This window comes from Thermosporothrix hazakensis (assembly GCF_003253565.1).
In the GTDB taxonomy this organism is placed as follows: Bacteria; Chloroflexota; Ktedonobacteria; order Ktedonobacterales; family Ktedonobacteraceae; genus Thermosporothrix; species Thermosporothrix hazakensis.
On sequence record NZ_QKUF01000001.1, the window covers coordinates 1,128,297 to 1,185,967 of the forward strand.

The following is a 57,671-nucleotide window of genomic DNA, read 5'->3' on the forward strand; positions in this document are numbered from 1 at the left end:
TTCCGGCATGCCGTGCAACTGCTCAGGTGGTGCATAGCCAACCGTCATAATAATGGTCGCCTGCCCCTGAGACTGGAAACTACGAGCAATACCGAAGTCAATCAATTTAATTTCATCCTGCCCGGTGACCATGATGTTGGAAGGTTTCAAGTCACGAAAGATAATCGGAGGGTTCTGGCGATGCAGATATCCCAGTACATCGCACAATTGGATGGCCCAACTTCGAGCACGTGCCTCGGGCACGCCTCGCGCTCCATTGACCCCTATCACAGTGCCTTCTTTTTCAAGAATCTCGGATAGAGTACGTCCCTCGATAAAGTCCATCACCAGATAGTAGCGACCATCTTGCGTAAAAAAGTCGCGCACACGAGGAATACATTGATGACTTAAATCCAGCAACAGAGTCGCTTCACGTCGGAACCACTCAACCGATTGAGCCCGCTCCGCCTCTGCGGTGAAGTCATCCAGCATCTCTTTGACGGCACAAGGACGGTTAAAGCGCTTGTCAATTGCACGATAAACAGCCCCCATGCCGCCAGCCGCAATCAACCGCTCAATCCTGTAGCGCCCGTCTGAGAGCTCCGTATCAGGGAGTAAACGGCGGCGTGCTTGCGCCCCACCATCGGTTGACGGCGTAGGGGATACTGGCCCACTCTGAGGCCCATTCTCACTGCTTACAGATGATATATTTTTGGGATCAGGTGCATTATTATTCATATCTTGCTGTTACCGATCTTCAACTTTTTAGACTCTATCTAGCAACAGGTCAACTGCTGATATACTATCTGATACGTGACCTTTATATATGCCAGCAACAATACTGCGTCAGATCCCCCGGCGTGTGCTACAACGTATTCCCTTTCCTTCTGACAACAAGAGACGCATAGCACCTTGACCTGGCAACTCTGTTTGAAGGGGAGGACACCTTCCCCTGCGCACGGGTCCTCTCACTAGTCTACATTACAAGATGGCCTCTATGTAGGGGGAATTATAACACATCTTGTCTCCACTGGGCAGTAGCCTACTTCACACAATCACACTTTTCCCCCCTCTTCCGCACTAACGCACGCCACTGCTCCATGTAGCATACCATTTTTCAGGATGTACACCGAATACTGGTATCTTTGGGTAGATGGTTCATTCCCCCAACAGTGCTATTTCCTTGCATCAGGGACCGGTCGTTCGGTTACCGCTTGAGCATGAGCCGGGAACCCCTCGAAGGTGGCCAGACGACGTGTGGTCTCACTCAAGGAGGCATAGCCCTCTGCCGTCAGATACGCCACTCCGGTTCGCTTGAGAAAATCGAATACTGAGGTACAGGAAAAGGTATGGGCAAAGCCACCGGTTGGCAGAATCGCATTGGTCCCAACACTATAGTTTCCGGTACAGGTCGGTGTATATGGCCCTAAGAGAATCTCACCTGCATTCTTGAGCTCGCTTAAAAGCGCAAATGGCTCTTGCACATGCACTTCCATATGTTCAGGCGCGTACTCGTTCACGAAGGCGATCGCGTCCTGCATAGTCTTCGTTAGCAGGATGCCACCCGTTCCCTTTTCCCCCGTCAATCCATTGAGACAGAATGACCGCCGCGGCTCAGGCAGCGCCTCAATCTTCGCCGGCAGCAGCGCCGCAACCGCCTGTGCAAGCTTCCGGCTATCAGTCACTACTATACTCGACGAATCGGGACCGTGTTCCGCTTCAATCAGTACATCACGAGCAACCAGCTCAGGATCTGCGCTCTCATCTGCCAGAATGATCGCTTCGCTTGGACCAGCCGGAAGGCCAACATCAACCGTCCCATACAATAAACGCTTGGCCGCGGAAACATACGGATTTCCAGGCCCGGTAATCTTATGGACCCGAGGAATACTCTGTGTGCCATAGGCCAGCGCTGCAATCGCGTGAGGACCGCCAATGCGATAAATCTCATGCACACCGCAGAGATCAGCCGCGACCAGCGAGGCTGGGTCAACCGCTCCATCCGGTCCGGGAGGCGTACAAACAACAATTCGAGGCACACCAGCGATACTGGCCGGAGCCGCAAGCATATACATCACAGAAGGGAAGGCCCCTTTTCCACGCGGCACATAGAGACCGACACTACTAATCGGGGTGATCTTCTCACCTGCCATCACGCCCGGCGCGACCTCGGTAAACCACTGTTCATGGGGCAACTGACGCTGATGAAACGTTCGCACATTGCGAACCGCATGCTCGATTGCGGCATAGACATCTTTCTCTAATGCAGCATGCGCTTGCTCGATCTCTTCTCGACTCACCCGCAGACGATCAGGTGTCAGGTGCACTTTATCAAAGCGGGCCATATACTCAATCACCGCTTCATCTCCACGGTCACGCACATCTCGCACAATCGGGCGCACATACTCGATCAGATCGTCAATCGCGACCTCTGAACGCCGCAACAGTCTTGCTCGCTGTTCCGCGCTCAGTTGTTCCAGTTCATAAAAATGAATCTTTGACAATTCCTCAGAACCTCCCGGCACACAATTCTACTGCTCAATACAATAAGACGAATCAGAAGATTCTACAACTTTTTCTCTCTTCATCATAAGTGACAGTTACCCTCCTTGTCCATACAGAAAGAAGAACCTCCCGCTCGCGGGCAGGAGATTCCTCTTTCGCTCGTATTTTCCGTTGACGCTATCACCCGGAAGGCCTATGACGCGGGCACGATTCTCGCTTCCCTGTCCGCCTGCTCAGCAGCCGCCACATCGTCCTTCATCCAGCGCGCCCCAAAAATTCCAACCAGTCCAGCCAGCACCAGCGCCGGAACGCAAGTATACAGAAATGCCAGAGCCAGTTCGTTGCCCGCCATATTCGCCTGAAAATGAGTCCCATGCGTCGGGTCAAAAGAGGTTGCCAGCATGCCCACCAGAGGCGGCGCAAAGGCATCCCCCAGCAGGTGCGCAACTAACATCGAGACCGCGACCGCGCTCGAACGTAAATAGGAAGGGACAACATCCTGAATCGCCGCGGTGCTCGGCCCGGTATAGAGGGTGAGCAGAATCGCTGTCAGGACAAAGAAAAGTGTGAAGAGTGTCATATCCCGGGTCAGAATGGCCGTTGCAAAGACCGGCGCACAGAGCAGAAAGCCAAGCCCACACACCAGCACACGCGCCCCCGGGTGCCGCCGATTCAGCAGATCCGAAAGATAGCCACCAGTCAGCGTCCCGATCAAGCTGGCAATGACAATCACGCCACCAGAGTACAGGCCAGCTCGATCTGAGGAAAGATCAAATGTGTCCTTCTGCTGGAGAAAGACCGGGAGATAGTAGGCCGCGATGCCAAGCACAAAATAGGCAAAGATCTGCATGACGGTTAATGTGATCATGGTCTTGATCTTTAACAGAGACAGGCATTGCTGTAGAATCGTACCACGTGGAGCATTTGTCAGCTCCACAGGCTCCGATACAGCTCCGCGCTGCTGTTGTTCTTCCTCATCGGCCTGATTGCGTCGGGGCTCTCGCGCCAGCCAGATAAGCAGCGCCAGCAGCAGGCCCGGAATACCGGTCAGCAAAAAGGCCAACCGCCAGCTTCCAAAATAGAGCGTTGCCAGATAACCGCCAAGCGCATAGCCACCGAGCACGCCCACATACTGTCCGATACTCCAGAAGCTCATAATGCGTGAGCGGCGCGAACGACTGAAATAGTCGCTGAGCAGCGCGGTCCCCGCCGGGAAATATCCCGCCTCCCCAACCCCAAGCAACATACGAAACAAAAAGAGAGACAGAAAATTGTTCGCCAGCGCGGTCAGCGCTGTGGCACAGCTCCAGATCGCCACACAGGTGGCAACAACGTTCTTGCGCTTCAGGCGATCACCTAGCATTCCCAGTGGCATCGAACAGAGCGTATAGACGATCAGGAAAGCTGAACCGATCAGGCCAAGCTGCCCGAGGTCAAATTTCAGCTCTTTTGCCATCACGTTTCCTGCACCACTGAGGACATACCGGTCAAGGTAGTTCAGAAAGCTGATACAGAACATGACCCAGAAGACATAAGATGCGGATGCAACAAGTGGGCGACGTCCTTCGCCCTTTCGAGGAACAGGTGCGGTATCTTCCATCATACCTCCAGAGGCGGCTACAATGCAGCACATTCAATTCCTCTTAACCATATCATAGAAAAAGGGTATTTCCTAGCATTGAGGGGGGCGGGAAAAAACTTCTTGCACACGGATGCTCGCTACTCAAAGATGGGGTATACTGGGAGCTATTATGATAGCGACAGGAGCCGATCGAATGGAAGCGAATTTACAGCACGCGATAGAACTCTATACAGCGGGCAAGCTTGAAGAAGCGCGAGAACAACTTTTACAGCTTGTCACTGCCAACCCCAAACACCCGCAGACGCTCTATTATACCGCCTCAGTACATGACTCGCTCGGACTGGAGCACGAGGCAGAGCCCTATTATCGGGCTGCACTGGACAACGGGCTCACGGGTTCAGAACGGGCAGAAGCATTTCTGGGTCTGGGAAGCACCTATCGAGCCCTGGGAGAGTATCAGCAAGCGGTCGAAACTTTACAGCAAGGCGTTCAGGAGTTTCCACAGCAGAGAGCGCTACAGGTCTTTCTGGCAATGGCGCTCTACAACGTGCAACGACACGCAGAGGCAATGGAGCTGGTACTTCGTATCATCGCGGAAACCAGCTCGAATGAGGACATTCAGACCTATAGGCGAGCCATTCTTTTCTACGCCCCTCAACTCAATCAGGTCTGGGAGGCATAAATAAAGAGGGGGAACAATCCTCCTCTTTCATCGCACCTCTACAGGTCCGTGATCGTCACAATGGTTGCCATGCACATGATGCAAGCGACCATTCACCAGATAATCCATATGATCGCCATGCGGGATCTGCTCATGTTGGCAGCTTGTATGACCGCTACACGCGCAGCTCACCTGCTTGCATTCCTCAGGATTCTGGGGGCTGACAGCAATCACGTGCTCATCATAGTGATCGCCATGCGGGTGATGCAGGTGCCCTTCATGCAGGTAATCGAGATGCCCTTCATGCAGAACGGCTGTATGTCCACATTGTGAGCCGTGAGTATGGGCATGTATTTCATGGAAACGATGATCGTTCGCCATACTGGCGCTCCTTCCATTGCTAACAAAAACAGACTCTACTGAGAGCACGCTTTTGTTCACATCACCGTTTCTCAGCCAGAACACCGCATCATGTATTGATTGTATCGGCGCTAGTGCCGGGTCGACATCGCCAGAAATTCCCAGGACTCCGGGTCACGCTCAAGATGCTGGCGTAACAGGCCACGCACTGCATGCTCGATCTCGCCATGCAGCTGCTCATTCAGATGCAGACGCGGCACCTGAGCCCAGGAACTGCGTTGGAGCAGACGCAAGACTTTGAGCGCATTGACCGAGATTTTATGAGACCACAAATGCGAGCACTCGGGACAGAGCGCACCGCCAAGCGTCGGGGTAAAGCCATTCTCCACCGGTTCCAGCTCCGCATCACAGTGAGCACAGGTCCGAAGCAGCGGCTCATAGCCAATCAATGAGAGAAGGTGAATCTCAAAGAAGCGCAATAACAGCAGGCTGCGATCGCGCTCATGGGCGGCATTGAGCGTTCCGGCAGTGCGTTGTTGCTGAAGCTCCTGCGCATCAGCATCCAGCACACGCAAGGCTAGCGTTAGCAGTTCATAGACTTCCGGGTAGGGGTTATCGTCCTCGATCAGCCGGTCAATCAATTCTGCCAGATAGGTACTACAGGTCATATGCCAGAACTCACCCCGCAGATGGAGAAAGCTTTCACTCACCTGAGCCTGCGTAATAATATCGAGATTACGCCCCTGTGCCACGTGCAAACGCGAAAGGCACAGCAGCTCAAGATGGCCCGATTTGCGACTGACCGGGCGACGCGTCCCCTTCGCGATAGCACTGATCTTTCCTTTATAGGGAGTAAAGAGCGTCAAAATGCGGTCGGCCTCGCCATACGGGAAGCGTTTGAGAATGATTGCATTGGTGGAGTATGTACGTGGTTGCGCCATAAAGAGCAATCCAGAAAAAGCATTGGTAGCGTGAACGCCAGAACAACACAAAAAGGCGTGAGGTCTCACACCATCACGCCTGGAGGCGACGAGCGGATTCGAACCGCTGAATGGGGCTTTTGCAGAGCCCTGCCTTACCACTTGGCTACGTCGCCATACAATAAAAAAGAGCGGGAGACGGGATTCGAACCCGCGACATCTTCCTTGGCAAGGAAGCGCTCTACCACTGAGCCACTCCCGCTAGTCTTAGTGCTAGCGCGTCGTCATCACTTTCTTTTTTCTGTGACTCCCGACTGCACGTATAAAATATCATAACTTGGAAGAGTTGTCAACTACTTTCCGAGGAATTTTTTTGAAACTGGGAAAATTCATCTAAAGCGAAGCCTCGTTCCCGTAACAGAGCTCGTAACCGCCCCAGATCGGAGGGGGAAATGCGCACAAAGCGATACTCTGGCTCAAGCGTTGGACCCAGTAAAGCACTCACCTGCTCGTCTCCATGTAGATCCTGTAATACCTGCTCAGGCAAACGCAGTAGCGGGCCCTGCTCAAGATAAATGGACGTGCTGGCACTATAGCCATCACCCCAGAGTTTCAGGCGGGGCAACAGAGAGCCCGGGATCCCATCAAGGCAATACCGTTGCAGAAAACGAATGATCCCTTCCAGCTCCATTCCCTGTTTCAAGGCCTGCCGCACGGAGTCAGGCGTGAGACAGAACCCCCCATGAGTCTTGTGCTGCTCACAGAAGCGCTCAGCCACCGCTGCCACAAAGAGATCAACTACCGGATACAGTGGCTGTAACACCCCATCCTCTAATAACCGCCATTGCGGCCCTCCCGCCTCACCGGCCAGCGGAGAGTGAGCAGGCGCTTCCGTTTGTGCAGGCAAAAGCGCACGTTGCCAGAGCCATTCCCGAATCTCCTGCATCCGTTCTGGAAGCACCTCGACCAGTGTTGAGCTCAAGCGCCGCACATACAGTTCCTCCTGTGCACAGAGCTCATCCAGCACCGCCGGGTCTTCAACTTCCAGCAATATCACCTTGCGCCAGAGCTCGACCCGCCGCGCCTGTCGCTCCCACTCTTTGAGCGAATAAGCGACATTCTGTGGTAATGTGCTATGAGACTCTGTTTCCAGAAAGCGGGTGATCTTCTCAGCATTCAGTCCCTGCTGAATGGCCCGCACCACACTGGCCTTCGAGAGACGATAGCGAGCGACATGCTCAAGGTCAATCCGTTCAGCAAAACGATCCAGAGAGATCAGCAACCCCTCCGAGACGGGAGCAAGAACGACCAGCTCAAAGTTCGGTTGCACAATCAAACGACCCTGGATCTCATCGCCTGTTACAGGTTCACGCTCTGCCATAATCAAAGCCGCCTCTGGCAGAAGACGAAAACGTGTCGGCTTCTCGGCATGATCCAGTTCAGTGATCCCGAGCCAGGTAAGCATCTGGCTAACTACTGTCTGAATAAAGCCGCCCTCGACGGCATACCAACCCTCACGCGGCGTCAGCCAGCCCTTCCGCAACCGGAAATCCCAATTATAGGGGTTACAACCAGTCGAATAGCGCTCCGCTCGCGGCCCATACTGCCGAGGGAAGAGCAGGTAGGGAGCAAAGAGCTTCATATGCGCAATAAAAGCAGGAAATGTAATCCACTCCCCCACTTCCTCGTATTTCAGCCGTTCAATCACAGTCTGCCGAGAGCGCAGTATCTCGCTATGCACCGCCTCAAGGGGCGCGGGACCTGGCCGCACATTCACCTCGGGAAGATAGGGAATCTCGTTCCAGAATGCATCTTCAAGCGCGAGCTGATAACAGCGGCGAGCACGCTCAAGCAGTGGTTGCCGAAAATAGGTTCGAGCCGGAGCAGCCAGCAGTGTCCCCCCCTGGACACGCAATAATCCCAGTTTGAGCAAGAGCAGACGCACAAACAGCAGGTATGGTATATCGGTCTCGCTTCGGATCTGTTCCAGTCGGGTACGGTCATCAACCCGTTCCACAATATAGCGCAAGGCTGAACGCGCCAGCAGGCCATTGTTCAGCAGCGTGAGCCCCTCTCGTGCCGCCATCACCGCTGACCAGTAGAGATACAGCATTCGTTGCAACGCCCGGGCCCCCGCCCCTACATCGTACAATTGCTCCTCAGCAAGGGCAGAGAGCGGTTTCGTGGGGGGCCAGAGCTTCAGCGCCGCCTCTTTCACAGATGCGGGAACGATCAGCATACCATCATGAATCCCGCTGGCATAGTCCAGACTGGCAAATTGTGTCTTCTGGCTCCAGAAGATCAGGCCACGAAGCAGCAACAGATGCAGGGCCATCTCAAACCGCCCGTGCGAATAGGCGGCAGGATATTGAACACTTCCATTCATGCCCGGGCGAGCATCTTCAAGCTCATTTCCCTCTCCGAGCAATCCTGCATATGTGGCATACAGGGCCAGATCACGGCTATTGGCCCGCCCGCCGCACCAGACAAGTTCACAGAGCAGCCGCTTTTCCAGCCCTCGCAGCTCGCTCAGCGCCTCTATCAATGCTCCTGGTTCAAACAGACGAGCCACAATTTGCTCAAGCTCATTCCCCTCATCTTCGTTGCCAGCCGGAACCTTCACACGTCGTGCCCGGAGCATTGCCTGCACGTGATAAGCTGGCACGGTACGCAACAGTTCCAGTTCACTCAACTCCATACTGTCCCTCTGTGTGCAAGAGGGGAGTCTGTCCCCGCCGCTTCAATTCTTCTATTAACTGGTCCACCATCTCATTGCGCACAATCGCCATTGTTGGTTGAATACGCAGCACCTGTTTTTCCTCAAGGTCGACCTGGGCAGTCAGTTCGGCCATAATCCCCGGATCAGCCGTTTCCAGTATCGTCACACCGGTATATAAACGAGCGCGACCATAGCAGTTGAGCCAGTGACGCACCTGTGCCAGCAGCGCACGCAAGCTCTCATCTGCCCGCGTCTCCTGCAAGGCTTCTAGTAGCTCAAGTAGTGGCTCAGGACGCATGCCTCGATCAAGCGCAGCCGCCATTTTGCCGGGAGAGAGCCGATACAGGAGTTTCCCCTGATCAACGCCCGCTGGTTGCAGAAACGACTCCAAACGATCCAGAATAGGCCAGGCCTGCGCACCAGGAGCAACCCTGAGTGTTGTGGTATTCTCTATTTCTACCAGTGGAAGTCCCTCCCGGAAATCTACAAAGGCGGGTTCCGGCAACGCATCAGCAAACAAGAGATGCTTTGCCTGTGGCAGCAAACAGAACGCCTGGACCTGCTGCTCGGCTGAAACGACGGTCGCACAGAGCCCCCACCAGCTCAACGGTCCCCGCAAAAGATACTCCAGATAAACCTTTTCAGCGCGTGACCAATCATTCCACAACTGAGGGCGTAAGGGATGACGATCATCGGTTTCAAGCCACCAGTGAGGCTGCGGATTGAGCCGTTGTCTATGCTGTAAAAACAGAGGATTTAGCCGGTAGACAAAGCGAGCAAAGGGAGCAAACGTGACCCATTGACCAAAAGGGACGCGCGTCAGAAGCGCTATCAACGTCTGGCGGGCCTCACAGTTCTCACTCTCTAACTCACCCGCACGCAACAGGGGCCGATTGAGCGAATCACGGTGAAAGGCAACCCTGATCCCACCTGCCTGCAAGGCCTGTAGCTCATCAAGAGCTGTCTGCTTGAGCCAGAGATCAAACAGAGTACGAGCTGTTTGCATCGAGGATGGACCGAGCAACAGGGCCGTACAGTCCGGGAGCACCCGCAGCCGTTCCTCTTCGCGCAAGACAAAACCGGCTAAACGCAGCAGCCGAACCAGAAAAGAGAGATATTCGGCAGGACGCGACACCACTTGCTGCGCAGTCTGCAACAGCGCTTCAGGCAGGTGATTTGAGAAGACCGGCTGCTCATCACGCGTTGTCTGATCTAACCACTCCCGTTCTTCTGTAGAGAGCAGGTAACCGTCCAGCGCCCGAGCCAGTAGCAGGAGTTCTGACAGCAATTTCTGCAGTTGTTGCTTGCTGACTTCGGGGATATCATGAACCGATAACGCATAATGGCTGATCGGGACGGTGACACGCAGAGCAGCACGAACTTCCTCAGGGACAAACCAGCCATGCTCACGAGATAGACCTTTGCGGAAAAGCAGCCCTTTCGCCTGCAACACCTGCAAAAGATCCTGAAGCTGTCCCGCACGGCTCAATGAGAAGCGTTCATAGAGTCCGCGCAGTTCACCTTCAGACACGGTCCCCCCTGAAAGCGTAATCACGGCCAAAAGCTGGCGGGGGGCTTTCTCCAGCGAGGCCGCCACTCGTCGGATTGCTTCAGGTTGCTGCAACGCCTCAAGCAGTGCCATGATTATCTGCTGTTTGTTCAGGCCGGTTACCGTAAGCTCATATTCCCGGGCAAGAGAGCGCAATTCTTCCTGCCCATACCGCTGTAAGAGCTCTACCACTTTTCCTGCAGGAAGTGTGATTCGCGTCTCATGCTCAGGCGCACGAGCGGGAGCCTGTCCCGTCTCGACGATTGATGGGGCAGCAGGTGCATAGGATTTCGCCTGAGGCCTCGCATATGACTTTAACGACTGCTTTGGCGGTGCAGGCAGTCGTTCCGGTTCCTGCTTTTTTGCGGGTTGGGCAATGGGAACAAAGGCAGTCGGCTCCGCCAGCCAGTAATAAAGCAGAGCCGCGGCATGAGCACAGATCCGCTCGGATCGCTCATTACAGGTACAGATATAATCCCAGGAAGTCGTGCTCTGAATCGTAATGCTGACATCATAGCGGCGCGACTCACCTGCGGAAGCATCTTCATCCAATTCACCGATCAGCGCCAGAGCTACCCGTGAGGACGCATGAGCTACACGCACAGTTCCACTCAGAGATGCGCCCTGTCGCTGTGGCTTCAGCACTGCCCCCATATGGCAATATTCCTGTCCTAGAGAAGCAGTGGTGAGACCAGCCATGTGAATAATATCGGTAGCCTTCAGGCGCAAAAGGACGCCCGGTACAACATTTTCCATAGCACCATTATTGTCCGCAAAAAGCTCGTTTTCCACAGGAACCTTTCTCCGCTGTGGAAACAGAAAAAGCTGTAAGATACTCAGAATACGCTTATATGTCCGGCTATCTTAGCACGAATCACAGGCATGGTCAATGAAGCCCTCGCTCTACGCCGATACACTCTAACTCATACATGATATTCGCTACAGCCGTGATTGCCGCTGTCTCTGCTCGCAGAATGCGCGGCCCGAGCGAGACAACCTGTGCTCCATGCTCCCGCGCAATGCGCGCCTCATCGACCGTTAGTCCGCCTTCAGGACCAATAAACACAACCACCGTGAGTGGCTCCACCGCCGGGGCCTCAGTATAGGCGGTTCGAGCCGCCTTTAGCGTTGTCCGCAGATGGTGTGCTTTTTCTTCTTCCCAGGGCATGAGAACTAATGCCCCCTCAGGCAACTCATCGAACACCCGGGCAAACGGTCGAACCGGTGCCAGTCCCGGGATCCGTGCACGACCACATTGCTCCGCTGCTTCCTGCACAATTCGTTGCCAGCGTTTCAACTTGGAGGAACCAACCTCGCCGAGTCCAGCCGTCGAACGCTGACAGATGGTTGGCACAAAGGTTGTCACTCCTAACTCCGTTCCCTTTTCAAGGATCAGCTCGAAACGGCCTGATGACTTCAACAATCCCTGGCACAAAATGACTTTCACCGTTGAGCCGGTCTTTCCCGGGGAACGCTGCTCAACCTGCACCTCAACACGAGAGCGCGAGAGGTTCATTACCGAGCAGAGCGCCTCATCTCCGCTGTTATCCAGCAGGACAAGGTGCTCCCCTTGCTGCAAACGTAAAACATCCCTCACCTGATGGGCAACGGTATCCGGTAAATCAAGCGTGGAGCCAGGTTGCAAAGGCAACTCTGGCGGGACAAAGAAACGATGCATAGACCCTCACAACCTTACTGATTATGCGGTGCGCTTTCGTAGCACAAGCGCGAGCCAATCTTCCATCATCACTTTTTCGACCAGTTCCAGCCCGGCAGCGTACAACGGCTCCTCGGCATCTTTCCGCCGTTCCTCAATAATGCCGCTGACGATGAGCAGGCCATCAGGAGCAAGCGTCTGTGCGAGTTGCGGGGCCATTCCTCCGATCACGTGGGCAATAATATTTGCCAGCACCAGATCATATTTACCTTCGTGCTGCTTTGCCGTCTGCTCGTCCAGCACCCCAAGCACCACATCGATGCGATCATCCAGATCGTTCATTTTCGCATTTTCGGCGGCGCTCTCGGCGGCAACGCTGCTGTTATCAATGGCATGCACATGAGCTGCTCCGAGCCTGGCGGCGGCAATCGCTAGAATGCCGGAACCAGTGCCCACATCCAGCACCTGCATTCCAGGCTTCACGCGCTTTTCCAGTTGTTCCAGACACATGCGCGTGGTTGGGTGCAGGCCAGTGCCAAACGCCATACCGGGATCAAGCGTCAGCACGACCTCCTCCGGCTTCGGGGTATAGTCACGCCATGAGGGACGAATTACCAGGCGCTTGCCAATCAACGTGACATGATAGTATTCTTTCCAGGCATTGGCCCAATCTTCCTCACTCACCGGGCGCGTTTCCAGATCACCGACCAGATGTGACCCGATCGCAGAGAAATGCCAGAGCGCTTCTCGCACGCGCAAACAGATATCCTCTTCCGTCCCATCAATAGGCACATATGCATGAAGTTTGACCGGCTGACCCTCCAGCACGCGATACGCCTGACCCTCTTCATACAGCTCTATTGGCTGTTCGATCACCACACCATCCGGGCTGTAGCGATTCAAGAGTTCACTGACCGACTCGACTGCATCAGGATGAGAGGTAACCGTAAGTTCTAACCAACGCATAGTATTTCCTGTTCTCCAAGTAGATAATGTTTCCCTTATACAAGGGGTTCCTACCGTGCGTCCGACAACGCCAGCGGTAAGAGATAATATCCATACGTCCGTGTGATACGAAAACCACAGGATTGATAGAGTTGAAGAGCGGGAATATTCGTTGTATTCACCTCAAGCTTGACCTTCCATTGCTCATCATGAGGCAGTGAACGTATCGCTTCTTCGAGCAAGACACGCCCATAGCCACGCCCCCGATACTCGGGTTTTATGATGAGACTGTAGAGCCAGCAGGTCCACTCATTACGATCCCAATCCAGACGAACAACGCCAACCGCTTCCCGACAACTGACAGCACCCTCACCAAAAGTCAGCAGATAATAGGAACAGTGGGGATTAGACCAGCAACTCTCAACTCGCTGGCGAATGTGCGCCGACGACTTTTGAGAAATGTCCGCCAGAACAGAGATCACCTTCTCCATCTCATCGTCTTGTGCAGGTTGAAACGAAAGGCGGTCATCAAAGGCAAAGCGTTCCTGAAACGTCGCGAGCTCCATTTCATGCTCGGCACGAGCAAGCGAAGCGCCAAGTGCGGTCAGAAAGGCCTTGCCACCCGCCGCCCCCTCCTCACAAATGAGCTGCAACTGCGTGGCGCCAGCCGCGCGTAAAACAGCCTGAGCCTGTGCCACCAGTGCCCGGGCGATCCCTCTCCGCCGATAGGCCGGGTGAACCATCACACTCAGCTCCCTCTCCTCAACTCCTTCAGCATACAGATAGCCAGCAAGCCTGCCATCCTCGTACAAGAGAAAATGAGTTTTGAGCTCGGGATCCCGCAGATCCTTTTCAAGCAGGCGCATATGCAAATTTTCATACCTGTTGCACGCATCAGCAAGCTTCAGGATTGCAACGACATCCTCTGCGGTGAGCGAGCGCTTCTCGATTGGGCCATCTATTCTTTCAATCATTGAATCCATCCAATCAAGCCCCCTTTCAAACTCAAACGGCGGGCAGACAAAGGGCGCAAGTCATTGTATCACTGAATGCGTTCAGGTACAAAACCTTGCGCCCGCTAGAAGGGTATGCTCGCATTGAGACGTTCTATTTAGAAAACGGCCGGTTCCATGTATTCTCCGAAGACGGTGCGGAATACATCCATAATCTCGCCTAGAGTTGCATAGGCTTTCACCGCATCCAGAATAAATGGCATGGTATTCTCTGTTCCTTCGGCCGCGCAACGCAACCGGTCCAGAGCCTCTCGAACCGCTCCCTGATCTCGCTCACGACGAATCCGATTCAGGCGCTCAAGGTGTACTTTCTGTCCTTCGTAATCAACATAGAGCGTCGGTACAGGAACCTCTTCATCCATGACATATTCATTGACGCCGACAATGACACGCTTTTTCGCATCAATTTCCTGCTGATACCGATAGGCAGACTCAGCTATTTCACGCTGGAAGAAGCCATTCTGGATACAGGCAAGCACACCACCCAGTGAGTCAATCTGCTCGATATAGGCCAATGCCGCACGCTCGGTTTGATCGGTCAGCTCCTCAAGAAAGTAGGAACCACCAAGCGGATCAACGACGTTCGCCACGCCGCTCTCATGCGCGATAATCTGTTGTGTGCGTAGCGCGATCAAGGCCGCTTTCTCGGTGGGAAGAGCCAGCGCCTCATCAAGTGAATTGGTATGCAGCGATTGTGTACCCCCCAGTACAGCCGCCAGCGCCTGAATAGCGGTCCGCACGATATTGTTTTCCGGTTGCTGTGCGGTCAATGAGACGCCTGCTGTCTGCGCGTGGCAACGCAACATCATTGAGCGCGGATCTTTGGCTCCATAGCGCTCCTTCATTAACCGTGCCCAGAGTCGACGAGCAGCTCGAAACTTGGCAATCTCCTCAAAGAAGTCGTTATGGACATCAAAGAAGAACGAGAGCCTCGGCGCGAACTCATCAATCTTCAGCCCACGCTCAAGGGCGGCATCCACATAGGCCAGCCCATCGGCAAGGGTAAAAGCAAGCTCCTGCACGGCGGTCGCTCCCGCCTCACGGATATGATACCCGCTGATACTGATCGTGTTCCACTTCGGCATAAAGCGCGTGCCGAACTCAATAGTATCAACAACCAGGCGCAGCGAAGGTTCCGGCGGAAACAGAAACTCTTTCTGGGCAATATATTCCTTCAGGATATCGTTCTGTAAGGTACCCCCGAGTGAGGCCATCGGGAAGCCCTGCTTCTCAGCATTCGCGATATACATCGCCCAGAGCACCGGCGCGGGGCTATTAATGGTCATAGAAGTAGTAATCTTATCCAGAGGCAAATCTGCAAAGAGGATCTCCATATCGGCCAGAGAAGAGATCGCGACGCCACATTTACCAAACTCTCCGGCCGCTTTCGGGTGATCGGTATCGTAGCCATAGAGCGTCGCCATATCGAACGCGGTAGAAAGGCCGGTCTGCCCCTGCTGGAGCAGGTACTTGAAGCGCCGGTTCGTATCCTCGGCGGTGCCGAAGCCAGCGAACATACGCATTGTCCAGGGTTTCGCCCGGTACATGGTAGGCTGCACGCCCCGTGTATAGGGGTAAGTGCCCGGGAATCCCAGATCACGGGTATAATCCAGATTTTGATTGTCCAGTGGCGTATAGAGCCGCTGCACCGGTACACTGGATGTCGTCATCAGATTCTTTCGCTCTGGGACCCGCTCGATCGATTTTTGCACGGCCGTCGCTTCCCACTCGGCCTTGTTGACCGTCAGGCGTTCCAGTTCGGCCTTATCAAAAAGGGTTCCCTGTTTCACAGACGGCTCAGTCGGTTTTTGCTCAATCATTGAACGCTCTCTCCTCTGCGAGTTAGCACGGTCAGCAAGGGCACGCGCCCGTTTCTCCAATATTGTATCATAGACCGAATTTTCATTGTATGGTACTGCTCCTATGCAGAAAACACAGCAATAGACGCCTTCTTCTTGTGCTCCCTGTTTTTCTGCCACCGGAATACTGCGGGGAGAGCGCCTTTGAGGAATACACGCCCTCCCTCTCTCATTCTACAGGACTCAGACCTCAACCGTCATCGCGACTGCTCCACCGCCACCCAGACAAAGTGTTGCCAATCCACGTCCACCGCCCCGCCTGCGCAGCTCATAGATCAGCGTCGTCAGAACACGCGATCCGCTGGAACCAATCGGGTGGCCCAGAGCGATCGCGCCACCATTCACGTTCACCCGTGACCAATCCCAATCGAGCTCTTTCCCATTCGCAAGCGTCTGAGCCGCGAACGCCTCGTTCACCTCAATCAAATCAAAATCATTGATCTCTAATCCAGTCCGCTCAAGCACTCGGCGCACGGCTCGTGTTGGAGCGGCGAAGATATAGCGAGGCGTGATCGCAGCCGAGGCATAGCCCGTAATACGCGCCAGCACATTCAGGCCGTGCGCTTTCGCGAACGCCTCATCCACCACAACGGTCGCGGACGCGCCATCACTTAAGCCGGGGGCGTTGCCTGCCGTTACGGTGCCTCCTTCAAGGAAAGCGGGCTTCAGCTTCGCCAGCGCTTCCGCCGAGGTATCGCCACGAATCGGCTCATCCGTATCAACGACGATAGTGCCCTTTTTCTGCTTGATCTCAATGGGGATGATCTCATCCTTAAAGCGTCCGGCCTGGGTCGCGGCCAGGGCTTTCTGATGGCTGCTCAACGCGAACTGGTCCTGTGCCTCGCGTGAAATCCCGAACTTTTCCGCAATGATCTCGGCCTCATTCCCCATATGAATGTCTTCAAAGGCGCACCAGAGGCCGTCATGCACCACCGCATCGATCAGCTTTCCGTCACCCATGCGATAGCCGGTTCGCGCCTTCGGCAACAGATAAGGGGCATTGCTCATGCTCTCCATGCCACCCGCAACAAATGCCTGACCATCTCCGGCGCGAATCGCCTGCGCCGCCAGCATCACTGCCTTTAAGCCGGACCCGCACACCTTATTGATCGTAAAGGCGGGCAGATCCTCAGGTAATCCGGCATGAATGGCCGCCTGCCGGGCGGGCGCCTGTCCCAGGCCCGCGGAGACGACATTACCCATAATCACTTCATCCAGGCTGGCTGGATCGATCCCGGCACGACGTACCGCTTCTTTTATTGCAATAGCGCCCAGATCGATGGCGCTCAAACTTGCAAGACTCCCTAAAAATTTTCCCGTCGGCGTCCTCGCCGCTCCTACAAGAACGGGAATATGTTCTGTCATAAAACCCTCCCTGGGATGCAGAATTCTATCACGACATTGTGACCCGTAACGAAAAACAAAGTACTGCCATTTCTGGCCTGTTTCATTGTATCCCCTTGCATGATACCTGGTCAAATGAGCAACATAGCAAACTGCCGCTCTTCTCGCCGCTCATAGACGCTTCCAGCAAAGAGCAGCGCTCCGGTTTCCTCAGACTCCCTCAACCGCTCTATAGATCAGGCTCATTTCACCCTATTCATATGATGTTACAGTATAGAGCAATGCACTACCGCATAGTTATATATATCCTTTTTATATCTATAGATGCGGAACATGCTGCACTCCTGCACAGGCAGGAGCCAGAGTATCACCGGGTGAAGTCGAAGGGAGGTTAGAAGACCTTATGCCCACATGCCCAAAGAACACGAGCAGAGTGTCTCTGAAAGAGTTGTTTCTACCTGTCAGTATTCTGCTCACCCTCATCGGGACAGCGCTGCTTCAGTGCCTGTATACGCCTCCGCTTCAGGCGCTGACTCCGCTGACTATCCCGGGTTCGCTCTCCCCCCTGCTCCCCGTTAGCCTGCTCAAAGGAGAGAGCCAGAGCACGCAACCACTTACTATTTCCCTCGGTTTTCGTCCGCGCAACGAAGATCTGTTCAACGCCTATATCGAAACTCTGAATGCGGGTGGATCGCCCCCCATGCTGACATCACAGCAGTTCAACGCGCTTTTTGCCCCTAATGAAAGCGCCTATCAGCAAGTTCGGGCCTATCTTGAAAGCGCTGGCTTTCACGTTCAGAACACCTACCAGCACCGATTGCTCCTGACCGCCACAGGTACCGCTGAACAGGCAGAACAAACCTTTGGCGTCAATATTCAGAATTATGCCGCGCCAGATGGCCATCAGTACTACGCAACGAATCGTGAACCCCGCTTGCCAGCACGGTTAGCCTCATTTATCTCCGGTATTACCGGACTCAATAACGCGATTCAATGGGAGCACAGCACCCGTATCACAGCTCGCCCCCTTGAGAAAAGCGCCCGTGGGGCAGAGCTCGGCTGCCCGGGCCCTGGAGAACGCTATTATCTTCCCGAGCAGATCGCCCGGGCCTACGGCTTCGATTCACTATATGAGCGGGGCCTGCGTGGAGAAGGACAGACCATCGCCCTCTTTGAGCTTGATGATTACTCGACCACCGATCTTGATACCTATAGTGCCTGCTATGGAGACAGCCAGACCTCTATTGAACAGGTTCTTGTTGGCAACGGCCCGGAGCGCAGCGGCCCCGGCTTACTGGAAGTCGAGCTTGATGCGGAACAGGTATTGAGTATGGCCCCGGGTCTTCGTACCCTGAAAATCTATGAAGCATCCAATACGCCCGCTGGCGTGCTGGACGCCTGGAGCCGCATTGTTGAAGACCGCGTGCCGGTCGTCAGCAATAGTTGGGGTGTCTGTGAGGATCTGGCAGATCCAGCAATGCTCAAACAGGAAAACACCCTCTTGAAGGCCGCCGCCCTTCAGGGTCAGAGCATTTTTGTTGCCTCGGGCGATAGTGGTAGTTCCGCCTGCGCGCATGCCAATCCAGCGCTGAAGCAGCTCAATGTCAGTGATCCCGCCTCTCAGCCCTTTGTAACAGCAGTGGGAGGAACCAGCCTGGAATTGAACAGCGACTCAACCTATAAAAGCGAATCCGTCTGGAATCATCCGACTGAAAACACGCCCTCACCTCGCATCGGAGCCTCAGGAGGCGGAATCAGCCACTACTGGGCAGCTCCTTCCTGGCAACAAGCGCCCGGAGTGATTAACCCGCATACAAGCGCGGCCCCCTGCCAGGCCGGCAACGGGCGCATCTGCCGTCAGATTCCCGATATCGCCTTGCATGCCGATGCAAGTAAGGGTTACCTGATTTATTGCTCGGTCCCATCAGCAGGCTGCAACAAAATGAAGCCCTGGCTCGCAGTTGGTGGCACCTCGGCAGGCGCTCCTATCTGGGCGGCCTTTACCGCTATTACCAATCAACAGTTACAGAAACATGGGGGAGGTCGTGTCGGCTTCTTGAATCCCCTGCTCTACAGACTGGCCTCCAATCCGGCAAGCTATCAGGCCGCCTTCCACGACATCACAACCGGCAACAACGACTTCAACGGCTGGCATCAGGGAACATATCCAGCCACCCGCAACTATGATCTCGCGACCGGCTTAGGCAGCCTTAAGGCCGATCAGCTCCTCTCCTATCTGGTCCAGTTGCGGCAAACGAGACGATAACACTTGCACAAAACGAAAAAGGGAGCTGCCCCGGCAGGCGCTCCCTCTGTCTTTCTCATTACCAGGTTCATGGCAGTTGCCAGACCTTTGCATCCGTAAACTGGGCGCTGGTAATGGAATCTTCATTGACAACGACAACCCCTACGTGTCCGGTCGTAAAGGTAGAATCGTTTGCCTCGTTGAGCAATTGGCCATTGGTAAACAACTGAATCTTGCTCCCGACAGCGGTCACGCCAAGGCGGATCGGGCCTTGCGCGTCGAAGTTTGCAATGGTGCCTTTCACGATTGTCGTCATGCGATCGGCTTTACTATACTTGCTCAGCGAATAATACCCATCAGTATAGATCATGAAGAGATAATACCGGCTTTCACTTACATTGGAGCGGAATGCAATGCCGCCACCCGCCCCTGTAAGGTTCTTCATCGTGACCTCAAACGAGAAATCCGAGAAATTCTGCTTGGTCGCTGTGCAGGCAGCAAAGGTCTTGGTATTCAGCACATGATCCGTATAAGTACCATTTTGAAAGGCACAATACTCGTCAGTGAGCCACTGATTCCCCTTGTTATTATCCGTCAAGGGATCATCCAGAACCAGGTTTGAGCTAAACGGAAAGTGGGTGGCGAGATAGGTTGCGGTCGCCTGCACCTGTGCGGTTGCGGTCGCCTGCTCATTCTTCGTCTGCGCGGTTGCGGTCGCGTTGATATTATTCTGATTGGTGACATACAGAGCTCCACCGATGGCCGACGCAGAAACAACCAGCAAAATACAGACCGCCACAATAATAAACACAGTGCGTTTGCCCGATGGCCGCTTTGGAGGAGGGCCCATCGGAGGCATCGGAGTATAGGTAGGGCCGGGAGTGGGCACCGGTCCATACTGAGGCGATGATGTCCCCATATGTGAGGGATATGCTGGCTGCGTATACGGGTTATATGGATCAACCGGGTTACCCTCTGGTGACGGTTGACCGCTGCCATAATTGGTCTGCGGCTGATATGGACCTGGTTGCTGGGGGTTCGGCTGATAATTCATAATACACTGCTCCTCGAACGTGAAAAATGTCAATCTCAAGCGAGATAACTAAAATCCTGACTTGCCAGATGGGTCGTTTTCTCCCTTAGAGACGCTTGGTCGCAAGTGAAGAGCAGCGGTGTGCTGTTTCCCCTGGGAAAAACAAGCGTCCTCACCCGCCAGAAAATCTGACATGCCCCCCCACGTTCTCCCCCCCGCAAATTGATCAATATATATGTACAATAGCGTAGAAAGAAACAGAATCATATGAACTACTTCACAGATGAGCAGGAGCGTTCTGGCATTCTGCTTTCGGTGCGCCTCTACACACAAAACGACAGACATCCAACACTTCTATTTATACCTGAGGAGATAGCGGAAAACAACACCGGAGATACACAGGGAGAACTTCTTTCTGAAATAGCGTTTTTTTTTCAGAACACAGGTTATCTCGCAACGAGCTCTACCATAGAGAGAGAGGCGCTTACGCTTCTGTGGCGAATACCAATACCTTCCAGACAAAGGCAAGTTAGCCGATGAAGAGAAAACAGCGCCGTTCTTCCTTAAAAACAAAACACTTCACTTTTCCCACAAAAAGACACAGTTACGTTGTGCTTTCTCTCTTGTATGATATTTTTTCAGATCTCCCATTTCGTCATAGAGGGACTTGAGAATACTATAAAAAGAATGCAGGAGGGAGTCAATTGGAGCAAGCATGAAGTAAACACACAACTATTTCTTCTTAAAGAAACCTGTCACTGCACCATTCATGCTTTATTTTCGCACAAGCAATGTCCATACCATTTTTATTTTTTACTACATCTTTTCCTGACAAAGATCCGAAACTTTATACTAGAGAAGACCCTGGTTGCAGGATTTCAGGAATGCTAGAACAGGAGCAACACCGTGGGCTGTATGGTTGATTTACTGGTCGCCCGACGTCACCCTGGTACCATCAGTCGCCAGAGCATTGAAGCGCTTTTTTCTGCGCTTATAGAGGAGCAGATTGTCACCCTGCCATGCGCACTACTCAGCGGTGACCTTGAAATCAACTCCTCGCTCAGCATCGCTCATTTGAATTTGCACCTCGCACCACAGATTCAAAAACCGATCGTAGCAGAGGGTAAAGAAATCATTGTTCATTATCATGGGAAAGAGCCAACAGCGCTGCTCCATGCCCTGCACGACCTTCCCTATGAAAAAAGCAATCTATGTTTCTGGTTTACAGGCTTTCATCCAGATTTTATAGCACGTCATCCGTCATTCGCCAAAATGACAGATGTTTTATTGTTTGCTCTCACCACTCCGCATATGCTACATTGCATTGACGTCACAACCTTTTATTCCAGCCCAATCTACTATGTGCGCTACGGCCTCAGAGCAATGGGACACAAAAAAGCCGATCTTCAGGGGACCCGGCTTCTCTCATTGTTACAGCAGAGTTTCGGCGCAGAAATAATTGTAGACTACGACGTTTTACCGTAGAGGGTCACCCGCCCGATCGGGGATCGCCAGGCTATCCGACTGGCGATCCTTTTTTCTCTGCCCTTGTCATTCCCCCTACAGAACGCTATACTAACCTTGCCTGACAAACGAAAAGCAAGAGGGAACAGGGTACACGATGAATAGTTACGATCCGATAGCGACTTTTTATGATATAGAGCATGCGCACTTTGTTGAAGATCTGGACATGTATCACAACTACGCTGAACTCGGTGGAGGCTCGATTCTAGAGCTGGCCTGTGGAAGTGGGAGGGTATTGCTTCCGCTGGCCGAAGATGGCTACGAGGTTACCGGCGTCGATACCTCGGCCCAGATGCTAGAACGGGCGCAACAGGCGCTGGCAGAAGCTGGCGTTGCTCAGCGTGTAACCCTTGTTCAACAGGACATCAGTCAACTTACCCTGGGAAAGAAGTTTCATCTGGCGTTTATTGCCCTGGGCTCATTCGCCCATATCACGACGCGCGCCAAACAGCAGCAGACCCTCGCAGCCATTCGAGCGCACCTGAATCCGGGCGGCACCTTTCTCCTTGATTTGAGCAACAGCGATATTCGCTATATGGAGAATATGGGCGGCCAGTTGATTCATCAGGGAACATGGAAGCTGGAAGATGGCTCAATGCTCACCCACTTTGTCAGCCCCGCCGCCTCCACAGATCGACATCTGCTGGAATTGACACATTTCTATGATTGCTATACGCAGGGCGGCCCGATCCAGCGCACAACCACTACAACCTATCACTACCTGTTTGAACGCAGCGAAATTGAGCTTCTGTTAGAGCAGGCAGGCTTCACCATCAAAGAGATACTTGGCGACTATGACTTCAGCCCCTTCCGGCTCGATAGTCCCCGCCTGATCTGCGTCGCGACGACCCGCTAGTATGAGGAAAGAGAGAGATGCAAGAAAGCTTACATAAATGGAACCTGACCCCAGAAGAAGCGATTGCCCTTCAACGTGAGCTGGCTCAACGCGTGATTCTTCAGGATCATGTAGGCGATGTGCGCTTTATCGCTGGTGTGGACATGGCGATTCGGAAAGAAACCGAGATGGCCCGCGCAGCAATCGTTCTGCTTTCCTATCCAGAGCTGGAAATCATCGAGAAACACGTGCACGAAGAGCCGCTACGCATGCCCTACGTTCCCGGTCTGCTCTCTTTTCGCGAAGCACCCAGTCTGCTCGAAGTCTTCAAGAAGCTGCGCCAGCGTCCTGATCTGATCATGGCTGATGGACAGGGCATTGCTCACCCTCGCCGAATCGGCATTGCCTCCCACCTCGGCCTCTGGCTGAACATCCCTACTATCGGTTGTGCCAAGTCGTTGCTTGTCGGAAAATACAATAGCAAGGAGCTTGGGGAAGAAGCCGGATCATGGGTTCCGCTCATTGACCACGGCGAGACAATCGGTGCGGTTGTTCGTACCCGTAGCCGAGTGAAACCCATGTTTATCTCACCAGGCCACCTGGTCAGCCTGGAAACAAGCATCCGCTATGTACTTGCCACGACAAAAGGCTACCGCTTGCCCGAACCAACTCGCCAGGCCGACAAGCTCTCGAAAGAAAAAACCTGGATGGAACCCGCCGAGCCCGAGGAACAGCAAAGCCTCTGGCAGTAGCCCTATCCGCTGCCAACCAAACAGCGATGCAGGGCCTTATGCTTCTGCATCCTGTCCCTTATAGATTGGCACGGTAAAATAGAACGTGGTGCCTTTATCAACGACCGAATCAAAGCTGATAGCGCCTCCATGCTGCTCAACAATTAACTTCGCAATTGGGAGTCCCAGACCATAGCCGCCCATCTTCGACTGCTGACTATGGTTTGATTGATAAAAACGTTCAAATACATGGGGGCGATCCTCCGGCGGGATACCATAGCCGGTATCAATCACGGAGATCATCTGAAAACGATCATCGTGCTTGCGCGTCGTAATCGTGACCGTTCCACCCGGCGGTGTAAACTTGATGGCATTTGTCACCAGATTGTTCAGTACCTGCTTGATTCTCTGTGGATCAATGTAGAGTGGTGGCGTCTCAGGCGAGATATTATGACAGAGAATCACGCTGGCCTTGATTGCCTGCGGCTGCAAGCTCTGGATCACCTGCGAGACCAGCGCACGAAGATGCACCTTCTGCGGCTTGATCTCGAACTGTCCCAGATCCGAGCGCGTCATAAACAGAATATCTTCTACGATCGAGATAAGCTGCTGCACCCCTTCCTGCGTATACCCCAGATAGAGGTGCTGTTCCTCGGTTAACGCGCCCATATGGCCCTGTAACAGTAGCTCGATAAAGCCATGCACCGAGTTGAGCGGTGTGCGTAGCTCATGCGAGACCATCGAAACAAAATTCGCCCGCACCTGATTGGCAACCTTTAACGCGGACAGGTCACGAGCGGTAAAGACAGCCAGCCGAGTCTCTTCATTCAACAGCGGGGTGACGCTGGTCGAGACCTCACACTGTGCCGCAACCTCTGTTCCAAAAATCAGCTCTTCATTGGGAAGTGCCCGCTGCTCCTGCAACACCCGCATCAGGGGACAGCTTGAGGTTCCACAGAGCTCCATGTGGTTCATATTTTTACAGCGCAACACCTCGGTACAGCGTTTGCCAAGCGCATCTGTCCTCGAACAGTGCAGCGTCTTCTCTGCCGTCGGGTTCAGATCGCGCACCAGAAAGTGCTCGTCGAGGATAAAGATGGCATCAGGCGTCAAGCGCATGAATGCCTGCATATCGAAAGGCACATGAGCCAGCATCCGTGGCTCCTCTCTTGCGCAGCTCTCTCTGTTTTCGCTGTCAATGGGGACAACGCACTGCTTATCCCCTTGCTTTGATACTCGCTTCCGCACCCTGACCCCCTATCTCCCAACAAACTTATAGCCGATTCCGCGCACCGAAAGAATATACTGCGGCTTCTCGGCATCTGTTTCAAGTTTCACCCGGAGACGGCGTATATAGACATCAACAATGTTGCTGTTGTTCTCGTTATCGTTCCATACCTCCGCAAGCAATTGCTCACGATTGACCACCTGACCAGCACTACTCATCAATACACGTAGCACGTGCATCTCGGTCGGGGTAAGAGTGACGGCATGCTTTCCCCCGATCACCACCCTGAGTTCAGCAGGGAAGAGTTCTAGCTGTCCGACGCGGATACTTTGATTGCTCCCTTTACCATTCTTTTTGATCCGCCGCATCACCGCCTGCACCCGAGCAACCAGTTCCTGATGATTATACGGCTTACAGATATAATCATCCGCACCAATGTTGAAGCCCTGCAATTTGGCCTCAATAGTGTCCTGGGCGGTCATAAAAATAAGGGGGATCTCGTATCCTTCAGCCCGAAGCTTCGCAGAGAACTCAAACCCGTTAATATAGGGCATGGTCACATCAAGGATCAATAGGTCCGGCTCACGCTTCTGTATCATCTGCAATGCACCACGCGGGTTATCCGCGGTTTCCACCTCATACCCTTCTTTGGTCAGTACAAACTGAACCAGCGTGTTCGCAAAGCGATCGTCGTCAACGACAAGGATGTACACGGTTTTCCCCTCTTCCTGTTCTTCAGGCACTCCACGCCTGTGTGGTTACTTCCGCACTCCTTAACCGACCGATACATAAGACGACCAACATGCACTGGTACAGAGCATTCCTATCTGTACAACGGATTCCAGTCACAGACACTTCCACCTCCATACGCTTGCTTTCCTTTGTTTTTCCACCCACGCCGCCACAACACGCATTACAGCCTCGACGCGAGTGTTGAGAAGAGGTGTGTGGGCTTGCTCCTTCTTTCATGGAATGCTCAGTTGCACGTTCCATGAACGCGAGGAATACGGCCTCCACAACCTCCGTTCCATTCCCCAGACAGTTCTGTGATACAGCACTAGAAATGCATGAATACGCATAGAGCCGGTCGCACGCACGGGGGAACACATGAAACCGTTCTCTGCTCTATTCGTCTATTCTGAGCTCTATGCTTGTGTATGGTACACACAATTTGCGGAAAATGTCAAGAGGACAACTTTAGCGCACGTATTTTCTCGATATACACCATCAATATGGCTATATCAGCCGGGGTCACCCCTTCTACCCGCGACGCCTGTCCCACGGTTCGAGGGCGGGTCTTCAGCAGCTTCTGACGCGCTTCCGTGCGTAAATGTTGTATTTGTTGATAGTCAAGGGCCTCCGGTATCCGCATCTCTTCCAACCGGGAGGTGCGCCTGACCATCTGCTCTTGCTTCTTGACATAGCTCTCATACTTGACCTGTAGTTCCACCTCCTCCGCCGTTTCCGGTTCCAGTTCCGGGAGAGCCTCCGGCCCAACGATTGTCTGTGCGAGCTTCTCAACCTGCTCATAGCGCACATCATGCCGGCGCAGCAGCTCAGTCGCGGTCATCTTCCCACTCAGGGCGGTCAAGCCAAGTTCCTGGGCTTGCTGCTCAACCTGCCTGGATGGCGTAAAGATCAGTTCACTCAAGGAGACCATCGTGCGCCGAATCGTTTCACGCTTCTCGATCACCCGGGCATACCGCTCCTCATCAATCAACCCCAGACGATAGGCATGCTCGCTCAGACGCAGATCGGCGCTATCAGCTCGCAGCAGCAAACGATGCTCGGCCCGCGAGGTGTGCAGGCGATACGGCTCACTCATCTCTTTTGTCACCAGATCGTCGATCAGGACCCCAATATAGGCTTCATGACGACCAAGCACAAACGGCTCTTCATGCCGCGCATATAACGCCGCATTAATGCCCGCCATAATCCCCTGTGCCGCCGCCTCTTCGTAACCTGAGGTGCCATTGATCTGGCCAGCCAGGAAGAGCCCGGCAACCGCCTTTGTCTCCATGGTCGTCTTCAACTGCACAGGGAGTACATAATCATACTCGACCGCATAGCCGACCCGCATCATCTCAACCTTTTCCAGTCCCGGAATGCTGCGCAGCATCTCAAGCTGGACATCTTCGGGCAGACTGGTATTCATCCCCTGCACATACATCTCTCCAGTACGCCAGCCTTCCGGCTCCAGAAAGATCTGATGAGCTGTCTTCTGCGCAAAGCGCACAATCTTATCCTCAATAGAGGGACAATAGCGCGGCCCGATGCCCTCAATAATGCCAGTATACAGCGGAGAACGATGCAGGTTATCGCGAATAATCTGATGGGTACGCTCATTGGTGCGCACCAGATAACAGGGAAGCTGTGGACGCCAGCCGTATAGATCTTCGTCCGTGACGGGGTAGACCGGATTTGGACGTCCGCCGGGAAGCTGGACGTCCTCACGGGCACTGAGATCCCGCGAGAAATACAGCGGCTTGCGGCTCCCGGGCTGCGGCTCGGTCTTGCTAAAATCAACGGTACGCGCATCGATTCGCGGAGGCGTCCCTGTCTTAAAGCGCCGTACTTCCAGCCCCAGAGCACGAAGCGATTCGGAGATACCCACCGCAGGCCCTTCACCCGCACGTCCACCGGGCTGTGTCTTCTCACCCACAACCAGGCGACCATTAATAAAGGTTCCGGTCGTCAACACAATGGAGGGTGCCATATAACACCAGCCTGTATTCGTCACCACGCCGGTCATCACCGGGCGACCATCTGGCCCCGTCTCGCTGAGCAAGCGTGCAATGGTTGCCTGTTTGAGCTCAAGCCCGGGCTGACTTTCAAGCACGTATTTCATTGCCAGTCGATATGCCTGCTTGTCACATTGCGCGCGTAACGCCTGCACAGCCGGGCCTTTGCTGGTATTGAGTAGCCGCATCTGGATAAACGTGCGATCAGTATTGCGTCCGATCTCACCGCCCAGTGCATCGATCTCTTTAATCAGGTGGCCCTTTGCCGGCCCCCCCATAGAAGGATTACAGGGCATTAATGCAACACTATCCAGATTCATGGTCAATAACAGGGTTTTTCGGCCCATACGGGCAGCAGCAAGCGCCGCCTCACAGCCTGCATGTCCGGCCCCTACCACGATCACATCATAGATTCCCCGTACCATCTGTTCAGCAGGGGAATTGACGCTCATTGCACCATTACTCATGCTCATTCTACCTGGTTGTTTCCTTTTATCGATTCCTCTATATGAATGTTTTTTCACTCCTACACGACTCGTATTATGCCCCAGTTACGGGGTTCCGTCAATATATCAAGCAGGAGATAGCATTTTTTGCGTTATCGTTTGAGAGGGAACAATGGGATAAAAAACAGAAGCCGCACTTTCTTGAAAAAAACGATTGACGGAAGGGCCAGAACATGGTACTATCGTAGCAGTAAATCCACATGGGGCGTTGGCGGAATGGTAGACGCACGGGACTTAAAATCCCGGGGCCGCAAGGCCGTGTGGGTTCGAGTCCCACACGCCCCATCACTTCATCACTTCTTCTCCCAGGAAGCGCCTTTTCTTTTTTTATGCCCACACTTTCCCTTTTTTAAGCCCCGGCATTCACTCTCCATCTTGACATGCAACGCGTGCTTTGTTATCTTAAACATAGAAGCATATGAAAGATGTTTTCAGAGATCAATAGATAGATTTTTATCTATGGAGTAATAGCACTGAGTTGCTATATGAGTGGGTAGAAAGGAAGCGAGAGCCAATGACAGGAAGGACCGCACTACTGGTCATCGATGTGCAAAGTGGGCTGATGAACAAGCAATCCTTTCGCCGCGAAGATGTTCTAAACACGATTACGACCCTGCTTCAAGCCGCTCGTACAGCAGATATCCCGGTCATCTATATACAGCATGATGGTCCAGAGGGGAGCGTGTTGGAACCTGAAACACCCGGCTGGCAGATTCACCCCGCGGTCGCACCGGCTCCGGACGAACCCATTCTGCGAAAAAGCGCCCCCGACCCGCTCTATCAGACGCCCTTACAGGCTCTGCTCGACAGCAAAAACATCACGCACCTGGTGATTGTCGGCTGTCGGACGCAATATTGCATTGATACCACCTGCCGGGTCGCGGTCAGCCGGGGCTTTCATGTCACTCTGGTCGCAGATGCTCACAGCACCGTTGATAGCGATGTGTGTTCGGCAGAACAAATCGTTGCCCATCATAATGAGACTCTTGACGATTTCGGGAATAACGAGCATGTTGTCACTGTTCTCTCCAGTGGGGAGATCGACTTTATGACCCGGGAACGCGATACCATAATTTGATTTCTGTCACTATATTTCGTTTTACAAAGTAGAGAAGACTGGCTTTTTCTCATATATACTCATCTCATCACTGAGCGTATGGGTTGGGTATGAGCCCGGAGGGAACAGGTAATGAACAGATTTGAACAGCGTATGCGCAGAATAGCGGTACAACAGCAGACTCTTGTCACTGATGGAGAGTCATGTTACACTGCAAAAAAGATTACAACTTTTTTAAGTCGCGGCTCGTACATGTCTAAAAAGCCTTTTTAAATGTTGAGTTTCTCATTGTAATATTGAAGTTTTCTTAAAGTACGTCTATTCTAGAAGAAATAATGAGCGTAAGGCATGGTTGAATCAACAATAAAAGCAACAGATATGCTCGGGGGGTTAGGCTCAATCGCCAAACCCGCAGCGAAAAAGGGCCGAAGCCGTAGTGCGGCCCGGGTGGAGAGCAGCGTTCAAAGCCGAACAGAGGTATACAGCAGAGCTGATGCACAACTGGAAGCGAAGAGCGATATTGAGATTGTCGAGCTGGTGCTTCAGGGGCGTCAGGAAGTGTTTGCCGTGCTGGTCGAGCGCTACAAGGATGCAGTCCATAATCTCGCTTATCGGATGCTTGGCAACGTCACCGAAGCAGAAGATGTCACACAGGAAGCATTCGTGCGTGCTTATACACAACTCAACACGTACAAACCAGTGCATAAGTTCAGCACCTGGCTGCTTTCAATTGCCTCACACCTTGCCATTGATCAGCTGCGGCGCCGGCGTTTTCTGGCCCTGCCATTAGAGGATGTGCCATTTCTGGAATGGATTGTCGACGTAGGAATCAGCCCTGAACAATCAGCACTTCAGGGAGAACAGCAGGACGAGATTCAGCGTTATTTGCAACTGCTTCCTGCAAAATATCGAGCCGTTATCGTTTTACGCTACTGGTATGATTTCTCCTACGACGAAATCGCCCAGGCACTCCAACTGACCCCGGCACTGGTCAAAGCCCGCCTGCACCGCGCACGCGAGCTTCTGGCGCGCCAGATGAAGAAACATGCCGCCCAACAGGAGGAGGAAAACGCTGATGCGCTGTCGCGACGCTAGAGAATGGCTGGAAGCTCAATCTCAAAAAGAATTCGAGCCCGGTCAGGCAGACGAGCTTCGAGACCATCTGAAGCAGTGTGCCAGTTGTCGCATGCATCAAGAGCAGCTCCAGAAGCTGGACGCGTTGCTCCGTCTCTCCATCCCCCAGATGAAACCGAGCATCTCTCATGTCTCGACAGAACAAATAATGCGCACCATTCAGCAGCGGAGTCAGATTTCGCAGCAGCTTGAAGAGCTTCGCACGCAACAGCGGACCCGCATGAGCCAGATCCAGCCGCTTGGAACGGTGCTTGCAGCAATCATCTTTTTTTCCCTGAGCTGCCTGCCACTCGGGTTACTGGCACTTGTCATTATTCAATCGGATACGGTTGTACAACTGCTCACCGTTGGAAAAGGACTTATTGATATACTGGTGGTACTCTCACAATACCTGCAATCAACCTTACAGTTGGTCACGCAGAATAACTGGTTACTTGCCGCGCTGGCACTGGCCGTTGTCGTCATGTCGGGGATGTGGCTTCGCTTGATGCGCCACCCACAGGAGGCGTAGGCGAGGGTCATGGTCGTTATCCGGGCGATCATGATAGGGAAGAAGGTTCCATATGCATGCAAACACCAAACGTCAACAGCGCATGATTGACAGAGCGCGCTGGCTCGGCCTGGTTTTCGTCCTTCTGCTGTGCGTCCTCTTGCCGACAACATCCGGCACGGCGAGCGCAGCCGCCCGGAGTCCGAGCGAGCAGCACTGTACAGGCGAGTATCATCAGCCATTTTTCGGAAAAACGGTGGTTATCACCAGTGGGGAGGTGATCTGTAGCAATCTTACTGTATTTGGTGGTACGGTTGTTATTCGTGGCATCGTCCGAGGTGATGTTGTTGCGTTTAACAGCTCTGTAGTGATTGATGGAAAGATTGACGGGAAAGTGATGGTGTATGCCGGGGGTGTAACCCTGCAAGACAACGCACATGTGAATGGAGACGTTCACCTCTGCCAGAGTCAGTGGACCAATGACAACGATTCCGAACTGCATGGCTCGTTGTTTGAATGCACCAAAAGTGCAGGAATGGTTCTGCTTGGCGAGGCTAACCCGGCTATCCGTTTCTGGTTTCTCCTGACCTGGCTGGCACTGGGTGCCTTGCTCACGCTACTCATGCCGGAACATGTCGTTCTGGTACGCACCACAATCACCCAGAAGCTGCGCCGGAGTCTGGTTCTGGGCCTGCTCAGCGTTGTGCTTGCCCCGCTCTTTCTTGCCGTCTTATTTGCGTTAATTGTTTCGATTCCTTTAGCTATCATCGTCCTGGTTGTGCTCATTGCCGCCTGGGCACTCGGCACTGTCGCCGTTGGCAGCCTGATCGGCGAATATATAGTGCACAAGCTTTTTCCAGGCTATAACACTCGGTTAACACAGGTCGTAGTGGGATTGACAGTTTTCGTTTTAGCCGGGTCTCTCCCCTACATCGGTTGGCTTATCACACTTGGTGCGGGATTGTTAGGGCTTGGTGCCGTCCTCTTGAGCCGCTTCGGCACACGGCTATACGGCCAGCCAAGACAGCCGCTACCGCTCTAAAATGAAAAGCAACGAATTTTTCTGCTCCGATTGGCCGTGGTGCAGGTTCACATCAGAGAGCGTTTCGACCTACACAGGAACGAATCCTGCGTAAAGGGACGAGACATCCCTTTGGGGCTAAGTAGTAATCGTTTGTTTGTTGTGGATAGTCAGATAAATTTCGCTGGAAGGATGGGACGGACATCAACGACAGAGTACGCGCTTTCCTCATCTTGTAACGGATGAGTAGCGCACCTTCCGAGGGCAACGCCGCCCGCTACGGAAGCATGTCGTCAGGTGACCGCCGAGGTGAACATGAGTATTGATGTTGAACTGACAGACCTTGCCTACGGAGGTGATGCCGTAGGTCGCTATGAAGGACGCGTTCTGTTCGTCCCTGGAGGGATTCCAGGGGAGCGGGTTCGTGTTGAGATCGTTGAAGAGCGGCGTGGGCACGCACGTGCGCAGCTGCTCGAAATTCTTCGTCCTGCTCCAGAACGCATTGAGCCACCTTACCCACTGCTGACTGATTGCGGCTGCCAGTGGCAGCACATTGCCTACCCGGCTCAACTCACGTGGAAGGCCCATATTGTACGTCAGCTGCTGGTTCGCATTGGTAAGCAGCCCGATGCACTGGTCCACCCGACAATTGGCATGCCGCCTCAGGTTCCACCCTGGCATTACCGCAGTATCGCACAGTTCACAGTTGGACCGTCGGGAGAAATCGGACAAAAGATCGCAGACAGCCACGATGTGCAAGATTTACCGAGCTTTCCTTTGTTCCATCCGGCTCTTGACCATATCTATCAACTCGTTCGTGCCAAGCTTATAGCGTATTTTGGTGATGAGCTTGGTCAGATGATTCAGGGCTTTCAGATTCGGGGCGCAATCGGCGCTGTTACCAACAACAATCTGAACAGCTTCGCGACAGCAAAGGCCGTACCCACACTCCTGACCGTTCACGCGCGTCCCGGCTCGGTGATCGAGGACCCACAGGCACTTGCGCAGGAGTTACTCGGCCTCTCGCCCGCAATGGTTGGTGTGATTATCGAGCGTGTCGGCGGACGCTATGGCCGTATTTTTGTGGGTCAGGAGTTCCTGACAGACGTCGTACTTGGTCGCCGCTTCCGCGTCTCCGCTGATTCCTTCTTTCAGGTCAATCTGGTACAGACAGCGGTACTGGTTGAACGGGCCCTGGCAATGCTTGAGCCACAGCGCACAGATGTCGTACTGGACGGCTATAGCGGCGTTGGCCTCTTCTCGTCGTTCCTTGCGCCCCGGGCGGCTCGCGTTATCGCGGTTGAGTCACAGCCAAGCGCGGTAATGGATGCACGCGCCAGCGCAGCGCTCAACAACCAGAACAACATCACATCGATTGAGGGACCTCTTGAGCGCGTGCTAAATACCCTGCACTATCGCCGTGAACGGATTGATCTGGCTCTGCTGGATCCCCCACGTACCGGCTGCCATCCAAAGGCGCTCTGGGCTCTTCAACAGATGGCCCCCCGCGCCATCTGTTATGTCTCCTGTGACCCAAGCACTCTGGCCCGCGATATCGCGACACTCTGTTCTGGTGGACGCTATCGTCTGGTTTCGGCGCAGCCCGTCGATATGTTCCCGCAAACCTATCATATCGAATGTGTGGCTCTGCTGGCCCGCGTTGGCGGCACACGCTAAACGCATAAAAAGGGAAGCCCCGACGAGACTGCCGGGGCTTCCTCACTTCTCTAGGGCTTACTGAGCGTGGCGGCCTTACCGCTGGCACTGAGCACCAATCCGATGGTGCTCCCCTCTTCCATTAAGGTTCCTGCGGGCGGCTCCTGCCTCAATACAAAGCCAGGGGGGACACCCATTCCCGGGTCTGGCTCCTCCGCCAGCACGGAGACATCAAAACCGCACTCCTGCGCGTAGGCGATCGCCGTTAGTATGTCCTTTTCACGTAAATCGGGAGCTCCTCTGCCCCGCGTTCGGGCCTCCAGTTGTCGGAACATGGTTCCAAACCAGAGCTTCATCTTTTCCTTTTCTTCGTTCTCTTTCTTGGCCTTGTCGTAGCGATCCTTGAACCCCTTGATTCCCTGAATCTCATCCATGAGCGAGAAGGGATCATCAACCGTGCGCAACACAATATCGGGATTGTTTCCCGGCGTCTCAATATACAGGTTGCCAACATCCAAAAAGCGCTCTAACAGATTGGAGACCTGCACCTTCAAATTCACGATCTTGGAGTACTCTGTCTCAACACGACGCTCAAACAGCAGCACGAAATGGCGGTTGATGTCGATAATGCGCTTGTTCGTAAGGATATACAAATCATCGACATAGTTCATGTAGATGAGGAGCATGGCGACCAGACAGCCAACAACAAGCATCCCCATGATAAACCACCAGTAGACCTGAATGGACGGTGTAATGATACCACTGGCAGGTGACAAAAAGGCTACTGGCAGCACCAGCAACAGGATCAAAAACGGAATCGCCAGATTTCGCCAGAGCACGTAGCGCGACCGCTGAATATACTTCACGGTATATTCCCCAGAGCTGTAGCGCACACCGGCAGGAATACGAAGAATTCCGCCAAAGGTACGCCGCGGGCCCCGGAAGCGCTCTCCCTCTCCCGGTGGAGGTGGTAAATCCGCGTCTGCATTTTCCAGCGAGGGAACCTCTTTCCCTTTCGAAAGCTCTTCAAGAACAGCCGCCATCACCGGATCTTCTGGCATGGGCTGCTCTTTCTTCGGCGCCCCGGACTTCTTTGCTTTGACGTCTTCACTGATATCATGCAGGGCGTCCCTGACCCGTTTGGGATTGGGGACATCCTCCATAATCAGTTCACCACCATCAAGGTACACATAGACGGTCCCATAGTGGAAGACATGTCCCAGAAGCGAGTTAAAGCCGATTCCAACCTGCTCGATCTTGTCGTTGGAGACCTCTTTGCGCGTTGGTTGAAACAGGCCACGCGTGTTGATAATACGCTTGTTCGTGATAATAAACGACTCAAACCACCAGGCAACCAGATCGCGAGACGCGAACATCACAGCAAAGACAAGAAACACCAGAAACGCTACTCCGCAAAGCGCCCACCAAATCAGTGGATCACCCGGGAGAATAGTACTCATCCAGAGGAGCAGTATCAATACCAGCGCCGAGGCTATCGCGGGCAAAGCAGGACGCACCATAAAACACCAGTGCTTGCGCACCACCATCCGCACCACTTCACCCGGCTGCTGTCCTGAGAAGTACCACTTTCGATCTGCCCCGCGCCGAAAATGGGATATACGCCAGCCAGAACGTTTCCGTTGTCCGCCAGCCGTGTTGTTCCCGGATTTCTCGGCCATTCGTCACCTCAACACTTCACGCTTGCCGACCGCTATACACTCACACTGTTTGCTAACACGGTCATTGAGATTCTACAAAGAATGGAGAATGGTTCTACTTTTTGGCCTGCTTTGCACGTGCGGCAACTAACGCAATGATTACAGCGACAATCGCAATCAAGAAAAGGACAGGAATATAATTTGCTGGATCAGGAGCCTGCACTGCAACGGAAAGAAGAGATTGCCCGCTCGGCGATTTTGGGATCATGCTGCTCAGGTACGCCATCACAAAGGCCCCGGAAATAATCCCGGGAATCACACCGAGAAAGCGCTCCTGAGGGACACCCGGCTTGGGGAAAGCCTTATTCCCGAGGAAATAGCCGAGCAAAACAATCGCCATGAACAGCACAATCGACCCCCACGGGCCGCCAAGAAAGTTGCTTGTTGATGCGTCCGGCTGGGGCGCATTCGCCTGTGAGCCGGTGATAAGAAACGAAAAGATCTGAGGTAAGCGGCTGATAAATTGACTGAAGCCTCTTCCGCTATCCGGCCGAATGAGAAAAACTGCCAGCAGCACGGCAACCAGGGATATCAGTTCACGCTTCCACCCCCTTATAAAGCCTATCACTATAAATGCCAGAATGGCTACAAAAAAACACTGTTGATCCGTAAAAGGCAAAACCATAACGCTCGTCACTCCCTTAGGGCTACAGTATCACGGCCATACTACGCGCCTGTCTGTGTGACAACAAGATGATACTACTCTCCCGCAAATCCCGCTCTTGCATTAAATCATACCACAGGTTATCTTGAAAACATAGGGCAGAACAGGGTGAATTTTGTATCAACTTGTCATGCAGCATTTTAATCCCTAAACATACCATTACCAGAGGGTAAAAACTCGCTTCAATGACCCAAATGTGCTATACTATAGATGTATGCTGGATTCAATATTGATGCTTGTTCAGAGGTGCGATGCATGCGCCCTCTAACTGCAAAAATACAGTATCTTCTTTGTCCCCTCCAGGCCTTCATAAAGCGAAAGAGCACTACAATCCGACGTCGCCGGTGGGCTATGTCTGATTTTTTTTGTGAGGATGTTTTTCAATGGAACTAGGTAACATAAAAACGGTCAATATTGTTGAGCAAATGACGGGTGCCTATCTCGATTACTCGATGAGCGTCATCGTCAGCCGGGCGCTCCCCGACATTCGAGACGGGCTCAAGCCTGTACACCGTCGTATTCTCTACGCAATGGAACAAATGGGCCTGCAATCCACGCGCCAATTTCGTAAATGTGCAGGTACTGTTGGAGAGGTTCTGAAAAGTTACCATCCCCACGGCGACGCGCCCGTGTACGAAGCGCTGGTCCGTATGGCACAGCCCTGGTCTATGCGCTATCCCCTGGTCCTCGGACAGGGAAACTTCGGCTCGCAAGATGATGATCCCCCGGCAGCCATGCGCTACACTGAGGCCAAAATGGCGGCAATTGCCGACGAACTGTTGCGCGATATCGAGAAAGATACCGTCGATTTTCGCGCAAACTACGATAACACAGGGAAAGAACCGACCGTTCTTCCGGCTCGTCTGCCCAATCTGCTCTTGAACGGCTCTACCGGCATTGCTGTCGGTATGGCAACGAATATTCCCCCCCATAACCTGAACGAGGTCTGCGATGGCATCGCTTACCTGATTGATCATCCCGATGCCACCACCGAAGATCTCTCTCGCATTATTCGCGGGCCAGATTTCCCGACCGGCGGCATCATCCAGGGCCGTGAGGGTATCCGCAATATGTACGCAAATGGACGGGGGCGAGTTGTAATTCGCGCCCGTACGCAGATTGAGGAATCTGAACGCGGCCGCATCAGCATTATTGTGACCGAGCTTCCCTATCAGGTCAACAAGGCTGAGCTGGTCAAGAAAATTGCTGAGCTCACACGTGACAAGAAGATCGACGGCATCTCCGAGATTCGCGATGAGTCCGACCGCCGGGGCATGCGTGTGGTCATCGAACTCAAACGTGATGCCAATCCTCACAGCGTCCTGAACTCGCTCTTCAAGTACACCGCAATGCAGAGCTCGTTCCACGCCAATATGCTGGCACTGGTCGATCAGCAGCCACAGACGCTGACGCTCAAGAAGTTCTTGCAGCACTACATCTCGCATCGCGAGTCAGTCATCACACGCCGAACCCAATTCGACCTGAAAAAGGCCGAGGCACGCCGCCACATCCTCGAAGGGCTCAAACTCGCTCTCGACCACCTGGATGCGGTTATCAACACGATTCGCAATTCCAGGCGCGATACCGCAGGTCTGGCCGAAGAACTACAGACAACCTTTGGCTTCTCGAACGAGCAGGCAAGGGCGGTCCTGGATATGCGCCTCTCCAGCCTGGCCGCACTGCAACGGCAGAAAATCGAAGACGAGTTGCAGGAAGTTCAGCGCCATATCCACTACTATCAGATGGTGTTGAGCGATATCAATGAAGTTCGCAAGATCATCAAGCAGGACCTTGAGGATCTGAAAGAGAAGTATGGCGACCCACGGCGCACCGAGATTCAGGAAGCTGAAGTCACCGAGTTCAAGGATGAGGACCTCATTCCGAACGAGGAAGCAGTTGTCACGCTTACTGAGAAGGGCTATATCAAGCGCCTGCCATCCAACACCTATCGCGCACAGCGCCGGGGTGGACGCGGCGTTACAGGTATGGTTACACGCGAGGATGATGCCGTCCGTCACCTGCTTGTCACCCATGCGCATGACAGCCTGCTCTTCTTTACCGATCGTGGGCGCGTCTTCCAGCTTCGCACCTTTGAGCTACCCGATGTCAGCCGCACCGCACGCGGTGAGCATCTCATCAATCTGATCTCGATTGAGCAGCGCGAACGCGTCACAGCGATTGTCTCTGTCCCGAAAGACGTAAGCCGTGACTATATGATTCTGGCAACCCGCAAGGGCGAGGTCAAGAAAACGGCTATGTCCGAATTTGAGGTCGTACGCCGTGCCGGCCTGATCGCAATGAATCTTGAAGATGATGATGAGCTGATCGGCGCCAAGCTTGCTCGCGAAGATGATGACGTGCTACTTGTCACCGCTCATGGCCATGCCACCCGCTTTGCCGTCAACCAGCTTCGGCGGGCTTCCCGCACCAGCGGCGGTGTCCGTGGTATCCGGCTTGAGGATGGCGATCGCGTGGTATCGCTCAACGTGGCCCGGAAAGATAGCGAGGACAGCGAGGTGCTTGCCGTTACTGAGAAAGGCTATGGAAAGCGCACCTCTCTGAGCGAGTACCCGCTGCGTGGACGTGGTGGCACCGGTGTGATCACCTTCCGCATCACCAATAAAACGGGCCCTCTGGCGGCGGCACGTATCATTACTGAGAAGGATAACGATCTGATGATTGTGTCCGCAAACGGAGTGGTAATCCGTACAGATGTTAATCTGGTGAAGCAGTCCAGCCGCATTACGCAGGGCGTGATCCTGATGAATGTTGCCGATGGGGATGCGGTCGTTTCAATCGCGACGACAAATGGCAAACGTCCTCAGGACACCACTGAGGAGTTCGACGAGAACACCGTTTCCGAACAGGAAGCAACAGAACCCGTTACGACAGACTCAACAACAGAAACCGTTGAGGAGCAGGAATAAACTGCCTGCTTTCTCGAAAGAAGCAAAGAAGCCCTGGTCTCTTGTCAGGGCTTCTTTGCTTTAGTTCAACTGAATCGAAATGGCTCTTGTTTCGCGACGCAGGCGTTTGCCTGAACGCACCTGTCTGGCCGCGGTACGATCTTTTTGCGCCTCAACCTTAATCATCGGGAATGGACGATGAAATTCTTCGGCCATTGCCTCGGCCTTTTGCTCCGACAATAGCGCCCGCTGCTCATAGGCACGGGCCAGAATATCCCGCTTTACCTCGTCTGCAACCTCTGTAAGCAGCAGGTAAGCCAGCGTGAATTCTGGTTTTCCCTGCTCAGCATAGGTATCGGCACAGGTCAGGCCGTCAGCTCCTTGCTCAAGCTGCTCATTCGCCAGTCGTAGAAACACATCCTTTAGCGTGTCCCGATAGAGTTCGTTAAATGACCCGTCTGCCATGCCAAAAATACTCCTGTTCTCCTCTTGTCGAATCCTTGTCTATATTAGCTCTCGTCTCAATACTACCACAAATTGCATGCTCTATGCCCCTCACGGCGTTGTCTCATAGAGATAGATCGAGACAGTCCGCGAGGTATACTGCGCGTTCTTGTGGAAATGTTGATCCATCCAGCTCAGCGCCTGCTCCAGACGAGCCGAAGCCGCGTCATCACGCACACGTCCGACAATGAAGAAGATGCGCGCGTGTTTCTGGCCGTATCGCTGTAGTGCCGCCGGATCAACGGCCTCATCCGGTCCAGCGGAACGCAGAGGACCAAACATCTGCCAGGAGAAGGCCCCGGGGCTCTCAGGCTCGAAATGAGCGGGACCAGGATACGCGTGCAGATAGTATTCAACCGCGATCTGACATCCCTGCTGCACTGTATTGTCATAGCATACCAGGCCGTCCTCTGTCCGGGCGCGCTCCTGCATCCAATGCGTGGCCGCATTCCAGTCTTCCACCTGCGCGCTGCGATAATAGTAGCTCGTTCCTGTCAGAGCCAACGCCAGCAACACCAGCAGACAGATCCCCCTGAGCCACACCTGACGCAGTGCCGCGATCCCCACTCCCGCCAGCAACAGGAAGGGAGGCACAACCGTTACCAGATAACGTGCAGAAAAGAGCCGCCAGGGACTCAACGACACCACATAAGCGATCACAATGGGCAGCAGGAACCAGCACAACAGTGCCCAGACGATCGGCACCACCGATCCAGGCACTCCGTATAGCTTGTTGATACGTCCCTTGAACGAGACAAAACGTAGCAACGCCACACTGATGCCAACAAGCGCGATCAGAGCCAGCACCACCAGAAAATACTTTTGATAGCCGCCAATGGTATAGAGCAGGTTTACAATCTCAGCCAGGTGCGGCGCTGGTAGCCAGCCCGTCTTAGCCCCACGCGGAATGAGCAGCGCCAGCGGAATACTCAGTACACCTACGGTCAGCACGCTGATACCAAGCGGCACTTTCTGAGCCATGATGCGCTCTCGCCATTCCTGACTGAGCAAGGCCATGACGAGCAGCCCGACCAGTTGCCCGCATAGAATCAACCAGCTGAACATATGAGCATAGATCGCGCCGATCAGGGCCAGCACATGGCAGATCCACCAGCGTTTCTTCTGTTGGGTCAATCCCTCAAAGAGGGCAGACCAGGCCAGGCAGAGGAGCAAGACTTGCAAGGCATATGCACGCGTTTGCTGTGCATAGGTGAGCTGTAAAAAGTTGCATGCATAGAGGAGAACACCAACCGTCGCGGCCAGCAGGCCGAGATAACGCGAGGCCCAGAAATAAAGGATCAGTCCGCTACAAGCCATGAAGAGAGCAGAAGGAAGCCGAACCACAGCCTCTGTTGGCAAGATCCCGAACCATCCCATGATTTGAAGCCATCCATGCAGCAAGAGATGATACAGGCTCATGTTCGGTTCCGCGTCAGTCACCAGATGCCAGACCTGAGAGAACGGAAGACGCGCAAGTTCAACCGAAAAGGCTTCATCAAACCAGATACTTGGTTGTCCCAGGCGGAAGAGATCCAGCACCAGCATGCCCCCAAAGAGGACCAGACCGATCAGCAGCCGCCAGGAGAGACGGGCACTCACCCCGGAATGCGCTTTCCTGTCCAGTTTATCACTCAATGAGCCTACCGTTCCGCTGCCTGCCACCATATCCCCGCTGTTTTTCTTCTGTATTCTGTGAGAATCCATACTCACCCTTTACTTCTTTGTGATACAGTTTCTTTATGTCACCCGGTCCTCTCCTTCCTCCGAAACCATTTTCCACCTACCGGCTCAACTTCAGCTTACTATACCACCTGGATGCTTTCTTTCTATACTTTGTAGCACAAGGGGCCCATTTTGAGAAAGACAGCGAAGGACGACCCACCAAACTTCATAGCATCTGCACAATGCTCCTCTTCATATTACTCCATCTCTACCATTTAAAAATTGAAAAGCATGATACTATCTTCCATAATTTCTCTTATCCTCCAGAGATAGTGTTACTCGCCTCTTCTTTTTCCGTTTGAATCAACAAGCACAACCATAAGAAAGGAAGAACAGGCAAGGATGCACCATCCAGAAGCATACTTTGTGCCTGCCAGAAACACATATGGGTGCTCCTGAAAGGGGACGCACCTGTTATCGGCAGCTAGTCAGGATAAAGGTTACATGGATCTATCGAACGACGCACACACCCAGAATATTCCTCTGGAGCCAATATTTCCGGCACCACTTCCCATCACCGAATTTCAGCAACAGCTTGCGCCCACCCGCCCGGCTCAGGTCTTTCGCCCCTGGCAAAAAGCGGCTCTGGCTGTCCTTCCACTCTATACTGCAACACATATTGCCTATTTTCTACTCACCTATTTGAGTAGTCTTTTTCATCTGGAAAATTTTACGCAGAAATCCCTGGCATTACCCATGCTCCTCTCATGGTGGGGACGCTGGGACACTGACCATTTTGTATTTATTGCCAGTAAGGGCTATGACGAGGCCTGGCGGACCGCATTTTTTCCGCTCTATCCCCTATTTGAATCTGGCCTGGCCCTCCTCACCCGAAACGCGCTGGTGGCTGGGCTGCTGCTTTCTAACCTGGCCCTCTTCGGTGTCTTTGTCATATTGTATCGTCTGGTTGAGCGTGATTTTGGCACCATCCTGGCCGCCCGAACAACGCTCTATCTGGCACTCTTTCCGACGGCCTTCTTTCTCTCAGCAGCCTACAACGAATCGCTCTTCCTGTTCTTTACCCTGCTCTGCTTTTACCAGATTCGCAAAGGGCGCTGGTGGCTGGCGGGTCTGGTAGGCTTCCTTGCCTGCCTGACGCGCTCCGCTGGAATCCTGCTCTGTCTGCCCTTCTGCTATGACTATCTGCGTCAGCATGGGTGGAACTGGCGGGCGCTGCGGCTGGATGGCCTGAGCGTACTGCTATTACCCACCGGTTTGGGGCTCTTCGCGCTCTATTGCTGGTATCGCTTCGGCGATCCGCTGGCCTTTTCCCATGCACAGGCGGGCTGGAATCGCGTTCTGAGTCTGCCCGGCTATGGTTTCCTGAAGGCGTTCGGCGTGATTCGTCAACAGCCGCTTCTGGGCTTTGCCTCAATCCATAACGTCATTGATCTCAGCACCGGGCTTATCTTGCTTGCGCTCACAGCCCTGACGTTTGTTGGCCCCTGGAAGTTCAGCGCCCGCGAGCGGGTCTACGCGCTCTATGGGCTTGTCGCTTATCTCTTTCTGATCCTCTTTCCCTCATACGATGGCTTTCCGCTCCAATCGCTCTCACGGTTAGTGCTGGAGCTCTTTCCAGCCTTTATCGTCCTGGCAAAGCTTGGGATGCAGAAACAGGTTCACCTGCACTATCTGGTACTGGCAAGCTCCTTGCAAGCCTTTTTTCTACTACAATTTCTGGTTGGCTTCTGGACTGTTTAGTAGAAACGAGCGGGTAGAAGGTGCAATGCATAGGCTGCCCGCTCTAACCCTTCACGGAACTGAGGAGCGGCCACCTCTATCAAGGCGCGTACCCGTTCCGCCAGATTACGCCCATGCAGCTCCGCGATGCCATATTCGGTTACAACGTAATGCACGTGCGCTCGTGATGTCGTAACCGCTGCACCCGGCGTCAAAATGGGAACAATCCGCGAGATATGTCCCTCAACCGGGTCCAGGCGCAGCGCTCCCAGATCCAGATGGGCCAGCGCCTCGGTACGATAGCTCGTTCGTGGCTCTCGGGCAGTAGCAGGAAGCGCGATAATCGGACGACCCCGCGGTGAGAGCGCCGCCCCACGCAGAAAGTCCATCTGCCCGCCCACACCGCTATAGGTATATGGTCCGATTGACTCTGCACAGACCTGACCTGTAAGATCAACCTGCAAGGCGCTATTGACCGCCACCATATGCTCGAATTGGCGAATAATCGCGGTATTATTGGTGTAGGTTGTGGGATGAAGTTCAACGGCAGGATTGTTGTCAATAAAATCAAGGACTCGTTGTGAGCCGAGCACAAAGCTTGAGACAATCTTTCCCTGATCCCGCTTCTTCCGGGCGCCGGTAATCACGCCTTTCTCGACCAGATCCAGCACACCATCAGAAAACATCTCGGTATGCACACCCAGATCTTTGCGGTTATCCAGGGCTCGCAACACCGCATCGGGTATCGCGCCGATCCCAAGCTGAAGCGTCGCACCATCATCAATCAGCCGTGCTACATGCTGACCGATGCTCAGTTGTACCTCATCAGGCGTCTGACGGGCCACCACATACAATGGGGCCTCCCAGTGCACTGCGAAATGCACCCGCGAGAAGGGCAAAAAGCTTTCCCCATGCGTACGCGGTACATTGGGATTCACCAGCGCCACAACGGTACGCGCATGCTGGACCGCCGCCAGCGTCACATCAACCGAGGGACCAAGCGAACAGTAGCCATGCCGATCGGGCGGCGATACCTGAATAAAGGCAACATCAATCGGGAGCTCCCCGCCCGGCTCAAACAACAACGGGATATCTGAGAGAAAGACAGGAGTATAGCTTGCTCTGCCACTATTGGCCGCTTCGCGCACATTTTCGGCCACAAAAAACGAGCGCAAAAAGAAATGGCCTTCCCAACGCTCCTCGGTATAGGGAGTGGGACCATGCGTATGCATATGCACAATCTCGACATTATGCAGCTCTTCGCCCCGTCTGACAAGCGCCTCTGTCAGCGCGGTCGGGGTCGCGGCGGCCCCCTGTACAAACACTCTATCACCAGACTGCACGACACTGACCGCAGTCTCGATATCGCACCAAATCGTTCTTGACACTTTTAGACTCTCCTTCTTCCATCATGTGGGGAGAGATCGCCCCACTTCTATTTAGCACACATTCAGGTCTCACGTTTCAGCATTTTTCAACGTGTTGTACTGGATTGTAAGAAAGTTGTGATATTCTTGTCTGCGATGTCTCTACAGTCATGTAAGAATCTGCTATAATAGCTCTATTCGCAAAGTGCTTGGAGGAGATAAGATCGTTATGCCAGAACAATTTCGAGCATTACAGGGTTTTCGCGATATTCTGCCGGATGAGCAGCCCTACTGGCGCTACTTCGAGCAGGTAGCGACCGAGGTTGCCACGCTTTTTGGATATCGCCGCATTGATACGCCTCTGCTTGAAGAGACAGCCGTCTTTCGCCGCACATCCGGCGAATCGTCCGACATCGTGACGAAAGAGATGTATACCTTTGACGATCGCCCCGACAAAGAGGGACGCCGCCAGAGCATCACACTACGCCCGGAGGCAACGGCCAGCGTGATGCGTGCCTATATTGAGCATGGCATGTTCAAGCTCCCTCAGCCAGTCAAGCTGTTCTATCTTGATATGGCGATGTTCCGTCGTGAACGTCCTCAGGCCGGGCGCTATCGGCAGCACCATCAGTTCGGATGTGAGGCCATCGGAGAAGAAGATCCAGCGCTTGACGCCGAGATCATCGGTCTGCTTCATGAACTCTTTACCCGCCTGGGATTGAAACACATCCGTGCCTCTATCAACAGCATTGGCGATCAGAACTGCCGCCCGCAGTATGTTGAGCTGCTGAAGGAATACTATCGCCCGCTACTGGACGATTGCTGTGATGATTGTAAAGTGCGCTATACCAAGAACCCATTGCGCATGCTTGACTGTAAAGATCCCAGGGACCAGGCGAAAATTGCCGCGGCACCCAAAATCTCCGAGCATCTTTGCGAAGCCTGTCAGGCCCATTTCGACGCCGTGAAACAGTATCTCACCGCCTATGGTGTGCCCTATGTCCACGATCCATTGATCGTCCGTGGTCTGGATTACTATACCCGTACCGTGTTCGAGTTCACCAACGAAAAGGATAAGCTGGCGATCAATGGCGGTGGCCGCTATGATGGCCTTGCCGAACTCCTGGGTGGCCCACATACACCCGGGATTGGCTTTGGGCTTGGGATTGAGCGTATCATCAATGAGATGAAGCGTCAGGGGATTGAGCCGCCCCCAGAGCGCTCTACTGAGGTCTTTGTGGTCTACTTTGACCGCAAGCCAGAACTCAAACAGGCCGCGGTTGAGATCACGGCCCAGTTGCGCCATGCCGGTCTTAAAACCGAGATGAGCTATGGAGACCGCAGCCGGAAAGCGCAGCTCAAGCAGGCCAATAATTCACATGCGTCCTATGCAGTCCTGATCATGGAGGATGAGCTGACGCGCAACGCCGTCATTTTGAAGAACATGCAAGCAGAAGAGTCCGACCTTGAGAGCAAGCAGGTTGAGGTTGATCGCTCTCAATTGGTCGACCATCTCACTCAGACCCTGAATCAGGGACAGTAGTACAGCGTGAGCCGGGGGGGCTTCCTCCCGGCTCCTTTTGCTTTCAGGATACCTTCCAGATCCGAATAGCCAGCGGTTCCTTACTCTTTCCACCTCCCCAGAAGCTTTCACCGACCGCAAAGAAGGAACCATCAGGCGACCAGGCCAGCGCCCCTAAAAACTGGTTCTGTTCCGCCGAGGTATACAACGTTGTCCCATCAACCACATTCCAGATACAAAACTCGCTGCGCAGCCCGGTCGACCTTGTGTTCTGTCCATCCGGCGTTGTGATATACAGGCTCAACCAGGCAGAGGAGAGAAGCCGCGAGCCATCAGGCGACCAGGCAAGGTCCGCAATATCATTCACGTTGCCGTATCCGCTATAGACCAGTTTCTGAGCCCCGGTTTGAGCGTCATAGATAATCACCTGACGATGCTGGTCCCGACCAGGGACCACCAGCGCCAGGGAACGATTATCCGGAGACCAGGCAAACAGCGAAGCCACCGCATCATAAGACGCAACTTTCTCAAGCGTGCTGGCATTCCAGATCATCATCTTGCCGTTCTGCTCGGTTGCTATCCGACTTCTATCAGGAGACCACGCGACGGAGGTCGCAAATCCATTGAGTGACACTACACGCTGTTGCGCACCATCGTCTACATGCCAGATCACAAACATCTGGGTCAACATCTGGCCCTCGACAGATACCAGCGCCTCTATCGACTTTCCATCCGGCAGCCAGCTCAGGTTGAGAATCGAGCCAATCAGCTGATCTGAGCCTGGTAGCTGAGCGCCGAGGACTCTGACGACCTGTCTATTCTCGGCATTCCAGATGACCAATTGACTTCCAGTGCCAGCCGCGATCAAGCGTCCATCTGGCGACCATCTGACATCCGTAATCGCTCCTTGCAGTCTCGGAAGCGGGTATACCTTCTCATCGGACCCGGTCAGCGCGTTCCAGCTTTTGACGGTATCACCAATCACGGCGACAATGTGCTTCCCATCTGGTGACCACTCAAGCGAGTACACCGGTGCCTCCGAAGTCGCATAGGTCTGAACCAGCGTGGGTGTAGCACCTTTTTGAGAGGGCGGTATCTCCGCTGTCCGGGACAGGTGCTGATTCTGCTTCGCCTGATAGAGAGCAAACGCGACACTGCTCACCAGCAGGAGAAGCAAACAGGCGGCCACCAGGATTCCGAACCGCAGGACAGGCACTTTTCTGAGATCTGCAAGCCAGCTTCGGCGCATGCGTTTTGTTCTCTGTATGCGTGATTGTGATACAGGCTGCGCCATTCGGCTCGCGATACGAGACCAGGCCCAATCGACCGAACGCTGATCCTCATCATACGAGGCGAGAATATCCCGGAGATCATACACAAAGCGCTGGTCGACGTCCTCTGACGTTGTTGGTTCTGATGCGGCCCGAAGCAGCTCTTCCACCTGCTCATCTATGTGCTCGGCATCAAATTCTCTGTGTCGTTCTGTCATTGTCCGTTCTCCCTTCTGGCCTCTTGATATAAAGCCCGTAAGAGATTCAGCGCTCGCGAAATCAACATACGCACATTTCCTTCTCTTTTTCCTACAAGCTCAGCGATTTCCCGACAACGCATCCCCTGGACAAAGCGCAATTCAAGCACACGGCGTTGAATGTCAGGCAACTGTCTTATGAGAGCATAGAGCCGTGCATAGTCCTCCCCACGCTCGGCCAGCCGCTCGGGAGCCAGCTCTTCATCTTCATACATCGAGTCAGTGACCGTTTCCAGGGCAACCGCCTGACGTTTCTCTCTCGACCGATAGTAATCGGCCACTTTATTATGAGCGACCCGCCAGAGCCAACGCCGCTGATAGTCTTCACCTAGATCTTTCAATTTTTCATTTTCGAGCGCTGCTAGAAAAATCTCTACCAGCATGTCTTCTGCATCCTCACGTGAGGCAAGATGCAGCCGTAAATATGCAAATAAGTTAACAGAATATTTTTGATAGAGATCAGCGGCTTTCATATCATGAACAGATAACGATTGTTGCATAAAAAAGAGGTTTCCTTACCTTCTCAGGCTTCGCATGCGATAATTCGTTAATAACTATCGTCTTTACAGGCAAAGCGTCACGCGTCCCCCCAAAAATAAGGAGCGGACGCCCATCTCTGGGTATCCGCTCTTCTCGCTGGAAGGTGCAAAACGGTTCGTTTCGCGCCTACTTATAGCGATAAGGATTCTTGCCGCCATGCTCGTCAAAGGTATCCGGGTTGTTGGGATCCTCGGGCGGAACCTCTACCGGAACACGATAGCCGCCGGTCGGGCGATTGCTATCATCAGGATTTGGGACAGTCACCGGGGTTGTCAGATCAGCCGTGATTGCCTTGAAGAGACGTCCGATATTATCCCATCGTGCCGGGAATTGCTCAGCATAGAATTTCTCACTGCCCTCGCTGTCATAGATATACACAACGTAATCATGATCGCCGAAGCGATAAAAGACCCGCGTGTATGGGATACGCGCCAGCTCAATCACCTGAAGCGTGGGGCGAGCCTGTAACTGTGGCTCCGTTCCAGAGCGCTCCCGTCCCTGGCGAGTTTCGGAATCGACCATATTGACGACCGTGCTCCATACCTCAGCAGGGACACCATCTGGCGGAGCAGCGGCATAGAGAGGCTCATTGACCTCGGTATTGAAGACAATATCACCGCCAGCCTTCAGCAACTGCTGTGCGGGTATATCGGTCTGACCGATGATCTCGGTACGGGTGCGCAGGTCAAAACGCCGGGCGATCTCGCGATGTCGCACCAGCTTGCTTGTCCCATTGCAGTTCTTACATAGCATCATCCGTGAGCCTTCGCAGGTCTCACAGACACGCTTGCCATTGCCGCAGGTGCAGGGCATCTCGCCTTTCACACAGTCGGGACAGGGAATCGTCGGTCCCTTCTCCGCGGGATCAGAATCTATCGGATTTGGAATCGGCACACCTTTCTGTCGAATGCCCTCGAAGAGATCGGAGAACTTCCCGGAGATCGATCGAGACACACCTTCAGCCTGCCGCTTGAAGAACGGCTTCTTTGTGCCACCGGGCTCGGTATCAGCAATATAGCCACGACCCCGACAGGTAGTACAGCGCTTTTTCGTTCGTCCTTTACAATCGGGACAGACCACCCACCCGCGCCCGGTGCAATTGGCACAGAGCACATGCCCTGTTCCATTGCAGTTCGTACACGAGACAATCTCATCCATGTTCTCCAGACGAGTGCGTGTCTGAGGCGGCTTCAGCCCCACAACCTGTGGAAGCTCATAATCCCAGACAGGGAGCAACGGCTTTGGGGCACCAACAGTCTGCCCGGTGTAGGGCTCGCTGACAATCTCCATCTGCCGCGATTCCCAGCGCGTCTGTAATGTCGCCTCCCAGACCTCGCCACTATCCCAGGTATGCAACTCCGCATAGGAACCGAGGTCTTTAGCAATACGCCAGTTTTCGTTACTCCACATATTGAGCAGTTGACGCAGGCGCTGCTCTTCTACGGTGTTCGCTTGCCGGGGAGTGGGTTGCTCCTGAATCTTTTGCCAGTAATCGCCAGCTTTATCGACCACCCGCCTGATGCGTTGTTGAGCCTCACTTGCTCCCTGAACAACCATACGTTTAATATCATCTATCGTCTTTTCAATTTCATCTTGCTGCGCTTTATCATCTGGCCAGGAATAGCCTCGATTCTCTGAATTTGAAGCTGAGCCCGCATATGTCTTATCCGCGTTTTTATCATCCGAAGGTGTATGGCCTGAGTTATGCAGATAGGGATCGGTGTTGCGCTCGCTCATAGTCTGGTGCCTCCATCCTGTGGCTTCAACAAAGCCAAACGGTGAACTCTCGATTGATTATATCAACTCACGCTATTATGATGCAGTGTTTATCAATCCTGACTGCTGCTACCTTATATACGCCATACCCAGACGTTGGTTGTATTTTCAGAATGATCGGCATGTCTCCCCATCCAAAACAAAAGAGACCGACATTCCTGACTGGAAGTCGGCCTCTCGTGGGTCTTTATGAGAGAAGCGGCACAATTTCTTCCTGGACAGGAACCCCGGTTACTTCAACATCATTCTTGCCAATAATCAGGTCAATTTCACTGCGCACTCCAAATTCTGGCAGGTAGATGCCCGGCTCAATAGTGCAACAGGTATCAGGCAACAGAGAGCGGCTATCATGTGTCTCATAGTTGTCATTGTTGGCCCCCTCGCCATGCGTGGCCGTGGTCAGACTATGGCCGGTCCGATGCACAAAGTAGTCGCCATACCCCGCTTTGACAATCACGGCACGGCAAACATCGTCAACCTCACACCCCTGGACGCGCTTTCCGGCGGCGATACGCTCCCTGATAAAGGCAACAGCAGTATCACGTGCCTGCTTCACAACCTCGAAGACCTCGCGCTGCTTCCGGGGAATCTCGTCTCTGGTTCCGGCAAAGGCCATCCAGGTATAATCGGCGACAATCGCGCCCTCATCTCGCGTGGTTGCCCAGAAGTCGAACAGGATCAGGTCGCCGCGCTTGATCGGGCTAGAAGTGGTCGCCGTCGGCTCATAGTGGGGGTTACTGGCATTCGCATTCACCGCCACATGGGGCAAGCCCTGCGACAGATTCAGGCCAGCCGCCTCAAGCATCGCGCCAAAGCGCTGCACCACCGTATACTCATCAAGCTCACGCCCCCTGCGCAGATCCTCACCCAGTTCTGCAAAGAGCTTATCCTTTATCGCGATCAGCGTTTTGCCGGCTATACGATGCGTCTCGATCTGCCAGGGATTCAGGCAAGCAACGAAATATTGTGACAGATCAGCAGAACTGACGACCTCCACATCTGCCGAGCGCACCAGTTCGACCGTGCCAGCGTCAACACGGGCAATGTAGGGAATAGCGTTCATGGGCGAATATTCCATTGCAACCTTTTTGGACGATTGCAACGTATCTTTTAGTAGAGCATGCAAATCCTGCCAGGTACGGAAAACACGATGCTCTCCAGGCAAATCGTTCAACACATGCGGCTCAACCGCACTGACAATAGCTGTTGGCGTTCCTTGAGCCGGGACAAAATAAAACCAGCGTCGCGAGTAGAAAGCATTCAATGGGAGCGAAAGGACCCGATAGGCGATCGGGTTTGACTTGCGAAAATCATAAAAGAGCCACCCATCTATCTTCTCATCGCGCAAGGCCTGTTGAATATGTTCAAGATCCATAAGACCATATCCTTTCTCGCTACGAGCCGGGGGACAGCGATACATTGTCATCTATTCAGACCATTGTATCACGGACATCTAAATATGGTACAATCTTCCCATAGCAAACGATTCCTTCTTTAGTATACTCGGCAAAAAGACAGCAGGAGGAGAAAATACGGCAACCCGGCGGAACAAATCACCGCCAGAAGCACTCTCTTCTGATAGATACCTTTTTCTTTTATCTCTGGCCCCCGGACACTTTATACTTTTTTGAGATACTTATCAGGAATGCATGATTTATGACCGATCAAAATACTCAAAACAATCAATCTAGCGAGCCGGTAGAAGAGAAGCCACCTGCCGAGCCACAGTCAACCGAGGGACCCGATACACCACCAGAGACCGCAACCACAACAAAAGAAGAAACAGACAAGCAGAGGCGCGAAGAGCTCTCCCAAACGCCAACCGTCCAGATGCCGGGCACAAAAAAGAAGCGCAAGCGCCGCCCGGTACGCATTGCGTTGACGATCTTTCTCGCGTTTCTGGTCCTCTTCGGCGCCATATTAGGAGTAGGATACTGGTATTATTATCAGAACATTCATGATCCACTCACCAAATTCTATCGACCCATTACTAAGAATAAGCCGGGGCAACAGCAAACGCCAGAACCACAACTCAGCAGCATTCAAGGGCGAGCCTGGAATTTGCTTCTTCTTGGCAGCGATAACGATAGAAAATACACCTTCCCTGCGGTCCTGACACAGGTTATGATGGTTGTACGTATCGATCCCATTCAAAACAAGGTTACGATGCTCTCCATCCCTCGTGATTCCTGGGTTCCGATTCCCAACGACTATGGAATGCATAAGATAGACCAGGCTTTCTTGCTCGGTGCAAACCAGAATAATAGCTTTGAAGATGGCGTGGCTCTGGCACAACAGACAGTTGAAAAGAACTACGGCATTAAAATCGATCGCTACGGATGGATCGGCCTTGATGGGTTTGCCAACGTCATCGACCTGCTTGGAGGCGTCGATATTGTGGTTGAACATCCCATTGTTGACGACACTTATCCGGATGATATGGACAAGCAGGTCCACACGCAAGACAAGAACGCATACAAGCGGCTCTATATCGCACCCGGTCCTCAGCACCTGAACGGGCGTGAGGCACTTGAATATGTGCGCTCGCGGCATGCCGACCTGATCAGCGATATCGGACGCACCTATCGCCAGCAACAGGTACTGACAGCACTCCAAAAGAAGCTCAACGGCCTCGACCTGCTGAACAAGCTTCCAGAGCTTCTTAAAGACCTCGAAGGGAAGGTCTACACCAACGTGAGCGAGCAAGAGATGCTGGACTTTGCCAATTTCGGACGCACGCTCACCGCAGAGAAAATCCAGCGCCTGACGCTTGGCCCGGGCGAAGGGAAAGAGAACTATGGCCACTGGGACAAGGTTATTGATTACAGCATTGGCGGCCTGGAACAGGACGTTGTGATACCGCATTGTGAGAACATCCAGCCGTTGATTAACCGCATTTTTGAACTGGGAGCGGACACCCAGAGCTGCAATGTAGGAACATAACGAAGCTTCAGGAGTGAGGAAATAAGGCTCCGTTCCTCACTCCCTTCTTATGCTACCCATCCTCTATATGCTAGAATAAAATCAAGCATACAGTTTCTCCATTTCGACCACCTTGATAAAGAAGGATACTATCTTGATCGAACAGCACTATCAACAACTCCGGTTCTTGCAATTTCACCATCTTTCCGCGTACCCCGAGCTTGTTCACGGCGTCTTTACCCGTCACGGTGGCACCAGCCCGGCACCTTATCACAGCCTGAATACAACCCATTCTATCTTACGAGAAAAACGTGATGCCGTTGAAAACGTTCTACAGAATCGGCGGCTGGTACTTGAGGCGCTTGATATCGCCGATTCGCCCTGTGTGACGCTCTGGCAGATCCACGGAGCTGATGTTCATGTCTATGAGCCGGACGCACCCTGGCGCTCTGACTGGTCCTCAGCCAGTTATTTCCAGCCCGGTTGGACTCCCGAGACGATCAGAAAAGGAGACGCCATTATCACACAAACCCGGGGCATGGCGCTGACGATGTCCTTTGCCGACTGTACTCCCCTGCTTTTCTATGACCCGGTTCAACACGTCATCGGGATCGCACATGGCGGTTGGCGTGGCACGGCTCGTGGCGTCACCCTGACCACTATTGAGGCGATGCAACAGCGCTTTGGCAGCCACATTGAAGATATTCACGCCGCGATCGGGCCGACGATCGGAGAGTGCTGTTATGAGGTTTCAGAAGAGGTTCGTGCCATTTTTCTGGGACGGGCAAACTTTGACGAGGACCCCATTGCGGAGCGGTTCCGCCCACTTCTTCGGGAAGCTGCTTCCTTTGGGATCGTGCAGGAAAACGGACGCGACAGCTTGCGCCTGAACCTGCAAGAGACTCATCGCCGTCTGCTGCTCCTGGCTGGATTGCGTCCGGAGCATATTGAGGCGGCCAACATCTGTACCGGCTGTAACACGGCTGACTTCTTCTCACATCGCAAGGAGAACGGGCAGACGGGCCGCTTTCCGGTCACGATCATGCTCCGTCCTGCGTGAACAGGGTGGGTCAGAACAGCGCATCCTGACCCACACCCCTTCCTGAACTAGAGCGATCGTAGCTCGCTGCTATCCTTCTCAAAGCGCTCGACCGCTTCTTCGGTATCGGGCTCGGTGACCATTGTCAGTAGAACCTCGGGAGGGACTGTCAGATCATGTGCACCCGCTGCCAGCGCCTGCGCCGCCTCAACCGATGATTTGATACTGGCCGCCAGAATACGCGTCGGCAACTGCTGATCTTGAAAGATCTTCGCCATACAACTGATACGCTCGGCAGGCTGAATACCATTACGCAGCATCCGATTATAGTAGGGAATAATGAACTCAGCACCAAGCAACCCTGCTGCATACGCCTGCGCAACTGAGGTAACAGCCGTAAACGCCAGACGGACCCCCTGCTTTTTCAATCGCATTGCGATCTTCATGCCGGTCTGGGTCAGCGGAATCTTTGGTAAGATGCGCTCTGGTGCGATCTCAATGTAGCCCATTGCTTCACGATAGCCATCCTCTTCGCTGGCAATAGAGGGCTGCATAAAGATATCGCCGCTCACACGCTCTAGAAGCTGCTGCAAGAGCTCCCGCGCTCCAAGATGCTGCCCACGTTTCCACGTATTCAAAAGAATGGTCGGATTCGTCGTCACTCCCGCGATTGGTAGCACAGCGGCAACCTGTTCAATCTCGTCAAGGTAGGCGCCATCTACATAAAGGGCCATGTCTCACGCTCCTGATCTTCAGATTATGCACACACACATTCACTCACCACATCTTTACATATTACCAAAAATGCGACAGAAAGTCCCAGGCTTGAGCTCATGGTGCATCAGCTCCCTCTGGGCAGAGAATACGAATGTCACTTGGTAGTGGACCTCACCTGTGTCAGAATCCTTTTCATGAACAGGTCCCATCAGGCAGACAGGGAACCAACGACTGTACCTCGTCAAAGACTTCTGGACAGGAGGGCATCATGCTATTGCGACGCGCACGGATGCGAGTTGAAAGAAGCATTCCCAACTCTTTCGGCCCGGGGAGTGTCAAAAATACATCCTCCGAAAAAAGATACCGCCGTCTCACGTCCGGCGGTATCTCCAGCAGAGGCATCAGGTGAGCCGCCCCAGGGAACAGGAGGCGTCCACCTACGTGAAGTAGACAGGGAAACTAATGCTGATGCTCAGGGCATGGTTGCTCGACCACCCGGGCAACATGATGCAGCGACGGCCCTCCCTTTTTGTAGAACAGTTGCATCCCCGATGTATCCTGCACCAGCAACAGATAGTGCGTCCGAAAGCGAGCGCTCTTCACATCCAGTGCCTTCATGCCTCCATCATATACGACCCACTCAGCAAAGCGTTCCGGCTCCTGGAGCGCCTGCTTCCACCGCAGGCCCGAGCGCTCATCAAGCAGGTTGCGCCGCTGAATAGTTGAAAGGCGCGGGTCAGGCCGACGTTGTAATATGATGCCTCCGTTGTAGTGCTGCTCCAGGTAGCGATACACCAGGGGCACAGGTTCACACGTCTGACCCTGCTGCCGCTCCTCTAGCACAACGCCCCCGTCAGCCGCAAGCGCCACAGACTGCCCCAGAATCAGCAGCGCAAAGATCACTAACATGATGCGAGAGAAGGGCCGCCAGTGTTCCAGCCTCACACTATCACAGAACAGCGCACAGAACAGCGCCACAGGCACCAGCAGCAGCGAGCCAAATCGCACATTGTGAAACGAGGCATGAGATGTATCGGGCAAGAGGATAAAAAGCTGTCCTGTATAGAGCGCCAGCACCAGAAACACGAAAGGAACAATCCCAAACGTCAGCACCGTCAGCGTGACCGGCGTCAATTTCTGCCGCCTGACATACAGCACGATACCGATACAGGCCAGCATCACAGGTACTATCCCGGCAAAGAACGCAGGTGCGAACGCAGCAATTTTCAATGCTATCCCGATATGGTGAAAGGCCGGAGAGATGCCCTGTGTATGCCACATCTCAACAGGGAATAAAGCCAGGCGAGAGAGCTCAAGCAGCGGATTACGCGCCTGGATTAGATTCCAGCATTCCCAGAGCACCAGCCCCCACACGCCCCACAGACCGAAGAGCAACAGGTTGCTTCCAATACAGGAGAAAGACTGCCGCTGAAGTTTTCCGATCACGACAAGCAAGATTAGTAGCGCCAGAAACACGCCCCACCCAAGAGGATGAGCCATCATTGCCAGCAACGAGCAGGCCCCTGAGAGGATCAGGAGACGCAGCCGCTGCTCCTGCACCCAGGCCAGAAAAAAGAAGAGCGTCGTCGTACAGGTGGCAATACCCACCGCTTCGGCAAGCGGCGTCGCTTGCAGGTACAGCATGTTTGGATTCAGCAGAAACAACAGCGTGCCCAGATAGCTCAGAATGCTTCTGCCCGTCAGGCGCTTGATCGTCAAGTACAAGAAGCAGGCAGTACAGAGATAGCAAAGCATCGAGCCCAGGCTACCTGCAAGTCCCGTTTGCCAGAGATAGGAGTTCCAGATAAAAGGGAGTATCACAACCTGGGGCATCGAAAACCACGTCCCTGCCGGTAACGCCTGCCCGGACGCAATGCTCTCAAAGGCATGGTGCGCCAGCCGCAACTGGATGGTCGCCTCGCTATAAAGCAAAATCTGTCGCCGCCAGAAGAAGTAACCACAACTCGCGATACTCAGCACACTGGCAGTACCAAGCACGACCATGAGCCAGTGATCAGAGCAGCGTCGCTTCTTCACCTCTGCGGCAGGGGCCTGCATCCGCGTAAAGACCGGCAACGGAAACGTTTGTAGCGTCGCATACATCCGGTTCAACATCATTGGCAGTGGATTGACCCGCAGAATCTTATCAGTGACCGGGAGGATAAAATCCGTTCGGCTTCTGGTCAGCTTGAGCGTTGCCGAGGCTCGCTCTTCTGATGGGTAGCCCTGGATACTCTGCCCATCCTTCAGATGCAGACCATGCGTGGTTTTCTGCCAGTAATGCGGACGGAACACCAGTTCACCAAGCGCCAACAACGCGGCCAGACACCCCCCAACCCAGTAGAGGGGAATCAACAGGGCACATGGCATCAGAGCGTACAGCTTCCTTCGGGCACAACCAAGCAGGTACAGATAGACATAGAAAAAGTTTCCAAAAGCAAAGCAGAAAATCCCCAGATAGAAAATTGGCAGAGGGAAAAGCGTATGATAGAAAGGCATCACAAGATCTTTGCAGAAGAGATAGAGCAAAAAGAGCGCCCACATAATCGGATTGATAAACAGCATGCAGGCACCGCTTCCGATAAGCAGATGAAGCGAAAACAGGTTGCGTAGCTCTCTCCGGCCCGGCGTCAGCGGATAGCGCGTATGCACAAAGTAGGTTTGAAAGTAGCCTTTGATCCAGCGTGAGCGCTGTCGGAGCCAGTTCCCCCCCTGCGAAACGGCCTCCTCATAGGTAGTAGAGTCCAGCACAACCGTCTTGAACCCGCAGCGCGACAGCCGCAACCCGAGATCACAATCCTCCGTTACGTTAAAGGCATCCCACCCGCCAAGCGCACGCAGAACCGAAGCCCGAAAATGATTGGAGGTTCCTCCAAGCGGCACCATCAACCCGAGCTTCTGCAAACCAGGCAGGATCAGATCAAACCACATCGAATATTCAGCCGTATACCAGCGCGTCAACAGGTTTTGCTTCGCGTTATAGCAATTCAGTCTGGCCTGCACACAGACCACCTCGGTGTCATGGCGCGCGAAAGCCAGGACCGCCTTCTTCAACTGGAAAGGGTCCGGGACATCTTCCGCATCATAGATGACGATATAGCTTCCCGTCGCATACATCAGGCCATAGTTACAGGCCCGAGGCTTGGTACGCGGCTCTCCGGGAGGTACCGTTACCAGGTGAAAATGTGGTGGCAGGGCTTGCGCCCGAATCACGCTCCGGGTCTGCGTATCATCTTCCTCGGTCAGCAGCAAGATCTGTAATTTGTCTTCAGGGTAGTCCAGTTGCTTGAGCGCCCGCAAGAGCTGCGGCACAACCGTCGCCTCCCGATAGAGTGGACAAAGCACCGTATAGCGCGGCCATTCCACATCCTTGAGTTGCCGAAGCAGGATTTCATCAACCTTTGTGGTCTCCGACGGCCCGGCGACTCGTGCCAGCATCCAGAAACTCAGGAGCAAATGCAGTGCATAGACAATCGTGATCAGCGCAATAGTCGCAACGAGCAAAGTGAGGCCAGAGAAGAAAACACCCGCCAGACCGGCTAGAACGACCATACAAGCGATAACCATCTGCGACCTGCTCCAAACCTGAAAAGCGGAGAGGCCGGGACGAAACGGCACAAATACCTGAACATTCTTATTTCTGACCCTGACAATCCGTGCAGCAGCCCGGCGATATTCCTCGGTTTCCTTGATCGGATCGTGATTTTTCTCCCACTCGGCCTGCTTTGCCAGCCATACTTTATAGTGCTCAAGGGTATTCGAGGTCTGTTTC

At 53.6% G+C, this 57,671-nt stretch carries 42 protein-coding genes and 3 tRNA genes (2 of these 45 cut by a window edge); 16 read left to right on the top strand and 29 right to left on the bottom strand.

The genetic code is table 11. From position 1 onward, the window contains the following. The 3 genes from EI42_RS04800 to EI42_RS04810 form a co-directional block, all read right to left on the bottom strand. On the bottom strand, positions 1-717 hold the 5' portion of the coding sequence (locus EI42_RS04800; protein WP_111319331.1) for a protein kinase domain-containing protein. The gene continues 1,071 nt to the left of window position 1, outside the view; the window shows 717 of its 1,788 coding nt (coding positions 1-717); its start codon is at positions 715-717; the stop codon falls past the left edge of the window. Positions 718-1,154: 437 nt separating this feature from the next. Beyond that, positions 1,155-2,483 (bottom strand): histidinol dehydrogenase, encoded by a 1,329-nt coding sequence (gene hisD, locus EI42_RS04805; protein ID WP_246046322.1) that lies wholly within the window; start codon positions 2,481-2,483, stop codon positions 1,155-1,157. A 194-nt stretch (positions 2,484-2,677) separates the two neighbouring features. Beyond that, positions 2,678-4,087, bottom strand: coding sequence for a spinster family MFS transporter (locus EI42_RS04810; RefSeq protein ID WP_170142354.1), 1,410 nt, complete (start codon positions 4,085-4,087; stop codon positions 2,678-2,680). 172 nt (positions 4,088-4,259) lie between these two features. Between EI42_RS04810 and EI42_RS04815 the strand changes: the two genes are divergently transcribed. Continuing rightward, positions 4,260-4,748, top strand: coding sequence for a tetratricopeptide repeat protein (locus EI42_RS04815; protein ID WP_111319335.1), 489 nt, complete (start codon positions 4,260-4,262; stop codon positions 4,746-4,748). 27 nt (positions 4,749-4,775) lie between these two features. Here the strand turns inward: EI42_RS04815 and EI42_RS04820 are convergent, their stop codons facing one another. The 11 genes from EI42_RS04820 to EI42_RS04870 form a co-directional block, all read right to left on the bottom strand. Continuing rightward, positions 4,776-5,108, bottom strand: coding sequence for a hypothetical protein (locus EI42_RS04820; protein WP_111319337.1), 333 nt, complete (start codon positions 5,106-5,108; stop codon positions 4,776-4,778). A 110-nt stretch (positions 5,109-5,218) separates the two neighbouring features. Then, positions 5,219-6,028, bottom strand: a complete 810-nt coding sequence (recO, locus tag EI42_RS04825) for a DNA repair protein RecO (RefSeq protein WP_111319339.1) — start codon at positions 6,026-6,028, stop codon at positions 5,219-5,221. A gap of 80 nt (positions 6,029-6,108) precedes the next feature. Further along, positions 6,109-6,183, bottom strand: a tRNA-Cys gene (locus tag EI42_RS04830). A 14-nt stretch (positions 6,184-6,197) separates the two neighbouring features. Continuing rightward, a tRNA-Gly gene (locus EI42_RS04835) sits at positions 6,198-6,269 on the bottom strand. Between the two features lie 87 nt (positions 6,270-6,356). Next, positions 6,357-8,705, bottom strand: a complete 2,349-nt coding sequence (locus EI42_RS04840; RefSeq protein ID WP_111319341.1) for a helicase-associated domain-containing protein — start codon at positions 8,703-8,705, stop codon at positions 6,357-6,359. Then, positions 8,692-11,031: an SWIM zinc finger family protein gene (locus EI42_RS04845; protein WP_211326015.1), complete on the bottom strand. Its 2,340-nt coding sequence runs from the start codon at positions 11,029-11,031 to the stop codon at positions 8,692-8,694. The genes EI42_RS04840 and EI42_RS04845 overlap by 14 nt, the downstream gene beginning before the upstream one ends. Before the next feature lie 130 nt (positions 11,032-11,161). After that, positions 11,162-11,953, bottom strand: a complete 792-nt coding sequence (locus EI42_RS04850; RefSeq protein ID WP_111319345.1) for a 16S rRNA (uracil(1498)-N(3))-methyltransferase — start codon at positions 11,951-11,953, stop codon at positions 11,162-11,164. Positions 11,954-11,974: 21 nt separating this feature from the next. Beyond that, on the bottom strand, positions 11,975-12,898 hold the full coding sequence (gene prmA, locus EI42_RS04855) for a 50S ribosomal protein L11 methyltransferase (RefSeq protein WP_111319347.1): 924 nt from the start codon (positions 12,896-12,898) through the stop codon (positions 11,975-11,977). Between the two features lie 50 nt (positions 12,899-12,948). Further along, positions 12,949-13,860, bottom strand: a complete 912-nt coding sequence (locus EI42_RS04860) for a GNAT family N-acetyltransferase (RefSeq protein ID WP_111319349.1) — start codon at positions 13,858-13,860, stop codon at positions 12,949-12,951. Between the two features lie 128 nt (positions 13,861-13,988). Then, positions 13,989-15,710 carry an acyl-CoA mutase large subunit family protein gene (locus tag EI42_RS04865; RefSeq protein WP_111319351.1) on the bottom strand — a complete coding sequence of 574 codons (1,722 nt, stop codon included), beginning with the start codon at positions 15,708-15,710 and terminating at the stop codon, positions 13,989-13,991. 222 nt (positions 15,711-15,932) lie between these two features. Continuing rightward, a complete protein-coding gene (locus EI42_RS04870; RefSeq protein WP_111319353.1) occupies positions 15,933-17,114 on the bottom strand; it encodes an acetyl-CoA C-acetyltransferase in 1,182 nt (393 codons plus the stop codon). A 412-nt stretch (positions 17,115-17,526) separates the two neighbouring features. Here EI42_RS04870 and EI42_RS04875 point away from each other — a divergent pair, with 412 nt between their 5' ends. Continuing rightward, complete coding sequence (locus tag EI42_RS04875; RefSeq protein WP_170142355.1) at positions 17,527-19,359, top strand: S53 family peptidase; 1,833 nt, start codon at positions 17,527-17,529, stop codon at positions 19,357-19,359. Between the two features lie 67 nt (positions 19,360-19,426). Here the strand turns inward: EI42_RS04875 and EI42_RS04880 are convergent, their stop codons facing one another. Then, entirely contained in the window at positions 19,427-20,392 is a 966-nt protein-coding gene (locus tag EI42_RS04880) for a hypothetical protein (RefSeq protein WP_111319357.1), read from the bottom strand. Between the two features lie 894 nt (positions 20,393-21,286). Here EI42_RS04880 and EI42_RS04900 point away from each other — a divergent pair. The 3 genes from EI42_RS04900 to nfi all read left to right on the top strand — a co-directional run bounded on the left by EI42_RS04900 (position 21,287) and on the right by nfi (position 23,482). Further along, positions 21,287-21,856, top strand: a complete 570-nt coding sequence (locus tag EI42_RS04900; protein WP_111319364.1) for a hypothetical protein — start codon at positions 21,287-21,289, stop codon at positions 21,854-21,856. Positions 21,857-21,992: 136 nt separating this feature from the next. Next, the gene (locus EI42_RS04905) at positions 21,993-22,751 is read left to right on the top strand and encodes a class I SAM-dependent methyltransferase (RefSeq protein ID WP_111319366.1); all 759 of its coding nucleotides are present in this window, start codon (positions 21,993-21,995) and stop codon (positions 22,749-22,751) included. A gap of 17 nt (positions 22,752-22,768) precedes the next feature. After that, positions 22,769-23,482, top strand: a complete 714-nt coding sequence (gene nfi / locus EI42_RS04910; RefSeq protein ID WP_111319368.1) for a deoxyribonuclease V — start codon at positions 22,769-22,771, stop codon at positions 23,480-23,482. Between the two features lie 36 nt (positions 23,483-23,518). Here the strand turns inward: nfi and EI42_RS04915 are convergent, their stop codons facing one another. The 3 genes from EI42_RS04915 to mnmG form a co-directional block, all read right to left on the bottom strand. Continuing rightward, entirely contained in the window at positions 23,519-24,616 is a 1,098-nt protein-coding gene (locus tag EI42_RS04915) for a sensor histidine kinase (protein WP_111319370.1), read from the bottom strand. Between the two features lie 102 nt (positions 24,617-24,718). Continuing rightward, positions 24,719-25,432, bottom strand: coding sequence for a response regulator transcription factor (locus tag EI42_RS04920; protein ID WP_111319372.1), 714 nt, complete (start codon positions 25,430-25,432; stop codon positions 24,719-24,721). 440 nt (positions 25,433-25,872) lie between these two features. Beyond that, positions 25,873-27,897: a tRNA uridine-5-carboxymethylaminomethyl(34) synthesis enzyme MnmG gene (mnmG, locus tag EI42_RS04925; RefSeq protein ID WP_346268186.1), complete on the bottom strand. Its 2,025-nt coding sequence runs from the start codon at positions 27,895-27,897 to the stop codon at positions 25,873-25,875. 241 nt (positions 27,898-28,138) lie between these two features. Between mnmG and EI42_RS04930 the strand changes: the two genes are divergently transcribed. The 6 genes from EI42_RS04930 to rlmD all read left to right on the top strand — a co-directional run bounded on the left by EI42_RS04930 (position 28,139) and on the right by rlmD (position 33,315). Beyond that, a tRNA-Leu gene (locus EI42_RS04930) sits at positions 28,139-28,221 on the top strand. Positions 28,222-28,450: 229 nt separating this feature from the next. Beyond that, positions 28,451-29,014, top strand: coding sequence for a cysteine hydrolase family protein (locus EI42_RS04935; RefSeq protein WP_111319374.1), 564 nt, complete (start codon positions 28,451-28,453; stop codon positions 29,012-29,014). Between the two features lie 327 nt (positions 29,015-29,341). Continuing rightward, positions 29,342-30,088, top strand: coding sequence for a sigma-70 family RNA polymerase sigma factor (locus EI42_RS04940; RefSeq protein WP_211326016.1), 747 nt, complete (start codon positions 29,342-29,344; stop codon positions 30,086-30,088). Next, positions 30,069-30,638 (top strand): zf-HC2 domain-containing protein, encoded by a 570-nt coding sequence (locus EI42_RS04945; RefSeq protein ID WP_111319376.1) that lies wholly within the window; start codon positions 30,069-30,071, stop codon positions 30,636-30,638. The genes EI42_RS04940 and EI42_RS04945 overlap by 20 nt, the downstream gene beginning before the upstream one ends. Before the next feature lie 52 nt (positions 30,639-30,690). Further along, entirely contained in the window at positions 30,691-31,659 is a 969-nt protein-coding gene (locus tag EI42_RS04950) for a DUF8173 domain-containing protein (RefSeq protein WP_111319378.1), read from the top strand. Positions 31,660-31,953: 294 nt separating this feature from the next. Next, positions 31,954-33,315, top strand: a complete 1,362-nt coding sequence (gene rlmD, locus EI42_RS04955; RefSeq protein WP_137686121.1) for a 23S rRNA (uracil(1939)-C(5))-methyltransferase RlmD — start codon at positions 31,954-31,956, stop codon at positions 33,313-33,315. A 50-nt stretch (positions 33,316-33,365) separates the two neighbouring features. Here the strand turns inward: rlmD and EI42_RS04960 are convergent, their stop codons facing one another. Both EI42_RS04960 and EI42_RS04965 read right to left on the bottom strand, forming a co-directional pair. Then, positions 33,366-34,973: a PH domain-containing protein gene (locus tag EI42_RS04960; RefSeq protein ID WP_111319382.1), complete on the bottom strand. Its 1,608-nt coding sequence runs from the start codon at positions 34,971-34,973 to the stop codon at positions 33,366-33,368. 94 nt (positions 34,974-35,067) lie between these two features. Then, positions 35,068-35,637: a hypothetical protein gene (locus tag EI42_RS04965; protein ID WP_111319384.1), complete on the bottom strand. Its 570-nt coding sequence runs from the start codon at positions 35,635-35,637 to the stop codon at positions 35,068-35,070. Between the two features lie 422 nt (positions 35,638-36,059). Here EI42_RS04965 and gyrA point away from each other — a divergent pair, with 422 nt between their 5' ends. After that, positions 36,060-38,603: a DNA gyrase subunit A gene (gene gyrA / locus EI42_RS04970; RefSeq protein ID WP_111319386.1), complete on the top strand. Its 2,544-nt coding sequence runs from the start codon at positions 36,060-36,062 to the stop codon at positions 38,601-38,603. A gap of 60 nt (positions 38,604-38,663) precedes the next feature. On the opposite strand, the gene EI42_RS04975 is transcribed toward gyrA, so the two are convergent. Continuing rightward, complete coding sequence (locus EI42_RS04975; RefSeq protein WP_111319388.1) at positions 38,664-39,047, bottom strand: hypothetical protein; 384 nt, start codon at positions 39,045-39,047, stop codon at positions 38,664-38,666. A 90-nt stretch (positions 39,048-39,137) separates the two neighbouring features. Beyond that, the gene (locus EI42_RS04980) at positions 39,138-40,751 is read right to left on the bottom strand and encodes a glycosyltransferase family 39 protein (protein ID WP_211326017.1); all 1,614 of its coding nucleotides are present in this window, start codon (positions 40,749-40,751) and stop codon (positions 39,138-39,140) included. Positions 40,752-41,252: 501 nt separating this feature from the next. Here EI42_RS04980 and EI42_RS04985 point away from each other — a divergent pair. After that, complete coding sequence (locus EI42_RS04985) at positions 41,253-42,509, top strand: mannosyltransferase family protein (protein ID WP_111319392.1); 1,257 nt, start codon at positions 41,253-41,255, stop codon at positions 42,507-42,509. Here EI42_RS04985 and EI42_RS04990 read toward each other — a convergent pair. Continuing rightward, entirely contained in the window at positions 42,506-43,876 is a 1,371-nt protein-coding gene (locus EI42_RS04990; RefSeq protein ID WP_111319394.1) for an acetyl-CoA hydrolase/transferase family protein, read from the bottom strand. The two genes, EI42_RS04985 and EI42_RS04990, sit on opposite strands and share 4 nt — an antisense overlap. 208 nt (positions 43,877-44,084) lie before the next feature. Between EI42_RS04990 and hisS the strand changes: the two genes are divergently transcribed. After that, complete coding sequence (hisS, locus tag EI42_RS04995; protein WP_111319396.1) at positions 44,085-45,398, top strand: histidine--tRNA ligase; 1,314 nt, start codon at positions 44,085-44,087, stop codon at positions 45,396-45,398. Between the two features lie 43 nt (positions 45,399-45,441). On the opposite strand, the gene EI42_RS05000 is transcribed toward hisS, so the two are convergent. The 4 genes from EI42_RS05000 to EI42_RS05015 form a co-directional block, all read right to left on the bottom strand. Next, positions 45,442-46,866, bottom strand: a complete 1,425-nt coding sequence (locus EI42_RS05000; protein ID WP_111319398.1) for a WD40 repeat domain-containing protein — start codon at positions 46,864-46,866, stop codon at positions 45,442-45,444. Further along, positions 46,863-47,405, bottom strand: coding sequence for an RNA polymerase sigma factor (locus EI42_RS05005; RefSeq protein WP_111319400.1), 543 nt, complete (start codon positions 47,403-47,405; stop codon positions 46,863-46,865). Before EI42_RS05005 ends, EI42_RS05000 begins: the two co-directional genes overlap by 4 nt. A 166-nt stretch (positions 47,406-47,571) precedes the next feature. Next, positions 47,572-49,182, bottom strand: a complete 1,611-nt coding sequence (locus EI42_RS05010) for a DnaJ-like cysteine-rich domain-containing protein (RefSeq protein ID WP_111319402.1) — start codon at positions 49,180-49,182, stop codon at positions 47,572-47,574. A 226-nt stretch (positions 49,183-49,408) separates the two neighbouring features. Further along, on the bottom strand, positions 49,409-50,596 hold the full coding sequence (locus EI42_RS05015) for a M24 family metallopeptidase (RefSeq protein ID WP_170142356.1): 1,188 nt from the start codon (positions 50,594-50,596) through the stop codon (positions 49,409-49,411). 281 nt (positions 50,597-50,877) lie between these two features. Here EI42_RS05015 and EI42_RS05020 point away from each other — a divergent pair, with 281 nt between their 5' ends. Both EI42_RS05020 and pgeF read left to right on the top strand, forming a co-directional pair. Then, positions 50,878-52,164 (top strand): LCP family protein, encoded by a 1,287-nt coding sequence (locus EI42_RS05020; protein ID WP_111319406.1) that lies wholly within the window; start codon positions 50,878-50,880, stop codon positions 52,162-52,164. A gap of 133 nt (positions 52,165-52,297) precedes the next feature. After that, entirely contained in the window at positions 52,298-53,203 is a 906-nt protein-coding gene (gene pgeF, locus EI42_RS05025; RefSeq protein ID WP_170142357.1) for a peptidoglycan editing factor PgeF, read from the top strand. Between the two features lie 47 nt (positions 53,204-53,250). On the opposite strand, the gene EI42_RS05030 is transcribed toward pgeF, so the two are convergent. Both EI42_RS05030 and EI42_RS05035 read right to left on the bottom strand, forming a co-directional pair. Beyond that, a complete protein-coding gene (locus tag EI42_RS05030) occupies positions 53,251-53,916 on the bottom strand; it encodes a transaldolase family protein (RefSeq protein ID WP_111319410.1) in 666 nt (221 codons plus the stop codon). 442 nt (positions 53,917-54,358) lie between these two features. Next, a protein-coding gene (locus EI42_RS05035; RefSeq protein ID WP_111319412.1) for a glycosyltransferase crosses the window boundary here: on the bottom strand, positions 54,359-57,671 show its 3' portion. The gene runs 44 nt beyond the window's last position; only the last 3,313 of its 3,357 coding nucleotides appear in the window; its start codon lies beyond the right edge, outside the window — the gene reads right to left on this strand; it ends in the stop codon at positions 54,359-54,361.

Bases quoted from the DNA above. Each gene is read 5' to 3' on its own strand.
- EI42_RS04985 (WP_111319392.1), top strand. From the start codon at position 41,253: ATGGATCTATCGAACGACGCACACACCCAGAATATTCCTCTGGAGCCA.
- EI42_RS04915 (WP_111319370.1), bottom strand. From the start codon at position 24,616: ATGCTGGCTCATGTGCCTTTCGATATGCAGGCATTCATGCGCTTGACG.
- EI42_RS05030 (WP_111319410.1), bottom strand. From the start codon at position 53,916: ATGGCCCTTTATGTAGATGGCGCCTACCTTGACGAGATTGAACAGGTT.
- nfi (WP_111319368.1), top strand. From the start codon at position 22,769: ATGCAAGAAAGCTTACATAAATGGAACCTGACCCCAGAAGAAGCGATT.
- EI42_RS04865 (WP_111319351.1), bottom strand. From the start codon at position 15,710: ATGATTGAGCAAAAACCGACTGAGCCGTCTGTGAAACAGGGAACCCTT.
- prmA (WP_111319347.1), bottom strand. From the start codon at position 12,898: ATGCGTTGGTTAGAACTTACGGTTACCTCTCATCCTGATGCAGTCGAG.
- hisS (WP_111319396.1), top strand. From the start codon at position 44,085: ATGCCAGAACAATTTCGAGCATTACAGGGTTTTCGCGATATTCTGCCG.
- EI42_RS04940 (WP_211326016.1), top strand. From the start codon at position 29,342: ATGGTTGAATCAACAATAAAAGCAACAGATATGCTCGGGGGGTTAGGC.
- EI42_RS04845 (WP_211326015.1), bottom strand. From the start codon at position 11,031: ATGGAAAATGTTGTACCGGGCGTCCTTTTGCGCCTGAAGGCTACCGAT.
- EI42_RS04880 (WP_111319357.1), bottom strand. From the start codon at position 20,392: ATGAATTATCAGCCGAACCCCCAGCAACCAGGTCCATATCAGCCGCAG.
- EI42_RS04900 (WP_111319364.1), top strand. From the start codon at position 21,287: ATGGTTGATTTACTGGTCGCCCGACGTCACCCTGGTACCATCAGTCGC.
- EI42_RS05010 (WP_111319402.1), bottom strand. From the start codon at position 49,182: ATGAGCGAGCGCAACACCGATCCCTATCTGCATAACTCAGGCCATACA.
- EI42_RS04870 (WP_111319353.1), bottom strand. From the start codon at position 17,114: ATGACAGAACATATTCCCGTTCTTGTAGGAGCGGCGAGGACGCCGACG.
- EI42_RS04975 (WP_111319388.1), bottom strand. From the start codon at position 39,047: ATGGCAGACGGGTCATTTAACGAACTCTATCGGGACACGCTAAAGGAT.
- EI42_RS04820 (WP_111319337.1), bottom strand. From the start codon at position 5,108: ATGGCGAACGATCATCGTTTCCATGAAATACATGCCCATACTCACGGC.
- EI42_RS04960 (WP_111319382.1), bottom strand. From the start codon at position 34,973: ATGGCCGAGAAATCCGGGAACAACACGGCTGGCGGACAACGGAAACGT.
- EI42_RS04980 (WP_211326017.1), bottom strand. From the start codon at position 40,751: ATGGTGGCAGGCAGCGGAACGGTAGGCTCATTGAGTGATAAACTGGAC.
- EI42_RS05020 (WP_111319406.1), top strand. From the start codon at position 50,878: ATGACCGATCAAAATACTCAAAACAATCAATCTAGCGAGCCGGTAGAA.
- EI42_RS04815 (WP_111319335.1), top strand. From the start codon at position 4,260: ATGGAAGCGAATTTACAGCACGCGATAGAACTCTATACAGCGGGCAAG.
- EI42_RS05000 (WP_111319398.1), bottom strand. From the start codon at position 46,866: ATGACAGAACGACACAGAGAATTTGATGCCGAGCACATAGATGAGCAG.
- EI42_RS04905 (WP_111319366.1), top strand. From the start codon at position 21,993: ATGAATAGTTACGATCCGATAGCGACTTTTTATGATATAGAGCATGCG.
- EI42_RS05005 (WP_111319400.1), bottom strand. From the start codon at position 47,405: ATGCAACAATCGTTATCTGTTCATGATATGAAAGCCGCTGATCTCTAT.
- rlmD (WP_137686121.1), top strand. From the start codon at position 31,954: ATGAGTATTGATGTTGAACTGACAGACCTTGCCTACGGAGGTGATGCC.
- EI42_RS04810 (WP_170142354.1), bottom strand. From the start codon at position 4,087: ATGATGGAAGATACCGCACCTGTTCCTCGAAAGGGCGAAGGACGTCGC.
- EI42_RS04945 (WP_111319376.1), top strand. From the start codon at position 30,069: ATGCGCTGTCGCGACGCTAGAGAATGGCTGGAAGCTCAATCTCAAAAA.
- EI42_RS04860 (WP_111319349.1), bottom strand. From the start codon at position 13,860: ATGGATTCAATGATTGAAAGAATAGATGGCCCAATCGAGAAGCGCTCG.
- EI42_RS05015 (WP_170142356.1), bottom strand. From the start codon at position 50,596: ATGGATCTTGAACATATTCAACAGGCCTTGCGCGATGAGAAGATAGAT.
- mnmG (WP_346268186.1), bottom strand. From the start codon at position 27,897: ATGAGTAATGGTGCAATGAGCGTCAATTCCCCTGCTGAACAGATGGTA.
- gyrA (WP_111319386.1), top strand. From the start codon at position 36,060: ATGGAACTAGGTAACATAAAAACGGTCAATATTGTTGAGCAAATGACG.
- recO (WP_111319339.1), bottom strand. From the start codon at position 6,028: ATGGCGCAACCACGTACATACTCCACCAATGCAATCATTCTCAAACGC.
- EI42_RS04935 (WP_111319374.1), top strand. From the start codon at position 28,451: ATGACAGGAAGGACCGCACTACTGGTCATCGATGTGCAAAGTGGGCTG.
- EI42_RS04850 (WP_111319345.1), bottom strand. From the start codon at position 11,953: ATGCATCGTTTCTTTGTCCCGCCAGAGTTGCCTTTGCAACCTGGCTCC.
- EI42_RS04950 (WP_111319378.1), top strand. From the start codon at position 30,691: ATGCATGCAAACACCAAACGTCAACAGCGCATGATTGACAGAGCGCGC.
- EI42_RS04840 (WP_111319341.1), bottom strand. From the start codon at position 8,705: ATGGAGTTGAGTGAACTGGAACTGTTGCGTACCGTGCCAGCTTATCAC.
- EI42_RS04965 (WP_111319384.1), bottom strand. From the start codon at position 35,637: ATGGTTTTGCCTTTTACGGATCAACAGTGTTTTTTTGTAGCCATTCTG.